The sequence below is a fragment of the Pseudomonas sp. MT3 genome (genome assembly GCF_054720805.1).
This window is the reverse complement of record NZ_JBTVPY010000001.1, coordinates 1-57671: the sequence shown is the minus strand read 5'-3', so window position 1 is coordinate 57671 and position 57671 is coordinate 1. Positions and strand designations below refer to the sequence as shown.

Sequence of the window (57671 nt, the reverse complement as noted above, 5' to 3'; positions counted from 1 at the left end):
AGCCAGGGTCGGCACGGAGGATGTCCGGGTGGGCGATCAGCGCGCAGTCCAACTGGTGGTTCAGCACCTCGCCGATCAGTTTCTGGCTGTGCCCGGTGGTCATGTGCAGCTCCACCTCGGGGCAGGTGCGGTGAAAGCGCGCCAACGGCTCGGGCAGGCGGCTGGCGGCGCTGGCTTCCATGCTGCCCAGGCGCAGGCTGCCGGTGGCGCTGTCCGGGTGCAGCGACTGGCGCGCCTCGGCGGCCAGGGCCAGCAGGCGTTCGGCGTAGACGAGAAATTCCCGGCCCTGGTCGGTCAGTGCCATGCGCTTGCCGTCGCGCAGGAACAGCGCCGCGCCGAGGTCGTCCTCGAGCTGGCGGATACGCGTGGTGACGTTGGACTGAACCCGCTGCAGGCGGGCGGCGGCGCGAGTGACGCTCTGCTCCTCGGCCACGCAACGGAAGATTTCCAGACTGGAGAGATCCATAATATATCTTCGTTAGAGAATTTGTTGCGAAGAATATTCTCTCTATGAGATCGTAAGTCAAGCGATAGCAAGCCAGCGGCGATTTCGCCGGACCGACGATGAGGACCCCGTCATGCGCATCACTGAACTGCTCGGCATCCAGCACCCCATCATCCAGGCGCCGATGGTCGGCGTATCCACCCCGGCGCTGGCGGCGGCGGTGTCCAATGCCGGCGGCCTGGGCTCCATCGGCCTGGGGGCGAGCAACGCCACGCAAGCCCGCGCCCTGCTGGAGCAGACCCGCGCGCTGACCGACAAGCCGCTCAATCTCAACCTGTTCTGCCATCGCCCGGCCGTGGCCGATCCGGCGCGCGAGGCCGCCTGGCTGGAGCACCTGCGGCCGCTGTTCGCCGAGTTCGATGCGCAGCCGCCGGCGCAGATCAGCGAGATCTACCGTAGCTTCCTGAGCGATCCCGAGATGCTCGACTTCCTTCTCGACGCGCGCCCGGCGGTGGTCAGCTTCCATTTCGGCCTGCCGCCGCAGGACTGGATCGACCGCCTGAAAACCGCCGGCATCCACCTGCTGGCCACTGCCACCTGCCTGGCGGAAGGCCGCGCCATCGAGGCGGCGGGCATCGATGCCATCGTCGCCCAGGGCTACGAAGCCGGCGGCCACCGTGGCGTATTCGAGCCGGAGAAGGACGCGCGTATCGGCACCTTCGCGCTGGTCCGCACGCTGGCAAAAGGTACCGGCCTGCCGATCATCGCGGCGGGCGGGATCATGGATGGGCAGGGCATGCGCGCGGTATTCGAGCTGGGTGCGCAGGCAGTGCAGATGGGCACGGCGTTCATTTCCGCCAACGAATCCTCGGCCAACGCCGCCTTCAAGGCCGCGCTGCGCGGTGAGCGAGGGGAGCGTACCGAAGTGACAGCGGCGATCTCCGGCCGTGCGGCACGGGGCATGGTCAACCGGCTGTTCACCGACGTGGGCAGCGCGGATGCGCCGGCGCTGCCGGACTATCCCACCACCTATGACGCGGCCAAGGCACTGACCGCCGCGGCGGCCGCCAAGGGCAACACGGACTTCGCCGTGCAGTGGGCCGGGCAGGGCGCGCCCTTGTCGCGGGAGATGCCGGCGGCGGAGCTGATCTCGACCCTCATGGCCGAGTTCCGTACCGACGTAGGGGGCAATCTGTAGGAGCGAGCTTGCTCGCGAACAGAGTCTCAGACGGAATCGGTGTTGTGCGGTTCGCGAGCAGGCTCGCTCCTACAAGAGCATCCGAGTCAGCGGGCGCCGACGGCCGCGGCAGGTTTCTCCCGTGGCCGCCAGAGTTCGGCCAGCAGCACGCCGGCCAGGGTCAGCGTGCCGCCGATCAGGTGGTAGTGGGTCAGGCGCTCGTCCAGCGCCACGGCGGCGATGGCGGCGGTCAGCACCGGCAGCAGGTTGAAGAACAGCGACATGCGGCTTGGCCCCATGCGCGCCACACCCTGCATCCACGCCAGCGCGCCGACGATGGAGGCCAGCAGCGCGGCGTAGAGCACCAGCGGCAGGTTCGCGGCGGTCAGCCCCTGGTGCGGCGAGGCCAGGTACAGCGGCAGCAGCGCGAGGATCGCCACCAGCACCTGCAGGTAGAGCATCACCAGCGGCGGCAGCCGCAGGTTCCATTTCTTCATCAGTACGCCATACACGCCGTAGGCGAGGGTGGCGACGATCATCATGCCGTCGCCCAGGTTCACGCCGTGACTGAGCAATTGCCGTGGATTGCCCTGGGTGATCACCAGCAGCACGCCCCCCAGCGAGACCAGCGCGCCGAGCAGCGCCGCGACGCTCATGCGGTGACCCAGCAACAGCGAGGCGAGGGCGAGGGACATCAGCGGCATCAGCGGCATCAGCGAAAGGATGATGCCCATGTTGGTTGCCGAGGTCAGCGCGGCGGCGTAGTAGGCCAGGCACTGGTAGACGGCCATGCCGAGCAGGCCGAGGGTGACGATCTTGCCCAGGTTGGCGCGGATCACCGGCCAGTGGGCGAGGGTGGCGCGCAGCAGGAAGGGCGTCAGCAGCAGGCCGGCCAGCAGCCAGCGGAAGAAGCCGATCTCCGCCGGGGCGATCTGTCCGACGGCGAGCTTGTTGACGACGGTGTTGCCGGACCAGATGACCACGGCCAGCAGGGGGAACAGGTAATTCATGGAGGAACGCTTCCGGGATGACGGTGTGTATTGTCGGGTCGTCCGAATCAAGACGTATAATGAATTTCAGACAATCCACCCCGGCATTCGGACATGACCCGCGCACTGCCGCTCCCGCTTCCCGACATCGACCAGTTGCCCGCCGACCTGTACTTCCGCTACGACGAGTTCGACGCCGGCACCCATTCGCCCAGCCATCGCCATGCCTGGGGCCAGCTCAACTACGCCTCCCACGGGGTGATGGAACTGGAGGTGGATGGCCAGCGCTTCCTTTCGCCGCCGCAGTACGCCGTGTGGGTGCCGCCGGGGCGCGAGCACAGCTGCTACAACCGCCAGGCCATCGTCTACCGCTCGCTGTACGTGTCCGCCGAGGTGGCGCGCAAGCTGCCGGAGAACCCTTGTACCCTGGCCATCAGCGATATCCTCAAGGCAATCCTCTCCGACTTTGCCGCGCGAGGGGTGAACATCCCGCACAGCGACGCGGACCGGCGCCTGGCCGCCGTGGTGATCGACCAGTTGCAGGCCGCGCAGCCCCACGACGACTACCTGCCCTACGCCAGCAGCGGCGCGCTGGGCGAAATGCTGGCCGCGCTGCAGGCCGAACCCGGCGACAACCGCACCCTCGCGCAATGGGCCGAGCGTGTGCACAGCACCGAGCGCACCCTGGCGCGGGCCTGTCAGCGGGAGCTGGGCATGTCGTTCGGCGAATGGCGCCAGCGCCTGCGCTTCCTGGCGGCCATCGAGGCGCTGGCGTCGGGGGAAGGGGTACAGCAGATCGCCTTCAACCTGGGCTACAGCAGCCCGTCGGCCTTCATCGCCATGTTCCGGCGCCTGGCCGGCACCACGCCGGAGCAGTATCGAGCGGCCTTCCGCGCGCTGGCGGAAGGCTGAGGCCAAGAACCTGTTCAGAATCTCGCCGAGCGCAGTCCGGGCTGGCGCAGGCAGATCATGGACGGGTTCTCAGACCCTGCCGTCCTCCAGGCCCTTGAGGGTCTTGCGGCAGTGCACCAGCGCGTCGCGCACCATGAAGTTCACCAGGGTCGGGGAGACACCCAGTTCCTCGGCGATTTCCTTCTGCGTGCGGCCGTGCAGGCGGTACATCTCGAAGGCGTAGCGGGTGCGCTCGGGCAGGGCGCGCAGGGCGCTGGAGATGGCTTCCAGGGTCTGCCGGTCCTCGTGCTCGGCTTCCGGCGAGGCGGAGGGCGTCGGGATGTGCATGCCTTCCTCCTCGCTGCCGGCGTAGCGCTTTTCCAGCGCCTGGCGACGGTAGAGGTCGATGGCGAGGTTGCGCACCACGCGCATCAGATAGCCGCTCTGCGACTGGATGCCGGGCGTGAGCGCGGATCCGTTGAGCTTGAGGTACGCATCGTGCACCACGTCTTCGGCGTGGCTGCGGCAGCCGAGGATGCGTGCGGCAGCATTGATGAAAGTCTGCCGGTGGGTAGCGAACAGCTCGTGGAGAGCAGGACGCGATTCGGCGGGCGCTGGCTTGGACATGCAAGGTTTCCTATGCGACGGAGGGGGCGTCCACATGGGTTGAGGCGGCCAATCTAGTTCAAATGATAATTATTATCAATTTATTCGAGAGACTCCGACTATCGCTCTACGACGGGGTTCCCGCACAGCGCGAGGAAATTTCATGCATCTGCTGGTGAACTGCCGGCTAGACGGAACCGTTGTCGATTATCTTATGAGAATTAATCTCATACGAGAACATTAACTATTTCTCGAGCTCCCTCGTCTTCATGGCAGAACCGGCAAAACCACAGGCGTGGCCTTGTGCCGGCACCCCATGCAGCGAAGGAGAACGAGCGATGGCATTCGATCGCGAAGACGCGGTGTACAAGGTCCTGGTCAACGGCGAGGAGCAGTACTCGCTGTGGCCGGACTACAAGGAAGTCCCCGCCGGCTGGCGCGAAGCCGGCCAGCAGGGCAGCAAGGCCGATTGCCTGGCCTTCGTCGAGCGCAACTGGACCGACATGCGTCCGTTGAGCCTGCGACAGAAGATGGCCGAGGGGCAGTAACCCATGCTGCGCCTGCTCTGCCTGCCGTACTCCGGCGCCAGCGCGATGGTCTATGCGCGCTGGAAGCGCCAGTTGCCGGTCTGGGTCGACGTCCGTCCGGTGGAACTGCCCGGCCGTGGCCGACGTTTCGCGGAAAACCTGCAGACCGACCTGCGCGGCCTGGCCGACCAGCTCGCCGGCGAGGTCGCCGCGCACCTGGAGCAACCCTACGCGCTGTTCGGCCACAGCCTTGGCGGCCTGCTGGCCTTCGAACTGGCTCATGCCCTGCGCCAGCGCGGCCTGCCGACGCCGCAGGCGCTGTTCGCCTCGGCGGCCTCCGCGCCGTCATGCCGCGACAGTCACTGCGAACTGGCCGAAGAGCAGAGCGACGCGCAGTTGATCGAGCGCATGCGCCGCCTCGGCGGCACCCCCGAAGCGGTGTTTGCCGACGAGGAAATGCTGCGCCTGACCCTGCCGGTGATGCGCGCCGATTTCCTCCTCTGCGGCCGCTATGACTACCGCCGTCGCCCCCAGTTGTCCTGCCCGATCCATGTGTTCGGCGGCAAGGCCGACCGGATTTCGGTGGAATCCCTGTCGGCATGGCAGGACGAAACCCGCGCCGGCTTCTCCCTGGAAATGCTCGACGGTGGGCACTTCTTCCTCAACAGCAGCGAAGCGCGCCTGCTCGAACTGATGCTCGGCCACCTGCGGCCGTCGAATCAGCCGAGCGACGCGGCACTGGCCTGAGCGCCCCGCGCGGAGAATCCCGATGCTCACTTCCTCCTTGTTCGACATCGCTCCCCTGGCGCAGGCCCGTGGCGGCTTGCCCCTGCGGGTGCAGGCGCGCGGCGAGGGCATCGACCTGCTCGATGCCCTGGCCGAGCTGCGCCCACTGGTGGCGGAGCGCCTGCCGGTGTGCGCCGGCATCCTCTTCCGTGGCTTCCAGGTCGGCGCGCCGGAGCGCTTCCGCGAGTTCGCCGCCGGCTTCGGCCATCCGCTGCTCAACTACGAGTTCGGCTCCACACCGCGCAGCAACGTCACCAGCGGCGTGTACACCTCCACCGAGTACCCGCCGCACCAGCACATTCCGCTGCACAACGAGCAGGCCTACACCCGCGAGTGGCCGATGAAGATCTGGTTCTACTGCGTGCAGGCCGCGCAGAACGGTGGCGAGACGCCGATCGCCGACAGCCGCGAGATCTACCGCCGGGTCGACGAGGGCATCCGCCGCCGCTTCAGCGAGCGTGGGCTGATGTACACCCGCAACTTCGGCAACGGCCTGGACGTGGCCTGGGAGCAGGTGTTCAACAGCAGTGACCCGGCCGTGGTCGAGGCGTACTGCAAGGCCCACCGAATCGGCTGGGAGTGGAAGGAAGACGGCGAATTGCGCACCCGCCAGGTCTGCCAGGCAGTCGCCCAGCACCCGGTCACCCGCGACTGGGTCTGGTTCAACCAGGCGCACCTGTTCCACGTCTCCAACCTGCCTGCGGATGTGCGCGAGAGCCTGCTGGAAATCGTCGACGAGGAAGACCTGCCGCGCAACGTCTACTACGGCGACGGCAGCCCCATCGAGCCCTCGGTGCTCGACGAAATCCGCGGCGTGCTGGAGGAGGTCAAGGTGAGCTTCCCCTGGACCAGCGGCGACGTCCTGATGCTCGACAACATGCTCGCCGCCCATGCGCGCTCGCCATTCAGCGGGCCGCGCAAGGTGGTGGTGGCGATGGCGGAAGGACATGGTGCTGACGCACAAGGTTGAAGGCCGCAGGGATAACTCCCTCTCCCTCCGGGAGAGGGCGGGGGTGAGGGAGATGGCCGAGCACCGGAGTCGCCGTTAACACCCTCACCCTAACCCTCTCCCAGAGGGAGAGGGGACCGTTCGGAGCCGATGGATGTACCAGAACCACGCCGGACGTATCAGCCGGCACGGATAACTCCCTCTCCCTCTGGGAGAGGGCTGGGGTGAGGGAAATGGCCGAGCACCGAAGTCGCCGGTAACACCCTCACCCTGACCCTCTCCCAGGGGGGAGGGAATTGGTCGGAGCAGATGAACGATCACGGCGCTCCGCACAAGCAGCTGAACCCACGAATTTCCCTCCGGCGGGCCCCACGCGCCCGCCGACAGAACAGGTGATCTCATGAACGACCGCTACGAAGCCGCAGGAAACCTGGTCGAGGCCCTGCTGCAACGCGCCTGCGAAATGCCGCGCAAGACTGCCCTGCGATTCATCGCCGAAAACGTCGAGCAGCCCATCAGCTTCCGTGAGTTGGACGAGCGCGCCCGCGCCCTGGCCGCCTGGATGCTGCGCCACGGCCAGCACGGCGACCGCGCCGTGCTGTTGCTGCCCAGCGGCCCGGACTACGTCGCGGCGTTCTTCGCCTGCCTCTACTCGGGGATCATCGCCGTGCCGGCCTATCCGCCGGAGTCCGTGCGCCCGCAGCACCTGGCGCGCCTGCGCTCGATCCTCGATGACGCGCAGCCGAGCCTGGTGCTCACGGATTCCGCGCTGATCGAGGCCCTGCGTCCGGCCTGCGCGCGCGCGAACGGCGACAGCCCGCTGCTGCTGGCGGTGGACCAGGCCGATCCGGCACTGGCCGTCGAATGGCAGATGCCGGAGCTGGCCGATGACGACATCGCCTTCCTGCAATACACCTCCGGCTCCACCTCGACGCCCAAGGGCGTGCAGGTCAGCCACGGCAACCTGATGGCCAACGAGCGCCTGATCCGCCACGGCTTCGGCATTGGCGACGACGACGTGATCGTCAGCTGGCTGCCGCTGTTCCACGACATGGGCCTGATCGGCGGTCTGCTGCAGCCGATCTACAGCGGCATCGAGTGCGTGCTGATGTCGCCGCGCTATTTCCTCGAACGCCCGCGTCGCTGGCTGGAAGCCATCGCCCGTTTCGGCGGCACCGTCAGCGGCGGGCCGGACTTCGCCTACCGCCTGTGCTGCGAGCGGGTCAACGAAACCGCGCTGGAAGGCCTCGACCTGAGCAAATGGCGCGTGGCCTTCTCCGGCTCCGAGCCGATCCGTCCGGACACCCTGGAACGCTTCGCCGCCTGGTTCGCCCCGGCGCGGTTCGACGCCTCGTCCTTCTACGCCTGCTACGGCCTCGCCGAAGCGACCCTGTTCGTCACCGGCGGCGTGCGCGGCGAAGGCATCGGCCAGCTGGAAGTGGACCTCGAAGCCCTGGGCGAAAACATCGCCCGTCCGGGCCGTGGCACCTCGCTGATCAACTGCGGCGGCGCCCAGCCCGATCACGAGATTCAACTGGTCGATCCGCTCAGCGGCGAAGCCCTCGGCCCGGACCGCGTCGGCGAAATCTGGAGCAGCGGCCCCAGCGTTGCCCTCGGCTACTGGCGCAACCCGGAAGCCAGCGCGCGCACCTTCGTCGAAAAGGACGGCCGCACCTGGCTGCGCACCGGCGACCTGGGCTTCCTGCACAACGACGAACTCTTCGTCACCGGCCGCCTCAAGGACATGCTCATCGTCCGTGGCCAGAACCTCTACCCGCAGGACCTGGAACGCTGCGTCGAGGAAGAGGTCGACCTGGTGCGCAAGGGCCGCGTCTCCGCCTTCGCTATCGAGCATCAGGGCCGCGACGGCATCGGCATCGCCGCCGAAGTCGGCCGCAGCGTGCGCAAGCTGATCTCCGCCGAAGCACTGGCCAGGGCGATTTCCGCCGCCGTGGCGGAAACCTTCCAGGAGGCGCCGCTGGTGGTGGCGCTGCTGGAGCCGGGCGCACTGCCCAAGACTTCCAGCGGCAAGCTGCAACGCTCGGCCTGCCGCACCCAGCTGCTCGACGGCAGCCTGCAGGCCTACGCCATCCAGCGCGCCGGTGAGCCGATCAGCGATGGCGCCAGCGCCAAGCCGGTCGCACCACTGTCTGCTGAAGAGCAAGCCATCGCCGCGCTGTGGAGCGAGGTGCTGGAACTGCCGGCGATCCGCCGCGACGACAACTTCTTCGCCCTGGGCGGTAACTCGATCAAGGCCACCCAGCTGATGGCGCGCCTGCGCGAGCGCCTGGGCCGTGCCGTGGAGCTGCGCCTGTTGTTCGAAGCGCCAGAGCTGGGCGCTTTCGTCGCCGCGCTGGCGGCCATCCCGGCGGCCGAAGCGCAGAGCGTCCCGCAGGTACCGCGCGACGGCCTGCTGCCGCTGTCGCCGGCCCAGCGCCGCCTGTGGTTCCTCTGGAAGCTGGAACCGGAAAGCGCCGTGTACCACATCGCCGGGCGCATGAACCTGCGCGGTGAACTGCGCCGGCCGGCGGTGGAACAGGCCTTCGCGATCCTGCTGGCGCGCCACGAAACCCTGCGCAGCCGCTTCATCGAACAGGCCGATGGCGAGGTGTCGCTGAGCCTGTCCGACGCGACCCAGGTGGAACTCAGCGAAAGCGATTTCAGCTCCCTGGGCAACGCCCGCCGCGACATCGCCGCCCGCGAGGACGCCGACGCCTTCGCCGCGCAGCCCTTCGACCTGGCTCACGGCCCGCTGCTGCGCCTGCGCTTGCAGAATCTTGGTGGCGGTCGCCAGGCATTGCTGCTCTGCGTGCACCACATCATCGCCGACGGCTGGTCGCTGAACCTGCTGCTGGACGAATTCGCCGAGTGCTACCGCGCCATCGTCGAACAGCGCGAGCCGGTGCTGCCGGCGCTGCCGCGCCAGTACCTCGACCTCGCCGCCGCCCAGCAGGGCACGCTGGAGGCGGGCGAGGGCGCCCGTCTGCTGGACTGGTGGAGCGAGCGCCTGGGTAAACAGCATTCGCCGCTGGAGCTTCCGTTTACGACAGGCGAAAAAGGCCAGAGCGCCGAGCTGATCGAGCGCGACATCGACGCCGAACTGACCGGCAAACTGCGCCGCCTGGCCCAGGCCCACGGCGCGACCCTGCCGATGCTCCTGCTCAGCGCCTACAACCTGCTGCTGCAGCGCTACAGTGGCCAGCACGACCTGCGCGTCGGCCTGACCCAGGCCGGCCGCGAGCAGCTCGACAGCGAGCGCCTGGTCGGCTTCTTCGTCAACCTGCTGGTGCTGCGTAGCGAACTGCCCGAAGGTGCCAGCCTGCGCGGCGTACTCCGCCAACTGCGCGACGACCTGCTGCAAGCCCAGGCGCACCAGGGTCTGCCGTTCGAGCAGCTGGTGGAAGCGCTGCAACCCGAGCGTGGCCACGGCCGCCACCCGCTGTGCCAGGTCGCCTTCGACCACCAGTGGCAGCCGCGCGCCGGCAGCGGCCTGCCGGGCGTCAGCGTGGAAGCGCTGGAACAGCTCGACCTGGAAACCCCCTTCGACCTGGTGCTGCGCGTCCGCGAAGGCGAACAGTGCCTGCGCCTGAGCTTCTGCTATGCCCGCGAGCGCTACGCCGCCGCTGGCATGCAGCGCCTGGTCGGGCACTTCCTCGACCTGCTGCGCGCACTGCCGCAGATGAACGCCGACGCCGTGCTGGACGCCCGCGACTGGCTGCCCGCCGGCGACTGGAGCATTGCCGTGGCCGCTGACGCGCCGGCCTTCGAAGCGCTGAGCGAGACCATCGCCGCCCAGGCCCGCCGCCATCCGGCCAAGGTCGCGCTGCTCGACGAGCTGCGCGAAGTGAACTTCGCCGAACTGGAAGACCGTTCCAACCGCCTGGCGCAGCGCCTGATCCAGCGTGGCATCGGCGCCGAGCGCCGGGTCGCCGTGGCGTTGCCGCGTGGCGTGGACATCCCGCTGGCCCTGCTGGCGGTGATGAAAGCCGGCGGCGCCTACCTGCCGCTGGACGTCGATTACCCCGAGGAACGCCTGGCCTGGCTGATGCAGGACGCCGGTGTCGACCTCCTGCTGACCAACGCCGAGCTGGCCGAGCGCCTGCCGCTGCCGGCAGGTGTCGAGCGCCTGGTACTGGAGGAAGCCGACCTGGCCAACGCGCTGGCGGTGCGCCCGCTGGTGCGCATCCAGCCGCAGAACCTCGCCTACCTGATCTACACCTCCGGTTCCACCGGCCAGCCCAAGGGCGTCTCCGTCGCCCACGGCGAGATCGCCGCGCACTGCCGCGCCATCGGTCAGCGCTATGCCATGAGCGAGGCCGACCGCGAACTGATCTTCATGTCCTTCGCCTTCGACGGCGCCCACGAACGCTGGCTCACCGTGCTGTCCCACGGCGGAAGCCTGCTGATCCGCAATGACGCGCTGTGGACCGCCGAGCAGACCCTGGAGCAACTGCGCCGCCACGAAGTGACGGTCGCCGCCTTCCCGCCGGCCTACCTGCAACAGCTGGCTGAACAAGCTCTGATCACCGGTCACGCGCCGAGCATGCGCATCTACTGCTTCGGCGGTGACGCGGTGCCCGAAGCGGCCTACCAACTGGCGCACCGGGCGCTGAAACCGCAGCACCTGATCAACGGCTACGGCCCCACCGAAACCGTGGTCACCCCGATGCTCTGGAAAGCCGACGCGAAAACCGCGTGCGGCGCGGCCTATGCGCCCATCGGCGAAGTGGTCGGCGAACGCAGCCTATACATCCTCGATGACCGCCTGCAACCGCTACCGCGCGGCGTGGCCGGTGAGCTATACATCGGCGGCCACGGCCTGGCCCGTGGATACCACCAGCGCGCCGGCATGACCGCCGAACGCTTCGTCGCCGACCCGTTTGCCCAAGGCCTGCGCGCCTACCGCAGCGGCGACCGTGTGCGCTGGCGTGAGGACGGCGCGCTGGATTACCTCGGCCGCGTCGATCAGCAGGTGAAGATCCGTGGCTTCCGTATCGAACCGGGCGAGATCGAAGCGCGCCTGCGTGCGCTGCCCGGCGTGCGCGAAGCGGCGGTGATCGCCCGCGACAGCGAGCAGGGCAAGCGCCTGCTGGGCTATGTCGTCGGCGAAGCACTGGCTGAAGACGCCCTCAAGGCCGCGCTGCGTTCGGAGCTGCCGGAGTACATGGTGCCGTCGCGCCTGCTCGTGCTGGAACAGATGCCGCTCAACGCCAACGGCAAGATCGACCGCAAGGCGCTGCCCGAGCCGCAGGAGGCTGCCAGCACCACCGAAGCCCCGCGCGACGGGCTGGAAAGCCGCGTCGCCGCTGTCTGGGCGGAAGTGCTCGGCGTGCCGGCGGTGGGCCGAGAGGACGACTTCTTCGAACTGGGCGGCCACTCGCTGCTGGCCACGCAAGTGATCTCCCGCCTGCGCCGCGACCTGGGCTGCGAAGTGCCGCTGCGCGACCTGTTCGAAGCCAGCCGCCTGGACGAATTCGCTGCACGGCTGACGGCACTTGCGCCTAGCGCGCGTCCGGCTTTGCGCGCCGTGGCCCGTGACGGCGATCTGCCGTTGTCCGCGGCCCAGAGCCGTCTGTGGTTCTTCTGGCAGATGGAGCCGGCCAGCGCCGCCTACAACGTGCCGGGCGCGCTGCGCCTGCGCGGCCAGCTCGACGAGTCTGCGCTGCGCCGTGCCTTCGACGCGCTGATGGCGCGCCACGAAACCCTGCGCACCACCTTCGATGAAGTGGACGGCCAGGCCTTCCAGCGCATCCAGCCGGCCCGACCGCTGGACCTGGCAAGGGTCGACCTGTCTGCTGAGAAAGATGCCGAGGCCGCCGCGCGTGCGCTGGCTGAAACGGAAGCCCAGCGTCCGTTCGACCTGCGCACCGGCCCGCTGCTGCGCCTGACCCTTCTGCGTTTGTCTCCAAAAGAAGTGGCTGACGCCGACCATGTGCTGTTGTTGACGATGCACCACATCGTCTCCGATGGTTGGTCGATCCGCGTGCTGGTGGACGAGTTCAGCCGCCTCTACGGCGCCTTCGCCGCTGACGAGGAACTGCAACTGCCGGCGCTGCCGGTGCAGTACGCCGACTACGCCCAGTGGCAGCGTGAGCTGCTGGCGGGCGAGGAGGGCCAGCATCAGCTGAGCTGGTGGACCGAGCAGTTGCATAGCGACACTCCCGTGCTGGAACTGGCCGCCGACCGTCCGCGCCCAGCCGTGCAGAGCTACCGTGGCGGCAGTCTGGGCTTCAGCCTGGACGCCGGTCTGGGGGCGCGCCTAAAGCAACTGGCCCGCGAGCAGGACGTCACCCTGTTCATGCTGCTGCTCGGCGCCTACGCCGTGCTGATGCAGCGCTACAGCGGCCAGAGTGACCTGCGCGTCGCTGTGCCCATCGCCAACCGCCAGCAGTTGGAAACCGAGGGGCTGATCGGTTTCTTCGTCAACACCCAGGTGATGCCGTTCGCCCTGTCGGATGACCAGTCCTTTGCCGCGCTGCTGGCCAATCTCAAGCCCCTGGCCCTGGGCGCTCAGGCGCACCAGGACCTGCCCTTCGAGCAACTGGTCGAAGCCCTGCAGCCCGAGCGCAGCCTGGCCTACAACCCGCTGGTGCAGGTGAAGTTCAACTTCGGCTTCGACGTCAGCCGCCTGCCCGATGCCGGCGCGCTGAAGCTGGAACTGTTCAGCGAGGAACAGTACGGCGCGCGCTTCGACCTCGCCCTGGACATGGCCGAGGCGCTGGACGCCAGCGGCCAGCCGGGCGATGAACTGCGCGGCAGCTTCGTCTATGCCCGCGACCTGTTCGACGAAGACAGCGTCGCCGCCATCGCCGGCCAGTTCGAAGCGCTGCTGCGCCAGCTGTGCGCCGAGCCGCAGCGCGCCCTCGGCGAACTGCCGCGCCCGGTGGCCTCGCGCCGTCGTGGCGAGGCGCGCCAGTGGCCGCAGCAGGACGTGCTCGGGTTGTTCGCCGCGCAGGTCGCCGCGCAGCCGGACGCCATCGCCGTGCAGGACGACAGCATCCGCTACAGCTATGCCGAGCTGGACCAGCGCAGCAACCGCCTGGCCAACGCGCTGAACGCCAGCGGCGTGGAGCCGGGCGAGTGCGTCGCGATCTGCCAGGAGCGCAGCGCGCAGTGGGTGCTCCTGTTGCTGGGCGTGCTCAAGGCCGGCGCCACCTATGTGCCACTGGACCCGGCGCAGCCGGCCGAGCGCCTGCGCCAGTTGCTCCAGGACAACGGCATCGGCCGCGTGCTGGTGAGCGACGCCGCGCTGCTGGAGACCTTCGGCGACGCTGCCACGCTGATCCCGACCGGTGGCCCGGAGCAGGACGGCACTGCCGCGCCTGCGCGGAGCATCGACCCGCAACAGGCCGCCTATGTGATCTTCACCTCCGGCTCCACCGGCCAGCCCAAGGGTGTGCGCGTCAGCCACGGGGCGCTGGCCAACTACGTGCAAGCCGTGCTCGAACGCCTGCAACTGGACCAGGGCCGCGCCCGGGGCCTGGGCATGGCGATGGTCTCCTCGGTGGCCGCCGACCTCGGCCACACCACGCTGTTCGGCGCGCTGTGTGGCGGTGGTCGCCTGCACCTGGCGGATGCCCAGGCTGTGGCCGATGCCGAGTGCTTCGCCGCGTTCATGCAGGACGTGGACGTGCTGAAGATCGTCCCCAGCCATCTCGCCGGCCTGCTGGCCGCCACGCCCAACGCTGCCGCCGTGCTGCCGCGGCGTCTGCTGGTGGTCGGCGGTGAGGCCTGCGACCGCGCGCTGTTGCAGCCAATCCGGGAGCTTGCGCCCAAGCTGCGCGTCGTCAACCACTACGGCCCCAGCGAGTCCACCGTGGGCGTGCTGACCCACGAATGGTCGCTGCTGGACGATCTGCCCGCCTCGACACTACCCATTGGCACGCCGCTGGCCAACAGCGCCATTCGCGTGCTCGACGAGAACGGCCGCGACTTGCTGCCGGGCGTGCCCGGTGAGCTGTACATCGGCGGCGCCGGCCTGGCGCTGGGTTACCTCGGCCTGCCGGAAATGACCGCCGAGCGCTTTGTCGAGATCGAGGGCGAACGCCTGTATCGCAGTGGTGACCGCGTGCGCCTGAACCGTCGTGGCGCCGTGGAATTCCTCGGCCGCGTCGATGACCAGGTGAAGATCCGCGGCTACCGCGTCGAGCCGGGTGAACTGGCGCAAGCGCTCAAGCGCCTGCCCGGCGTACGCGATGCCGTGGCGCTGGCCGAGCGCGATAAAGATGGCCCGCTGAGGCTGCTGGCCTGGGCCGTGGCCGAGGGACAGAGCGTGGAGAGCCTGCGCGAAGGCCTGGCCGCCGCCGTGCCGGAATACCTGCTGCCGGCTCAGTTGACGCTGCTGGAACGCCTGCCGCTGAACGCCAACGGCAAGGTGGACCGCCAGGCGCTGCCGCGTGCCGAAGCGGTTGCCAAGGCCTTGGACAGCGCGCCGCTGAGCGAGCTGGAACAACGCATCGCCGCTATCTGGCAAGCCGTGCTGAAAGTCGAGCGCGTCGGTGCCGAGGACAACTTCTTCGAGCTGGGCGGCGACTCCATCCTCAGCCTGCAGATCATCGCGCGCATCCGTAAGCTGGGTTACAAACTCAGCCCGAAACAGCTGTTCGAGCGGCAGAGCGTGCGCCAACTGGCGCAGTGGCTGGAAAGCCGCGCCCCGGCTGCAGCGACCGCACCCACGCCGGTTACAGCCGTGAGCGGTGAGGTGGCCCTGTCGCCGGTGCAGGCGCGCTTCTTCGAGCGTGTGCCGAGCGCCCAGCGTCACCACTGGAACCAGGCCTTGCTGCTGCAACCGCGCGAAGCACTCGATGGCGACGTGCTCGCCCGTGCGCTGCACTGGCTGGTCGGCCAGCACGACGCGCTGCGCCTGCGCTTCGACGGCAGCCGCCAACGTTACGCCGAACAAGGCCCGCTGGATATGACGCTGCTGTGGCGTCGCCGCGCCGCTGACGCCCGCACCCTGGAGCGCCTGTGCGACGACGCCCAGGCCAGCCTGGACATCGCCAACGGCCCGCTGCTGCGTGCCATGCAGGTGACACTGGAGGAGGGTGGGGAACGCCTGCTGCTGGTCATCCATCACCTGGCGGTGGACGGCGTGTCCTGGCGCATTCTGCTGGAAGACCTGCAGTACGCCTACCGCGAACTGCGCGCCGGTCGTACGCCCGCCGCGTTGCCGCGCAGCGACAGCTACCAGGCCTGGAGCGCCCGCCAGCAGGCGGCTGCCAATGGCGCTGCGGCTGAGCTTGGCTACTGGCAGGCCGAACTGCGCGATGCGCCGCGTCTGACCCGCGCCCGCAGCGGCGCCCCGGCCACCTGGAAGGAAGCCGCCAACGCGCGCTTCAGCCTCGATGTCGAGACCACCCGCCAACTGCTCGGCCCGGCACTGAAAGCGCAGCGCCTGCAGATCAACGACCTGCTGCTGACCGCGCTGGCCCGCGCCCTGTGCGCCTGGACCGGCGAATCCTCCGCGCTGGTGGAGATGGAGGGCCACGGCCGCGATGCCTTCGACGGCGACGCGGCGCTGGACCTGAGCCGTTCCGTGGGCTGGTTCACCGCGCTCTATCCCGTACGCCTGCACGCCGGTGGCGAGCCGGGTGCGGACCTGCGCGCCACCCGCGAACACCTGCGCGGGCTGCCGCGCGCCGGTATCGGCTACGGCCAGCTGCGCTACCTCAGCCAGCACGCCGCCAGCCTGCGTGACCTGCCAGCGCCGCAGGTGACCTTCAACTACCTCGGCCAGCTCGACCAGGCCTTCGCTGACGCCGACTTCCTGCCGGCCTTCGAAGGCGTGGGCCGCAGCCAGCCGCTGAACGCCGCGCTGGGCAATGCGTTGGTCTACGCCGGCCGCGTGCTCGGCGGCGAACTGAGCCTGGAAGTCACCTACAGCAGCGCCATGTTCGACGTCGCCGATATCGACGAGCTCCAGGCCCTGCTGCGAGCCGAGCTGCAAGCGCTGGTCGCATACTGCCTGAATACCCCGCGCAAGCTGGAAGCCGGCGAGCTGCCGCTGCTTGGTCTCGGCCAGGCACAGCTCGACGCACTGCCGTTGCCGGCCGGCGTCGAGGACCTCTACCCGCTGTCGCCGATGCAGCAGGGCATGCTGTTCCACGCCCTCGACGTGCCGGGCTCCTCGCTCTACGTCAACCAGCTGCGGGTCGATCTGGACGGCCTTGATGAGGCGCGTTTCCTCGATGCCTGGCGCGCGGTCGCCGCCCGCCACGGCAACCTGCGCACCGGCTTCCTCGCCAGTGCCGACACCGCGCCGCTGCAGTTCGTCCTGCGCGACGTGCAACTGCCAGTGCAGTCCTTCGACTGGCGCGGCCAGCAGGTCGGCGAGCAGCAGCTTGCCCAGATTGCTCTCTTGGACAACGTCGCTGACGCCCAGCGCAACCTCGGCTTCGACCTGGCCAAACCGCCGCTGCAACGCCTGGCGCTGGTGCGCCTGGGCGAGCGCCGCTACCACCTGATCTGGACCTGCCACCACCTGCTGCTGGACGGCTGGAGCAGCGCGCGGCTGATCGGCGAAGTGCTCGCGCTCTACCGTGGCGAAGCACTGTCGGCGCCGGCGGCGCAGTACGGCGACTACATTGGCTGGCTGCACGCCCAGGACGGCGCGGCGGGCGAGCGCTTCTGGCGCGAGCGCCTGAAGGGCTTCGACGAGCCGACCCTGCTGGCTACCGCCTGCAGCGCCGGTTTCCGCGAGGAGCCGCTGCGCGAGCTGCACAGCCGCCTCGACAGCACACCGCTGCAACGCTTCGCCCAGACCCAGCGCATCACCCTCAACACCCTGGTGCAGGGTGCCTGGGCGCTGTTGCTGCAACGCTACTGCGGCCAGCGCAGTGTGACCTTCGGCGCCACGGTGGCGGGGCGCCCGGCCACGCTGCCGGGGGCGGAAGAGAGCCTCGGCCTGTTCATCAACACCCTGCCGATCCTGCAAAGCCCGGATGACGCCCAGCGTGTGGGCGACTGGCTGCGCGAGCTGCAGGCGTTCAACCTCGACGTGCGCGAGTTCGAGCACACGCCGCTGTACGACATCCAGCGCTGGGCCGGCCGTGGCGGGCAGGCGCTGTTCGACAGCATCATCGTGTTCGAGAACTTCCCGATGGACGCGGCGCTGTCGTCTTCCGCCGCCGACGAGCTACGCATCCTCGGCCACCGCCCGGTGGACGGCACCAACTACGCCCTGGCCCTGGTGGCCAGCGCCGGCGAGCAGCTGGACGTGCGTTACACCTACCGCGCCGACCGTTTCAGCGCGAGCCAGATCGACCAGCTGCGCGGCCACTTCGAGCGCCTGCTGCTGGCCCTGGTGGAAGACGCCGAGCGCCCGCTGGGCCAGGTCAGCCAGCTCGCCAGCGCGGAACGCGCCGAGCTGCTGCAACGCTTCAACGCCACCGAGGCGAAGTTCCCGGCCGACGTGCAACTGCAGGAGCTGATCGAGCGGCAGGTCGCCGCGACCCCGGACGCGCTGGCCCTGCAATTCGGCGAGCAGCGCCTGAGCTACGCCCAGCTCAATGCCCGCGCCAACCAGCTCGCGCACTGGTTGCGTGGCCAGGGCGTCGGCCCGGACGTGCTGGTCGGTGTGGCCGCCGAGCGTTCGGTGGAGCTGGTGGTGGCCCTGCTGGGCATCGTCAAGGCCGGCGGCGCCTACGTGCCGATGGACCCGGACTACCCGCAGGAGCGCCTGCAGCACATGCTTGCCGATAGCGGCGTGAGCCTGCTGCTGACCCAGCAGCACCTGTTGGATCGCCTGCCGGCGAGCAACGCCGAAATGGTATGCCTGGACAGCCAGTGGGGCGAGATCGCCACGGCCTCCGAGCAGAATCCGGCCAGCGCCGGCAGCCCGCAGAACCTGGCGTACCTGATCTACACCTCCGGCTCCACCGGCAAGCCCAAGGGCGCCGGCAACAGCCATCGCGCGCTGGTCAATCGCCTGCACTGGATGCAGAAGGCCTACGTGCTGGACGCCTCCGACCGTGTCCTGCAGAAGACCCCGTTCAGCTTCGACGTGTCGGTCTGGGAGTTCTTCTGGCCGCTCATGACCGGTGCCGCCCTGGTAGTCGCCGCGCCCGGCGCGCACCGCGATCCGGCGGCGCTGCGCCAGGTGATCGAGGCGGGGCAGGTCACCACGCTGCACTTCGTGCCGTCGATGCTGCAGGCCTTCGTTGCTTCCGGCGAACTGGAGCGCTGCCCGTCGCTACTGCAGGTGATGTGCTCGGGCGAAGCGCTGCCCTATGAGCTGCAACAACAGTTCCGCCAGCGCAGCAGCGCCAGGCTGCACAACCTCTACGGCCCGACCGAAGCGGCGATCGACGTCAGCTTCTGGGCCTGCGACGAGGACAACGCGCGGCAGGTCGTGCCCATTGGCCGGCCCATCGACAACCTGCGCCTGGTGCTGCTGGACGAGCGCCTGGAGCCGGTGCCGCAAGGCGTGGCCGGCGAGCTGTACATCGGTGGTGTCGGTCTGGCGCGGGGTTACCACGCGCGTCCCGGTTTGACCGCTGAACGCTTTGTCGCCGATCCCTTCGGCAGTGGTGAACGTCTCTATCGCACCGGCGACCTGGCTCGCCAGCGCGAAGACGGCGCCATCGAATACCTCGGCCGTCTCGACCATCAGGTGAAGATTCGCGGCCTGCGCATCGAGCTGGGCGAGATCGAAGCGCGTCTGCAGGCCCATCCGCAGGTCAGCGAAGCGGTGGTGGTGGCGAAGGACGGCGTGCTGCTGGCCTACGTGGTCGCCAGCGCCGAGCCCGAAGCCCTACGTCAGGCGCTGCAACGCGAATTGCCGGATTATATGGTGCCGTCGCGGATCATCGCCCTTGACGCCATGCCGCTGTCGCCCAACGGTAAGCTGGACCGCAAGGCCCTGCCGGACCCGCAGCTGGGCGACAGCCTGCGCGAGTACGTGGCGCCGCGCAGCGACCTGGAAGTCGAGCTGGCCGGCATCTGGCAGCACGTGCTGCAGGTGGACCGCGTCGGCCTGCACGACGACTTCTTCGAACTGGGCGGCCATTCGCTGTTGCTCACCCAGGTCGGCCTGACCCTGCGTCAGCGCCTGGGCCTGGAACTGCCGCTGCACCGCCTGTTCGAGCTGAGCAATATCGAAGCGCTGGCCGCCTGGATCGAAGCCCAGCGGGCAGGCTCCGCCAGCGCGGAAGAGGAACTGGACCTGATGGATGAACTGCTCGGCGAGCTGGAGAATCTTTGATGAGTGGGGGAATGACTCAACCGATGGACGCCCAGCTGAAACAGGTCGCGGAGCGCCTTGGCGCTTTGTCCGAGGACAAGCAGACCATCTTCCTGCGCCAGCTGCGCGAAAAAGGCGTGAGCCTGTCGCGCCTGCCGATCCTCCGTGAGGGGCGCACGCACGCGCCGCTGTCAGCGGCCCAGGCGCGCCTGTGGTTCCTCTGGCAGATGGAGCCGCACAGCGCGGCCTACAACATTCCCGCCGCCGTGCGCCTGCGCGGCGCGCTGGACGAGGGTGCGCTGGAGCGGGCCTTCGCCGCGCTGATCGCGCGCCATGAAAGCCTGCGGACGGTTTTCAGGGAGATTGCGGGAGAGGTGCAGCAATGCATCCTCCCGCCCGGCGCGCCAAGCCTGGAACGCCGCGACTTCACCGAAGAAGCTGGTGCTCGTGACTGGCTGCAGCACGCCGCACAAGGGTCCTTCGACCTCGCCGAAGGCCCGCTGCTGCGCCTGCACCTGGCGCGTCTGCCGGGCGAAGCGCTGCTGCTGGTGAACCTGCACCACATCATTGCCGACGGCTGGTCCATCGGCGTGCTGATCGACGAGTTCGCTGCTTTCTACAGCGCCGAGGTGCAAGGCACCCAGGCCCAGCTGGAAGCCTTGCCGATCCAGTACAGCGACATCGCCCGCTGGCAGCGCCTGTGGCTGTCGGCCGGCGAAGGCGAGCGGCAGCTGAACTACTGGAAAGAGCAGTTGGGCGATGAGTCCCTGCTGCTGACCCTGCCGGGCGACCGGCCGCGCCCGCTGGTGCAGAGCTATCGCGGCGCGACCCTGGACTTCGAGCTGCCCCGTGCGCTCAGCGATTCCCTGCGCGACCTGGCGCGGGGGCAGGGCGCCACGCTGTTCATGCTGATCCTCGCGGCCTACCAGCTGCTGCTGTCGCGCTACAGCGGCCAGCGCGAGCTGCGCGTGGGCGTGCCCATCGCCGGCCGCGGCCGTGCCGAGAGCGAAAGGCTGATCGGCTTCTTCGTCAATACCCAGGTGCTGTCGGCGCGCATCGACGGCGACGAATCCTTCAACGCCTTCCTGGCCCGCACCCGCGAGGCGGTGCTGGGCGCCCAGGCCAACCCGGACCTGCCGTTCGAGCAACTGGTGGACGCGCTGCAACCCGAGCGCAGCCTGAGCTACAACCTGCTGTTCCAGGTGGCCTGCAACCACCAGCCGAGCCGCCGCGATGCCCTGCGCGAGCTGCCCGGCGGCCTGCGCCTGGAAAGCCTGGAGCTGGACGGCGGCATCGCCAAGTTCGACCTGACCCTGAACACCGAGGAAAGCCGCGACGGCCAGGTGCGCGGGCAGTTCATGTACGCCACCGACCAGTTCGATGCGGCGACCATCCAGCGCCTGAGCGGGCACTTCCTCAACCTGCTGCAGGCCCTGGTGCGCGAGCCGCAATGCCCGGTGGCGCGCCTGCCGCTGCTGGATGGCAGCGAACGCGAACAACTGCTCTACGGCTGGAACGCCACCGACATGGACTACCCGCGTGACGCCTGCCTGCATCAGCTGATCGAACAGCAGGCGCAGCGCTCGCCGGATGACATCGCGCTCACCGACGGCCAGCGCAGCCTCAGTTACGCCGAGCTGAATCGCCGCGCCAACCGCCTCGCGCACTGGTTGCGCGAGCAGGGCGTCGGCCCGGACAGCCGCGTCGGCGTCGCCCTGGAACGCTCGGTGGAGCTGCCGGTGGCCCTGCTGGCGGTGCTCAAGGCCGGCGGCGCCTATGTGCCGCTGGACCCGGAATTCCCCGCCGAACGCCTGGCGCACATGCTCGAAGACGGCGGCGTGCGCCTGCTGCTGACTCAGCAGCATCTGCTCGGCGAACTGCCGCAGACCGGCGCCCGCGCCTTCTGCCTGGACCGCGACTGGGCGCAGCTGGAGGGCTACGCCGACAACGATCTGGCAAACCTCGCCAAGCCGGATGATCTGGCCTACGTCATCTATACCTCCGGCTCCACCGGCAAGCCCAAGGGCGTCGCCGTTCGCCACGGCGGCGTGGTCAACTTCATGCTGAGCATGGCCCGCGAGCCGGACCTGAACGCGCAGGACCGCGTGCTTGCGCTGACCTCGCTGTCCTTCGACATCTCCGCGCTGGAGCTGTACCTGCCACTGCTGGTCGGCGGCCGTGTGGTGCTGGTCGACCGCGACGTCGCGCGCGACCCGGCGCGCCTGCTCGGCGTGGCACTGGAGCAGGGCGTGACGGTGATCCAGGCCACCCCGAGCACCTGGACGCTGCTCAGCGGCCACGAGGACTTCCCGCGCCTGACCGGCTGCCGTTTCTTCTGCGGCGGCGAAGCGCTGTCCGCCGAGTTGGCGGACAAGCTCACTGCCCAGACGGATGCGCTGTGGAACCTCTACGGTCCGACCGAAACCACCATCTGGTCGGCGGCCTGGAAGATCGAAAAGCGCGCCCGTGCGCTGCTCGGCAAACCCATCGCCAACACCCAGCTGTACATCCTCGACGGCGAGCTGCAACCCGCACCCATCGGCGTGGCGGGCGAGCTGTACATCGCCGGTGACGGCCTGGCGCGCGGCTACCACGGGCGCCCGGAACTGACCTGCGAGCGTTTCGTCGCCGATCCCTACGGTAGGGAATCCGGCGCGCGCATGTACCGCACCGGCGACCTCGCGCGCTGGCGCGCCGACGGCGTGCTGGAATACCTCGGCCGCATCGATCATCAGGTGAAGATCCGCGGCTTCCGCATCGAGCTGGGCGAGATCGAATCGCGCCTGCTCGGCCAGCCCGGCGTGCGCGAGGCGGTGGTCATCGCTCGCGATGCGGGGCAGGTGAAGCAACTGGTGGGGTACGTTACGGGACAGATCGATACTGATCTGCGTGCCGCCTTGCTGGAAGAGTTGCCGGACTACATGGTCCCCGCGCAGATCGTCCAGCTCGAGCGCATGCCGCTGACCCCCAACGGCAAGCTCGACCGCAAGGCGCTGCCGGAGCCGGACTTCAGCCTGCTGCAGAAGACCTACCGCGCGCCGCAGAGCGAGCGCGAGCAGACCCTGGCGGCCATCTGGTGCGCCGTGCTCGGCCTTGAGCGCGTAGGACTGGACGACAACTTCTTCGAGCTGGGCGGCGACTCCATCGTCTCCATCCAGGTGGTCAGCCGCGCTCGCGCCGCCGGCCTGCAACTGAGCCCGAAGGACCTGTTCCAGCACCAGACGCTGCAGGCGCTGGCCCGCGTGGCCGGTGATTTCGTGGCGGTCGATGCGCCGCTTGCCGTCGCCGTTATCGAGGCGCCGGACGCGGCGCAACTGGCCGCACTCGGTCTGGATTCAGACCAGATCGAAGACCTCTATCCGCTGTCGCCGATGCAGCAGGGCATGCTGTTCCACGGTGTGGATGGCAGCGAGGGCGGCGTCTACGTCAACCAGCTGCGCGTGGAAGTGCAGGGGCTGGACGTGGAGCGCTTCCGCGGCGCCTGGCAGGCCGCGCTGGATGCCCACGACAACCTGCGTGCCGGCGTGCACTGGCAGGGCCTGGATCAGCCGGTGCAGGCCGTGCATAAGCACGTCGAGCTGCCGCTGGAGGTGCTCGACTGGCGCGGCCGCGAGGACATGGGCGCGACGCTGGATGAACTGGCCGCCGCCGAGCGCAGCCGCAGCTTCGACCTGGAGCGCCCGCCGCTGCTGCGCCTGGTGCTGGTGCGCAGCGCCGAGGCCAGCCACCAGCTGGTCTACACCCACCACCACATCCTGCTCGACGGCTGGAGCAACGCCCAGCTGTTCGCCGAGGCACTGCGCCGCTACAACGGCGAGAGCATCGCCGAGCAGGGCCGCTACCGCGACTACATCCACTGGCTGCAGGTGCAGGACCCGCAGCAGGCCCAGGACTTCTGGAGCGCGCGTCTGCACGGGTTCGCCCAGCCCACCGTGCTCGCCGACAGCCTGGCGCGCCCGGCCGAAGGCAGCGGCCACGGCCTGGAATACAGCCGCTACGACGCGGCGGCCACCGAGCGCCTGAAGGCCTTCGCCCGCAGCCAGCGGGTAACGCTGAACACACTGGTGCAGGCGGCGTGGATTCTCCTGCTGCAGCGCTACACCGGGCAGCAGCGAGTCGCCTTCGGCGCCACCGTGGCCGGGCGTCCCGCGCAACTTGCCGGCGCCGACAGCCTGCTGGGCCTGTTCATCAACACGCTGCCCATCGTCCAGGCGCCGGCCGAGCATGCCGACCTCGGCGACTGGCTGCGCGAGCTGCAGGCCTACAACCTGGAGGTGCGCGAGTTCGAGCACACTCCGCTGTACGACATCCAGCGCTGGGCCGGCCAGGCCGGGCAGGCGCTGTTCGACAGCATCATCGTGTTCGAGAACTACCCGGTCGACGAGGTGCTGCGCAGCGCCCAGGGGCTGCGCTTCGGCGAGCTGAAATCCAAGGACGAGACCAGTATCCCGATGGACCTCGCAGTGCGCGTCGGCGAGACGCTGGAGGTCGAATACCAGTATCTGCGCGCGCACTTCAGTGCCCCCGCCGTGGCACGCCTGCGCGGCAATATGGAACAGGTGCTGGAGAGCCTGCTGCACGGCGCCGGCAAGCGCGTCGGCGAGCTGCAATGTCTGTCCGCCAGTGACCGTGCGGCCCTGGCCGCCTGCCGTGGCCCGCACCAGTCGCTGCTGCCGGCCGAGCCGGTGCACCTGGCGATTTCCCGCCAGGCTGCGCTGCGTGGCAATGAGGTAGCGCTGATCTGCGGCGACGAGGAAGTCGACTACGCGGCGCTGGAGCGCGATTCCAACCGCCTGGCCCATCGCCTGATGGCGCTGGGCGTCGGCCCGGAAGTCCGCGTCGGCGTGGCCCTGCCGCGCAGCGTGCGCATTCCGTTGGCGCTGCTGGCGGTGCTCAAGGCCGGCGGCGCCTACGTGCCGCTGGACGCCGAGTACCCGCGCGAGCGCCTGGAATTCCAGATGAGCGACGCCGGCATCGCGCTGCTGATCACTGACAGCCGCCTGCGCGAGCGCCTGCCGCTGCCAGCCGGCGTGCAATGCCTGGAGCTGGACGGACTCGATCTCAGCGCAGAGGACAGCGACCTGCCAGTGGTAGCCCTGGAACCGGAAAACCTCGCCTACCTGATCTACACCTCCGGCTCCACCGGCAAGCCCAAGGGCGTGGCGGTCAGCCACGGGCCGCTGGCCATGCACTGTGCGGCCATCGGCGAGCTGTACCGGATGGACGCGGCGACCCGCGAACTGCACTTCATGTCCTTTGCCTTCGACGGCGCCCACGAACGCTGGCTGACCACCCTGGTCCACGGTGGCAGCCTGGTGCTGCGCGGCGACGAGCTGTGGACCCCGGAGCAGACCTACCACGTACTGCACGACAAGCAGGTCAGCGTGGCGGCCTTCCCGCCGGTGTACCTGCAGCAACTGGCCGAGCACGCGCTGCGTGACGGCAACCCGCCGCCGGTGCGCATCTACTGCTTCGGCGGCGATGCGGTGCCCAACGCCAGCTTCGAACTGGCCAAGCGCGCGCTGCGCGCCGAGCACCTGATCAATGGCTACGGCCCCACGGAAACCGTGGTCACGCCGCTGCTGTGGAAGGCCGACCGCGCCACCTCCTGCGATGCCGCCTATGCGCCCATCGGCAAGGGCGTCGGCGCGCGCAAGCTGTACATCCTCGATGAGCAGCTGCGCCAGGTGCCCCTGGGCGTCGCTGGCGAGCTGTACATCGGCGGCGATGGCCTGGCACGCGGCTACCACGAGCGCGCCGGGCTGACCGCCGAGCGCTTCGTCGCCGATCCATTCGGCCTTTCACAAGAGCAGGAAGGTGGCCGCCTGTACCGCAGCGGCGACCTGGTGCGCGGCCGCGCCGATGGCGTGATCGACTACGTCGGGCGCATCGACCATCAGGTGAAGATTCGCGGCTTCCGCATCGAGCTGGGCGAGATCGAGGCGCGCCTGCAGGATCACCCGCAGGTCAGCGAGGCGCTGGTGGTGGCCCGCGACGGCATCAGCGGCAAGCAACTGGTCGGCTATGTGGTCGGTGCAGCGGAAGGCGATACGCTGCGCAACTTCCTCCGCGAGCAGGTGCCGGACTACATGGTGCCCGCGCAGATCCTCCGGCTGGAGCGCTTCCCGCTGTCGCCCAACGGCAAGATCGACCGCAAGGCGCTGCCCGAACCGACCTGGCAGGGCGAGGCCTACGAGGCGCCGCGCAACGCGCGCGAACAAGCGCTGGCGACTATCTGGCAGGATGTGCTGCAGGTGGAGCGCGTCGGCATCCGCGACAACTTCTTCGACCTCGGCGGCGACTCCATCCTCAGCCTGCAGATCGTCTCCCGCGCCCGCCAGGCGCTGGGCGAGGGCGTGGAAATCCGCCTGCGCGACCTGCTGCAGTACCAGACCATCGCCGGCCTGCTGGAGCGCGCCGAGAGCGTCGCCGAGGCAGCGCCAACAGTGTCTGTAGCAGTGGCCGATGATGGCGAATCCTTCGGCCTGGTGCCGATCCAGCAATGGATGTTCGAGCAGCAGCTGGATGAGCCGAACCACTTCAACCAGGCGGTGCTGCTGGAGTGCCGCCAGCGCCTCGACGCCGAGGCGCTGGAAGCGGCGCTGCAAGGCCTGCTGGCCGAGCATGGCAGCCTGCGCCTGTCGTTCGCCCGCGGGGCTGACGGCCTGTGGCGCCAGCGCTATCGCGAGGCCGGTGAGATCACCGGCGCTCTGCTCTGGCAGCGGCAGGCGGCGAACGCCGAGGAGGCGCTGCTGATCGCCAACCAGGCGCAACGCAGCCTGGACCTGAGCGAAGGCCGGTTGCTGCGCGGCGTGCTCACCGACATGGCCGATGGCACCCAGCGCCTGCTGCTGGTGATCCACCACCTGGGTGTGGACGGCGTGTCCTGGCGCATTTTGCTGGAGGAACTACAGCAGCGTTACGCGGCTCAGCTCACGGGCGAGCCGGCGCCGCGCTTCGAACGCACCAGCGCCTACCGCGCCTGGGCCGAAGGGCTGCGCGAGTACGCCGACAGCCAATTGGCACAAGGTGACCTGCCGTACTGGCTGGAGCAGACCGACACCGCCGGCCTCGGCGAGCCGCAACGCGACAACCCGCGCGGCGCCGAGCGCATGGCGCACCTGGAGCAGCTGTTCCTGCGCCTGGACCGCCAGCAGACCCAGCGACTGCTGAAGGTGGCGCCCGAGGCTTACCGCACGCAGATCAACGACCTGCTGCTGACTGCCCTTGGCCGCACCCTATGCAACTGGTGCGAGAGTGAGTCGGTGCTGATCGGCCTGGAAGGCCACGGCCGCGAGGACATCCTCGACGAGGTGGACCACAGCCGCACCCTGGGCTGGTTCACCAGCCTGTTCCCGCTGCGCCTGACGCCGGGGCAGGGCGACTACGCCCAGGCCATCCCGGCGATTCGCCAGCAACTGCGCGCGGTGCCGGACAAGGGCATCGGCTACGGCGCCCTGCGCTATCTGGGCGACAGCGCGCTGCGCCGCCAGCTCGCCGCCCGCGCCGAGCCGCGCGTCACCTTCAACTACCTCGGCCAGTTCGACCAGAGTTTTGACGACAAGGCGCTGTTCGTGCCGTTGCAGGAGAAACCCGGCGACACCTACGCCGCCAGCACGCCGCTGAACAACTGGCTGGAGATCGTCGGCCAGGTCTACGACGGCGAGCTGACCCTGCGCTGCATGTTCAGTCGCCGGGTGTTCCGCCCGTCGCGCATCGAGGCGCTGATGGCGCAGCTGCGCACGGAACTGGAAGGGGTGATCGGCCATTGCTGCGCCCAGGTGGAAAGCGGCGCGCGCCAGGAGCAAGCCACGGTATGAACGCAATGATGAAAGAGGTCGGCATGCTGCACCCGGAGATTTCCGCCTTCCTGGACATGGTCGACGACGGCCGCCGCACGGGTCGCCCGGCGCTGCACGAACTGCCCCTGGAGCAGGCGCGGCAGGACTTCGAGGCCTCCTCGGAATCGCTCAGGGCCGGCGCGCCGTCGATGCCGGTGGAAGCGCTGCTGATCCCGGCGCGCGAGGGTCGCCAGCTGCCGGCTCGCCTGTACCGGCCAGTCGGTGCTGGCGACGCGGCGATCCTGTATTTCCACGGCGGCGGCTACACGGTCGGCAGCCTGGACTCCCATGACGGGCTGTGCCGGTGGCTGGCGAAACACTGCGATTGCGCGGTGGTGTCGGTGGGTTACCGGTTGGCGCCGGAGGCGCCGTTCCCGGCCGCGACCTTCGATGCACGCGATGCCTGGAACTGGTTGCAGGACTCGGCCGCCAGTCTCGGCCTGCATCCGCGCCGTCTTTCCGTTGGCGGCGACAGTGCGGGCGCCACATTGGCTACCGTGCTCTGCGCCGAGCTGGCGGGCGAGGGCGCCGAGCAGCCCTGTGCCCAACTGCTGTTCTATCCGGCAGCGGACGCCAGTAAGCGCAGCGAATCCCAGGAGCTGTTCGCCGAGGGCTATCTGCTGGAGACGGCCAGCCTGGACTGGTTCTACCAGCAGTACGTGCCTGACGTCGCGCAGCGCAGTGACTGGCGCTGCTCGCCGGTCCATGCCGGCGCGGCACTCCAGGGCAGCGCGCCGGCGCTGCTGTTCGCGGCCGAGTTCGACCCCTTGCTGGACGAGGGCCTGGCCTACGCCCACGCGCTGGTGGCGCAGGGCGTGGAAGTGGAGGCGGAGCGCTGCTGCGGGATGACCCACGACTTCCTGCGCATGGGCAACCTGGTGCCGGAGGTGGCGGGATATTACCGGCGCGTGGCGGAGTTCCTGGCCGAGCGGTGGTAAGCATCGCGCCAGGGCGCGGATGGCACATGAGTCCGCAGGATGGTGTATCGCGGAAGCGATACCCATCCTACGGGGGCAGGCGAAGCGTTTTGGCGCGTGGGATCAGTCCAGTTGTTCTTCCAGCGCCAGCAACTCTTCCACGCGTTGGCGACGGCGGATCAGTCGCGTGTCGGCGCCGTCGAGCAGCACTTCGGCAATCAATGGGCGGCTGTTGTAGTTCGACGACATGGACGCGCCATAGGCGCCGGTGTCATGGATCAACAGCAGGTCGCCAACCTGGGCGCGCGGCAGGGCGCGGGGGATGACCACGCCACCATCGCCCTGGGTGAACACGTCGCCGGACTCGCACAGCGGGCCGGCCACCACGGTGTCGATCACCTCGCGGCTGGCCACGTCGCCGGCCAGCACGCTGATGCCGTGGTAGCTGCCGTACATGGACGGGCGCATCAGCTCGTTGAAGCCGGCATCCACCAGCACGAAGTGGTTGCGACCGGCATCCTTGGTGGCACGTACTTCACTGAGCAGGCAGCCGGCCTGGGCGACCAGGTAGCGGCCCGGCTCGATTTCCAGGTGCAGCTTGTGGCCGACCACGTCCTCGGCGGCCTTGCGGGCGTTGTCCCAGAGCTGGAAGTAGTGCGCGGTGTCCACTTCCGGGTCGCCGTCGCGGTAGGGGATGGACAGGCCGCCGCCGGCGGAGATCCCGGACAGGTCGTGACCGGCGTCCCTCACCAGGCGCACCAGGCCGAGCATGGCCTCGCCGACCTGGGCCAGGTGGCCGTAGTCGACACCCGAGCCGATGTGCATGTGCAGGCCGACCAGGCGCAGGCCGCGTTCGCGGATCACATCCAGGGCTGCGTGCAGGTCGCTGTGCCAGATGCCGTGCTTGGAGTGCTCGCCGCCGGTGTTGGTCTTGTTGCTGTGGCCGTGGCCGAAACCGGGGTTGATGCGCAGCCACACCGGGTGGCCGGGGGCGACGTCGCCCAGCTGGCGGAGCATGTCGATGGAGCCGGCGTTCACCGGGATGCCGTGCTCGACCACGGTCTCCAGGGTGGCGCGGTCCAGCAGGTCGGCGGTGAAGACGATCTCGGATTCATCCTCGCGGCACGAATAACCGGCGGCCAGGGCGCGCAGCAGTTCGCCCTGGGACACGGCGTCGACCTTCACCCCCTGTTCGCGCATCAGGCGCAGGATGTGCAGGTTCGAGCAGGCCTTCTGGGCGAAGCGGATGATGTCGAAGCTCTTCAGGCGCTCGATCTGGCCGCGGATGGTGGCGGCGTCGTAGACCCACAGCGGGGTGCCGAATTGCAGGGCGAGCTGTTCGGCGCGGGGCAGGGCGAGGAAGGACATGAATGAGCTCCGAAGGTAGATGGTGCCAGTCTACCGGGCGTTTCGGAGATCAGATAATGCTGCTTTTTATTTTATCCATTCAAATTGGATATAGAGTGCAGTCCACGTGGGCCTCGCGCAGGCGGGCGACCAACAGCGCGGCTTCGTCCCGCAGCGCCTCGACGAAACGCTCGCGCAACGGCGTGAACGGGCGGTACAGCGGCTTCACCAGGTTGACCTGGAATGGCAGCGAGAATGCCAGCGGCCGCAGTTGGATGCCCTGGCCCTGGAACATCAGGGCGGTGATCGGGTTGACCACGGCGACGCCCAGCCCGGCGCGTACCATGCTGCACACGGACACGGCGCTGTGGGTTTCCACCTGCATCTGCCGCTGCACGCCGGCGGCGAGGAACACGGTGTCGATCAGGTGCCGGTAGTGGTCGCCCGGCGCCAGGCTGACGAAGGGTTGGCCGGCGAAATCCGCCGCCTCCAGGCGCTGACGGGCCAGCAGTGGGTGGCCGTCCGGCAGGATGCAGACCTCGTCCACCGCCAGTAGTGGCTGCAATTCGGTGCCGCGCGGGGCGTCGTCGTTCTCGGTCAGGCCGATATCGTGGCGCTGGGCGCTGAGCTGCTCTTCCAGGTGCGGCGACTCCAGCGCCGCCACGTCCAGGCTGATCGCCGGGTTGCCCAGGGTGAAGCGCTTGCAGGCTTCCGGCAGCAGCGCTTGGCTCAGCGCCGGCAGGCAGCCGATGGAGAACTTGCCCTCGGCGAACTGCCCAAGGCTCCCGGCGAAGGCGACGATGCGGTCGAGCCCGGTGAAGGAGCGCTCCACTTCCTCGAACAGCATCAACGCCCGCGCCGTCGGCGCCAGCCGTCCGCGTTCGCGGCGGAACAGCTCGAAGCCGATCAACTGCTCCAGCCGCGCCAGTTCGCGGCTGACCGTGGGCTGGCTGGTATGCAGGAACGCCGCCGCGCGGGTGACACTGCCGGTGGTCATGACCGCGCGGAAGACTTCGATGTGGCGGAGGGTGATCATGGGGCTGGCCGAAGGGGAGATAGCGGGAGGGTAAGCGGCGCGGGCGCCGTGGGCAAATCCCGATGCGTTGGGAGTCATTGTCTTCAGAACCTGCCTGACAAGATCGTCATTGCTCTATAGCATTGGGCCACTACCGGGTGGGTGAAGGCAGGATGCGCAAGGTTTTGCTTTGGTCGATGGGGATGGCGCTGGTCTTCGCCACGACACTGGCGTTGGCCGCCAATACGCCTTGTTCCGGCAGCAAGGGCGGTATCGCCCGCTGTCAGGGCGATCTCTTCCTGTGCAACGACGGGTCCATCAGCGGCTCGAAGAAGCGCTGCCCGGCCTATCTGGGCGGCGGCTCCGGTGTGCCGTCAGCACAGCGTTTCTCTTCCGATGGCGGTTCCTGCTCCTGCAGCAGCGGTACCTTCTGTACGGGGCCGCGCGGCGGCGTTTACTGCCTGACACCCAGTGGCAACAAGAGTTATCGGCGGAAATAGCCATGTAGGGCGAGAAATGGCTCGCGAGCAAGTTCGCTCCAGGTTCAGGTTTGCACCTCATGTTCTTCGTAGGAGCGAGCTTGCTCGCGAACCGCCTGGCGCTACAAAGCATGTCTCAATGGAAATCCCGACTCCGCACATCCAGCCCATCCAGCAGCTCGCTCAGGTCCGTCAGCCTCCCGGCGATCAGATGGCGTACGCCGTCCCTGGCTTCCAGGGTGCCGTCCACCTGCAGCAGGCGGGCACCGAGGTAGGGGCGGCGCTGGCGTTGGGCGAGGTCGTGCCAGACGATCACGTTGATCATGCCGAATTCGTCTTCCAGGGTGATGAAGGTGACGCCGCTGGCGGTGCCCGGTCTTTGTCGGCCGACCACCAGGCCGGCGACCCGCACCAGGCGGTTGCTGTCCAGCTTCAGCAGGTCCCGTGAGCTGCGGCAGCGCCGGGATCTGAGCGCGCCGCGCAGCAAGGCCAGTGGGTGCGGGCCCAGGGTGGTGCCCAGGGTGGCGTAGTCGGTGAGCAGGTCTTCGCCGCGGCTGGGCAGCGGCAGACTGACAGGGGTTTCCTCGGTAACCTGGCCGGCGAACAGCGGCAACTGCGGCTCGACCCCGGCGATAGCCCAGCGCGCCTTGTGGCGGTGGCCGGCGAGGCCGCGCAGGGCGCCGGCGTCGGCCAGCAGCTCGCGAGCGCGATTGTCCAGTCGGGCGCGCAGGCAAAGGTCGGCGACATCGCGGAACGGCTGCCGTGTGCGAGCTTGCACCAACGCCACGGCTGTTTCTTCGCTCAATCCGCGCACCATGCGCAGGCCCAGGCGGATCGCCGGCTGGCGTCCGGGGATGGGTTCCAGGGTGCAGTCCCAGTGGCTGTGGCGCACGTCCACCGGGCGGGTCTCCAGGCCGTGACGGCGGGCGTCCTGCAGCAACTGGTCGGGGCTGTAGAAGCCCATCGGCCAGCTATTGATCAGCGCACAGGTGAAGGCTGCCGGTTCGTGGCATTTCAGCCAACTGCTGGCGTAGGTGAGCAGGGCAAAGCTGGCGGCGTGGGATTCGGGGAAACCGTAGCTGCCGAAGCCTTCTATCTGCTTGAAGATGCGTTCGGCGAAGTCCTCGGTGTAGCCATTCTTCAACATGCCTTGGAAGAGGCGCTGGCGGTGTGGCTCCAGGCTGCCGTGGCGCTTCCACGCCGCCATGCAGCGGCGCAAGTGATCCGCCTCGCCTTGGGTGTAGCCAGCGGCGATGACAGCCACTTCCATGACCTGCTCCTGGAACAAGGGAACGCCGAGGGTGCGCCGGAAGACCTTTTCCAATGCCTTGGAGGGGTAGGTGATCGGTTCCTCCTTGTTCCGTCGCCGAAGATAGGGATGCACCATGTCGCCCTGGATCGGTCCGGGCCGGACGATGGCGACTTCGATGACCAGGTCATAAAACTTTTCAGGCTTGAGGCGAGGCAGCATGGCCATCTGCGCACGGGACTCGATCTGGAACACGCCCACGGTATCGGCGCGGCTGATCATCTCGTAGGTCTTCGGGCATTCCTGCGGCAGGGTGGCGAGCGTCCACTGCTGGCCGCGATAGCGCTGGATCAGGTCGAAGCAGCGGCGCAGGGCACTGAGCATCCCCAGGGCGAGCACGTCGACCTTGAGCAGGCGGACCGCGTCCAGATCATCCTTGTCCCACTGGATCAACGTGCGCTCGGGCATCGCGGCGTTTTCGACCGGAACCAGGGTGTCCAGCGGTTGCTGGGAAATGACGAAACCGCCGGGGTGTTGTGACAGATGCCGGGGGAAGCCGGCCAGTTGCCCGGTCAGCGCCAGTACCCGGCGCAGTACCGGGCTGTCCGGATCGAAGCCGGCTTCGATCAGACGGTCACGGGGCGGACCCTCACGACTCCAGCGCCCACAGCAGTCGGCCAGTGCGCCGACCTGATCAGGTGGCAGGCCAAGCGCCTTGCCCACGTCACGCACCGCCCCGGCGCCCCGATAGGTGCTGACTACTGCGGTCAACGCGGCGCGCGTGCGTCCGTAGCGGCGAAATACATACTGGATGACTTCCTCGCGGCGGTCGTGTTCGAAGTCGACGTCGATATCCGGCGGCTCGTTGCGCTCGCGGGAGATGAAGCGGCCGAACAGCAGATTGCTGTGCGTCGGGTCGAGTTCGGTAATGCCCAGCGTGAAGCACACCGCGGAGTTGGCAGCCGAACCACGCCCCTGGCAGAGGATGTGTTGCGAGCGGGCGAAGCGGACGATGTCATGGACCGTGAGGAAGTAGCTTTCGTATTCCAGCTCGATGATCAGCCGCAGTTCCTTGCGGATACGTTTAATGACGTTCTTCCTGGCTCCCTCGGGCCAACGCTCGCGGATGCCTTTATGAGTCAGGGCGCAAAGCCAACTGGCTGGCGTGTGCCCTTCGGGTACCAATTCACGCGGGTACTGGTATTTCACATCCCTGCCCAGGTCGAAAGTGCAGCGCTCGGCGATCTTTACCGTTTCCGCCAGCAACTCGGCAGGATAGATCGACGCCAGCGCCTCCCACGGCCGCAGATGGCGTTCGCCGTTGGGGTAGAGGTACTGGCCGGCCTCGTGCACCGGCAGGTGCTGGCGGATGGCGGTCATGCAGTCCTGCAGGGCGCGGCGGCCACGGGCGTGCATGTGCACGTCACCGCAGGCCACGGCGGGAATCTCCAGGCGTGCGGCCTGTTCCTGCAGGCGGCGCAGCTTGCCGGCGTCGTCCGGGCCCTTGTGCAGCTCGACGCCCAGCCACAGGCGCTCGGGGAACAGCTCGCGCAGCCAGAGGCCGTCGTCGTCCCGCTCGTCCCGTGGCAGCCAGATCGCCAGCAGGTGGTCGAGGTTGCCGTCGAAGTCCGTGCGCACCAGGCGGTAGCTGCCTTTCTCGGCGCCGCGACGGGCATGGGTGAGCAGGCGGCAAAGGTTCTCGTAGCCGGCCAGGTTCTCGGCCAGCAGCACCAGCTTCGGGCCTTGCGAGAGGCTCAGCTCGCTGCCGGTGATCAGCGCGACCTCGTGCTTCTTCGCCGCCTGCCAGGCGCGGACGATGCCGGCCAGGCTGCATTCGTCGGTGATCGCCAGGGCACGGTAGCCGAGCTTCTTCGCCCGCTCGAACAGTTCGTCGGCACTGGAGGCGCCGCGCTGGAAGCTGAAGTTGGACAGGCAGTGCAGCTCGGCGTAGCCGATGTCTTCGAGCGGCGCGTTCATGCGAACCAGCCGTGCAGCAGCAGCGGGCCGTCGTCGCCCACCGGGCGGAACACCCAGGCGCGCTGGCCGCTACGGGTGCGCACCTGGTAGTAGTCGCGGCGGATGTCCTCGCCGTCCCACCAGCCGGATTCGATGCGTTCGGGGCCGGCCAGCAGCGCCGGGGCGAACTCGCGCAGTGGCTGTGGCTCGGCCAGCAGCCAGCCGGGGCGCGGGGCTTCGGTGACGACTTTTAGCGGTGTGGAGCTGCCCTGCCAGGCGCGCTCCGGGCGATGGTCGGCGCGGCCCCCGAGACTGTGCACGGCGTCATCGCCCAACCGTGCGCGCAGGCGTTCGCGCAGCTGTTCCCAGGGCAGCGACTGCTGCGGACGGTCGTCGAACAGCTCGCGGCGCTGCGGCACGAAGGCCGGCAGGTCGTCGGCCAGCAACCGCACGCTGTGCACCGGGGCGCGCAGTTGCAGTTGCTCCAGGCGGCCACGGGTCAGCTCGAAGAGCATCGCCGCCTCGCGCTCGGCGCTGAGCAGGCCGACCGGCATCAGCGTGTCGCTGCCTTCATGGTGTTCCAGATGGAGGACGAAACGCTGCACGCCGCTGTCGCGTCCGGCGAGGAAGGCGGCGAGATCGGCGGTCAGGCGGCGCAGCGGGAACAGCAGCGCCTGGGTGGACTCCACGTCGAAGTTCAGCTCGATACGCGACTCGAAGCGATCCGGCGGCCGGTAGAACTCCAGGGCCAGCGGGCGCTGGCCGAGCAGGGTGTCGACCTGCCGCAGCACCTGCGGCGGGAAGCGCCGGGCCAGGCTCTCGCGCGGCAGGGCGAGCAGTTGCTGCAGGCTGCGCAGGCCCATGCGGCCCAGCGAGATGGCGGCGTCGCGCTCCAGGCCCAGGCGCTCCAGCGGCATCTTCCCCAGGTACTGACGCAGTTGCTGGTTGTCGTGGATCGCCAGCCCGTCGTGGCCGTTGGCAAGGATGCGCGCGGCGGCCGGGTTGGGCGCGGCGGTGATGCGGTGGCGGAAGCCGAGGCCGTTCAATTCTTCGCGCAGGCGCGCCTCGAAGCGCGGCCAGGGACCGAACAGTTGCAGGCTGGATTGCACCTCCAGCAGCAGCGCGCGGGGGTAGTGCTGGCTGACCTGGGAGCTGAAGCCGTAGGCCCAGGCGGCCAGCAGGTTCTGCCAGCGCTGCACGTCGCCCAGGTCGTACTCGGCGGTGGCGAAGTCGCGGCTCAGCGCCTGGGCGGCGGTGAGCGACTGGCCGGGCTTGAGCCCCAGCGCCCGCGCAGCCGGGTTCACCGCCTGCAGCACGCGGCGCTGGGTCGGCCCGGCGAGCAGCGCCAGGGCGGCGTCCGGCTCGGAACGGCCGCGCAGTACGCCGTCCATTGCCAGCTGTGGCAGGAGAATGCAGGCCCAGAGCATGGTCAGTACCAGGGCAGCGGGATGGGCCGCGCTGGCGCCAGGCCTCCCCGGCACTTGAGCACGCGCAGCTGCGCCGGGTTGGCGTCCAGCGCCAGGCGCAACGCGGCGGGCGAGGGGTTGAGCGCTTCGCGCTGCGAGCGGTAGGCGATGGCCAGGGTCTGCCCGGTTTCGGCGGCCACCTGCAGGCGGCGCAGGGCGCGGTCGTCGGCCTGCTGCGGCCAGCACAGCACGGCGCCGCAACTGCCCGAGCGCAAGCACTGCTCGGCGGTCCAGAGCGCATCGCGCCCGCTCGCCTGGATGATGGCGAGCTGCTCCAGCGCCACGCCGGCGGCCTGCCAGGCGGCCGGGTAGGGCACGTGGGGCGGTGCGACCAGCATGATGCGCTCGCCTGCTGCGCTGAGTCGCGCCAGGGTCGGCCAGACCAGTTGCAGTTCGCCGGTGCCTTCCGCGACCAGGAGGATTTCGCTGAGCGCCGCTTCCGGCCAACCGCCGCTGGGCAGGGCGGCGTCCAGGGCCGCATGCCCGGTGGGCTGCAGGCTGGGCGACAGGCCCTGGGGTTGGCCCTTCCAGACCTGGCGCTGGTGGAACAGGGTGTCGAGTGCGACCACGCTGCCCATCACGGCCTCCCGGCCGGCGAACGGCGACAGTCATGCGCCCGGCGGGCGGGCCGGGGAAGGGGCGGGGATGAGGGGTGCATGGGATTGCTCGAAAATAACTGTATGGATATACAGTTTATCCAGTGGGAAGGCGCCGTCAATGGCGGTTGGTCTGACGGGTATTCAGACGCGCCGGGGCGCTGCTACAAGTCCGCTCCGGCGCTTTGGCTCTCGTAGGAGCGGAGCTTCTCCGCGAATCGCCGGCAGGGCCGGCGTCTCCGGCAGGTTCGCGAGCAAGCTCGCTCCTACAGGTTGTACATCGGCGCGCTCTTCGTAGGAGCGAGCTTGCTCGCGAATCGCACGGCACAACGCCCATCGCGAAGCAGGGAATTGCGCATGCAAGCGGCTACAGCAACAGATACCCCTGCGGCGCCTTGAATCGCGGCGGATCGGCGATGAACTTCAGCCGCTCCGGCTTCCACCACCCCGGCAGCAACCGCCGCACCGCCGGCTGGTTGAAGCGGTCATCGAGCAGATAGATCACCCCCGAATCCGTCGGCGTGCGGATCACCCGGCCCGCCGCCTGGACGACCTTCTGCAAGCCAGGGAACAGGTAGGTGTAGTCGTAGCCGTCGCCGAACATCCCCTGCATGCGCTGCTTGATCTCTTCGTTGACCTCGTTCACCTGCGGCAATCCCAGCGTGGCGATGAAGGCGCCGATCAGGCGCTCGCCCGGCAGGTCGATGCCTTCGCCGAAAGCGCCGCCGAGCACGGCGAAGCCGATGCCGCGCGAGCCGGTGGTGAAGCGGTCGAGGAAGGCCTGGCGCTCCAGTTCGTTCATGCTGCGCGACTGTGCCCAGTGCGGGATGTCCGGGTACTCGGCGGTGAAGCGGTCCAGCGCCTGTTGCAGGTAGGCGTAGCTGCTGAAGAAGGCCAGGTAATTGCCGGGCCGCGTACGGAACTGCCGGGCCATCAGGGTGCTGATCGGTGTGAGGCTGGCCTCGCGGTGCTGGTAGCGGGTGGACAGGTTGCTCAGCGCGTGGACTTCCAGCTGTTCGGCGTGGAAGGGCGACTCCACCTCGCGCCAGCCGGTGTCTTCGGGCAGGCCGAGCAGGTCGGCGTAGTAATGCGCCGGGGTCAGGGTGGCGGAGAACAGCGTGGTGCTGTGGGCCACCTTGAAGCGCTCGGCGAGGAAGGGCGCCGGCACCACGTTGCGCAGGCACAGGGTCGAGAGTACGCGGCGCGCGCTGACGTCGTGGCGGGTGATGTCGAACAGCGAGTGCGGTCCGTAGGCCTCGGCCAGCCGGCAGAACAGCATGGCGTCGAGGTAGAAGCGCAGCAGCTCGGCCTCGTTGCCGGTGGGCTGGTCGGTGAGGTGGTCGGTGATGGCGCTGACGGCCTTCTGCAGCGCGGCGATGAACAGGTCGGGGATGGTCGGGTAGATCTGGTAGTCGACGTCCTGGTCCTGGTGTAGCTGGTTCCAGTGCCGGCCGACGCGCTCCAGCGCGCTTTTCAGCTTGGCCGGGGCGACTTTGCGCAGGGCATTGAACTCGCCCTGGTCCAGCTCGGCGCTGTACATGCCGCGGCCGCGCTCGATGAGGTTGTGCGCCTCGTCCACCAGCAGGGTGACCTTCCAGTCGTTGAGCACGGTAAGGCCGTAGAGCAGGGCGGTCATGTCGAAGTAGTAGTTGTAGTCGCCCACCACCACGTCAGACCAGCGGCACAGCTCCTGGCTCAGGTAGTACGGGCAGACCTGGTGTTCCAGCGCCACCTGGCGCACCGCTTCCTGGGTCAGCCAGCGCTGCTTGAGCGCGGCCTCGCGGGCGGCGGGCAGGCGATCGTAGAAACCCTTGGCCAGCGGGCAGGATTCGCCGTGGCAGGCTTTGTCCGGGTGCTCGCAGGCCTTGTCGCGGGCGACGTGCTCGAGCACCCGCAGCGGCTGGGCGGCCTCCTGCTGGCGCAGGGTCGCCAGGGCGTCCAGCGCCAGGCGCCGGCCGGGAGTCTTGGCAGTGAGGAAGAACAAGCGGTCCAGTTGCTGGCCGGGGAAGGCCTTGAGTTGCGGGAACAGGGTGCCGAGGGTCTTGCCGATGCCGGTGGTGGCCTGCGCCATCAGCGTCTGGCCGTCACGGGCGGCGCGGTACACCGACTCGGCGAGCATGCGCTGGCCCTGGCGGAAATCGGCGTAGGGGAAGCGCAGCGCTTCCAATCCCTGGTCACGCTCGACGCGGTGGGCGCTTTCCTGCTCGGCCCACTGCACGAAGCGCTGGCATTGCAGTTCGAAGAAGGCGCGCAGCTCATCGGCGGCGAAGCGCTCGCGGAACTCGGTTTCCTTCTGGGTGATGACGTTGAAGTAGACGACGGCCAGGTCGATGGCGTCGATCTCCAGGGTCTGGCACAGCAGCCAGCCGTATACCTTCACCTGCGCCCAGTGCAGCAGCCGGTGGTTCTGCGGGATGCGTGCGACGTCGCCACGATGGGTCTTGATCTCTTCCAGCAGGTTTTCGTTCGGGTCGTAGCCGTCGGCGCGGCCGCTGACCACCAACCCCGGGTATTCGCCGCGCAAAGGCAACTCGGCGATGTAGCCAAGACCGCGGCGGGAGACCACCGTGGCGTGCCCGGCCATGCCTTCCTGAGCCGTGGGAGCGGGGGTGAAGCGCAGGTCGAGGTCACCCTCCTTGGCGGTGAATTCGCACAGCGCGCGCACGGCGATGGCGTAGCTCATGAGAGCTCTTCCGCCTCGCCCTGCCAGCGCACGTAGCAGACTTCCACCGGCATGCCGTGCTCGGCGCAGAAGGCCAGCCAGCGCTTCTGGTTGTCCTGCAGGCGGTCGCCGGGGCCTTTCACCTCGATCATCCGGTAGCGCGCCTCGGCGGGCCAGAACTGGATCAGGTCGGGCATGCCGGCGCGGTTGGCCTTCGGGTCGGCCAGCAGGCGCTCGAACCACAGCTTCAGGTGCGCCGCCGGCAGGCAGTGCAGGGCCTGCTCCAGCAGGTTTTCGTCGAGCAGCTCCCAGTGTACGAAGGGCGAGAGGATACCGGTCTTGGCGGCCCAGGTTTCGCGGATCGCCGTCAGGTACGCATCGCTGTCCAGCAACGCCAGGCGTGCGGCGAAGGCTTCCGCACGGCGGCTGACGAAGTCGCTGCGGTTGAGATCGCTGGGCCCGACCTGGAAGGGGTGGAAGAAGGCGCCGGGCAGCGGGGCGAAGATCACGTCCCAGCAGAGCAGGCCGAACAGGCTGCAGATCAGCGCGTTTTCCACGTAGTGCACCGGCGCGTTGTCCTCGTGAAGCGCGGCCTGCACGGCGAACTCGACGTTGACGTCCGGGCGCGGCATCTCCAGATCGATGCGCAGCGGCGGGGCAGCCTTGGCGGCTTTTTCCTTCGGCAGCCCGAGCTGGCGGACCAGCCGGGTCAGCGCACGCTCGACCAACTGCAGCTCGCCGTCGCTTTCCGGCGCGACCAGGGCGGCTTGCACCAGGGCGTGGGCTTCCTCGAAGCGTTGCAGGCGTTCCAGCACGCGAATCTGCCGTTGCCGCGAGCCCTCGGCGGCGGTGCGTTGGTAAAGCGCCAGCGCGGCGTCCAGCTCGCCTTCGCGCTCCAGCTGGTAGGCCATGCGGTACAGCAAGCGGCCGTGGCGGGCTTGCAGGTAGCTGTTGTCGCTGTGGAAGTCGTCCAGTTCGGCCAGCAGCTCGGCGATGGGTTCGCCGGTTTCGAAGCGCACCGCGCCGTTCCACAGGTGGATGTAGGCCTCAAGGTCATTGCGGCGGCGGAAGGCGCGGGAATCGGCGGTGAAGGACACGGTCTCGTAGCGGAAGATGCCGAGGTCGGCGAGGACGAATTCGGACCAGTCCTGCTGCAGGTTGCCGAAGAACAGCAGGCGCAGGCGGTCGCATAGCGGCGTCACCATCAACGTGTAGAGCTGGTCGAGCTCCGGGTACCAGCCGGCGAAGGGCTGCACCTGCTCGTGGTAGGCGTGCAGGTGCTCGTAGAGTTCGGCCTTCTTCAGCGAGCCGCGCGGCAGGTCATCGCGAAAACGCGCGAGCAGTTCGCCCTTGAGCAGCAGTGACAGCAGCTCTTCCAGCGTGAGCGGGTGAGCGTTATCGAGCCAGCCCAGTTCCAGCAGCGGCGCGGCAGCGCTGGGGATGTCGCTGATCTCCGCGTAGCTCAGCTTGCCGGCGCGAAAGTGCGGCCCCTTGCGCATCACCAGCCGCACCAGCAGCGCCCGCGAGGGCAACGGCAGCGCGCGGAAATCGGCGATGAACCGGGCTTCCTCGGCGTCGAGCAGGTCGGCGTAGCGTTCGTCGATCCAGTCGAGGGCGCGGTGGAAGTTGGTCAGGTAGTAGAGGCTGGGGTCGAGCGGCACGGGCATTTTTTGAGCACCAGGGCAGGCACTGGTTTTACATACAGTAGCAAGGATGGCGTGATGGGGGCCTGGCCGCAAGGGTTAGCGCGGCCTTTCATCGGGAGATTGCCTACATGGCTGCGGGCTGCTCTTCGTAGGAGCGAGCTTGCTCGCGAACCGCATTGCACCGCATGGCCCGGCGTGAAGCGGGGTTCGCGAGCAAGCTCGCTCCTACAGGGGCATAGTGCCGGCGATGGGGCGGTACGGGTCAGTCCAGCCGGAACACCAGCGCCTTCAACCCGCTGTCTTCTTCGATATCGGCGAATTCCGGCGGGTTTTCCAGGCGCTCGACGAAGCGCAGCTGCGGCGCCTCGGCGGCCATGCCCTGGAGGAGGAAGTCCATGCCGACGGCCGGGTCGTTCACGCAGGCCAGCACGGTGCCGGCGCCGTCCAGTAGTTCCGGAAGGCGACGCAGGACGCGGGCGTAGTCCTTGTCGAGGACGAAGCTGCCTTTCTGGAAGCTCGGCGGGTCGATGATGATCAGGTCGTACGGGCCGGATTTCTTCACCTTGCCCCAGGACTTGAACAGGTCGTGGTCGAGGAAGCTCACCTTCGACAGGTCGTGGCCGTTCAGGCGGTGGTTGTCGCGGCCACGACTGAGCGCGGCGCGGGCCATGTCGAGGTTGACCACCTTCTGCGCGCCGCCGGCCATCGCGGCTACGGAGAAGCCGCAGGTGTAGGCGAACAGGTTGAGCACGCGCTTGCCACCGGAGTTGGCCTGCACCCATTGGCGGCCGTAGCGCATATCGAGGAACAGGCCGTTGTTCTGCTTGCGCCCCAGGTCCAGCTGGTAGCGCAGGCCGTGCTCGCTGATCTGCCAGCCGTCGAAGGCCTCGCCGTGGAGCACTTCCATGGTGCTTTCCAGGGTGTAGCGGTGCTGCAGCATCAGGCTGCGGGCGCCGGTGCTGCGCCAGGTCTGGCTGTCAGCCAGTTCGGTCAGCATTGCTCTGAGCGCGGCCAGTTCTTCGGCTTCAGGCTCGCGGAACAACGACACCAGCAGCACGCCTTCCAGCCAGTCGGCCGTCACCTGCTCCAGCCCAGGCCAGCGGCGGCCGCGGCCGTGGAACAGGCGGCGGGTTTCCGCAGGGGCGGGGTTCAGGGCGGCGAGCAGTTGCTCGCGCAGGGTGGCGATGGCTTCGGCGTTCATCTTTCCGGTCTTTCTGATTCAGACGATTGGAGCAAATCGGGGCGGCGATTCTACGCGCTCAGGCGCCGTGGCGCTGCACTTGCAGTTTTTCCTCCGGGCGCGGGGCGACGAAGTAGCGATTGAGCGCCTCGTAGCCGGCCGGGTCCAGCGGCGCGGCCAGAGGCGCCAGGGCGTGGCGGGCCAGCAGGCGGCTGCGGCAGGTGGCCGGGTCGACATCGAGGAAGTGCAGGCAATGCGCGGCGCCGGCCTGCTGCGCCAGGTCGATCAGCCAGCGGCGGTCGGCCAGGGTGTTGGCGGGGATGTCCAGCACCACGCTGGTGCCGGCGCGCAGCAGGCCGACCACGTGCGGGCCCATGACCTTGCGCACGCGGCGGGCGTAGAGTTGGTAGTCGTCGGGGTTGCTGATGCCCCAGGGGAAGAGCTCGGCGAGCCATTGTTCCTCGGCCAGCATCACAGTGCCCGGCGCCTCGGCCAGTTCGCGGGCGAGGCGGGACTTGCCCGACGCCGCCTTGCCACACAACAGGTGCAAAGTGCCCGTACTCATGGTGTCGCCTCCAGCAGGTCGGTGCCGTAGGAGTTATCGACCGCGCAACGCCAGGTGCCGTCGGCTTCGCGGCGGAACACGTAGGTGGCGCGGCGGCTCAGCGTGCCGTGGCGGGTGTCGAGCAGGGTCTGCGCGACCACCAGCGCGGTATCGCCGGCTTCGAGGATTTCCAGGCGATCCTGGCGCACCCGCAGGTCATGGTCGAAATGTTCGGCGATGGCGACGAAGGCCTGGCGGATCTGGGCCTTGCCGCGCGCCAGCAGGCCGGGCTTGACCAGCAGCAGGGCGTCGTCGGTGTAGAACGCCAGCAGCGCGTCGAAGTCCTCGCGACCGATGGCCTCGTCGGCGGCCTGGATGAGTGCTTGCAGGGGATGCTGCCCAGGGTGGAGGGCTGCGGGGAATGCCGGGTCCATCGGTATCTCCTCGATCGGGAGCCTCGGACGGCGGGCATTGAAAAACCCGCCGGGAGGCGGGTTTGGTTGTCGCTTCGAATGCGCTAACCCACCATCGGAGCGATGGTGGTAATAATCTGCTGGAAGGTGCGGTTGGCGGCATTCATGGGGCATGAAGCTAGCAGAAGTTTCATCCGTCGCGCCAGTGCTCTTTTTGTGCCGGCGGCATGGCATGATCGCGCCGCAACGCGGTCCAACCGACATGTCTTTCTCCACGCTGCAGCGGAGCCTCCCCAACATGCCATCCCCCATTCCGACCCGCATCCTGCGCGCACTGGCGCTGCTCGCCGGGTTGGTCGTGTCCGTCGAAACCCCTGCCGCGACCTGCCCGCAGGGGCAGCGCCAGGTCTGCCTGGACAGTTGCGTCTGCCTGCCGGACCTGGGCACCGTGCTCGGCCCGGTGATCGCCGATACCCGCAAGATGGCCGGCCAGGCGCTGGGCGTCTGGCTGCAGCAGTCCCGCGACCAGGCGGAGCAGGGCGGCACCCTGCCGGTCCCGCTGGAAATCCGCGCGCAGCTGCAGGCCTATTTCCCCGACGAGGTGCTGATGGCGGCGCGCTATTCCACCGGCGCGCTGGACGAGTTGAACGCCGCCCAGACGATCATGCAGAACCCCGACACCGAGGCCGTCACCCTGGTGGACGTGATCGTCTTTCGCAGCGAGGAGGACGCGCAGACCAACGTCGCCCTCTGGGCCCACGAGCTGTGGCACGTGAAGCAGTACCAGGAGTGGGGCGTGCAGGGTTTCGCCAACCGTTACAGCGAGGACTTCGACGCCGTGGAGGCGCCGGCCTACGAGATGCAGCTGCGGGTGGCCAGGGACCTGCGCGACAGCCGCCTGACGGCCGCCGCGCCGCACTAGCGGCTGGCGGTTTCTTTCGCTTCCGCCGCGGGGGGCTCGTCGCGACGGGCTTGCGGGGGCGGCGTGCCGCCGCCCAAGGCCTTGCACAGGGCGATCAGGGTCAGGCGCAGCTGGGTGTCGCTGTCCACCAGGTCGCGGCGCGATTGCAGGTAGGCGCGCTGGGCGTCCAGTTCCACCAGGAAGTCGGTCATCCCGCCGGCGTAGCGCGCCCTGGCCATGCCGTAGGCGATGTCGGTGCTGCGCTGCTTGTCCTGCAACTGGCGGTTGCGCTGGCGTTCGGCGCCGTACTGGCTCAAGGCGTCGTCGACTTCCTGCCAGGCCTTGAGCACGGTCTGCTGGTAGGCCACGGCGGCTTCCTGCTGTTCCAGCTTGCGCAGGTTGATGCTGGAGCGCCTCCGGCCATTGTCGAAGATCGGCACGGAGAGGCTCGGCCCCACGCTCCAGTTGCGGCTGCCCCAGTCGCTGATACGGCCGTCCTCGGTGGATTCGAAGCCGAAACGCGCACCCAGGCGGATGGCCGGGTAGAGATCGGCCACCGCCACGCCGATATTGGCCGTGGCGGCATGCAGTTGGGCTTCGGCGGCGCGGATGTCCGGGCGGCGGCGGGCGAGTTCCGAGGGTAGGCCGAGGCTGAGGTCGGGCGTCTGCGGTTCGGCTTGCGCCACTGGCTTGAGGTCGTCGCGCAGGCTGCCGGGCTCGGCGCCGATCAACACGCCGACCTGGTTGATCGCGGCGCTTTCGCTGGCCAGCAGTTGCGGCAGGCGCGAGCGCAGGTCGGCAAGCTGGCCGCGCTGGCGTTCGACGTCGAAGTCGTCCACCAGGCCGCCGTCGGCGCGCACCTGGATCAGTTGCAGGGATTGCTCGGTGGCGGCCAGGTCCTGGCGCGTCACCGCGATCTGCTGCTGTACGCCGCGCAGCTCGAAATAGGCGCGGGACAGTTCCGCCGCGACGCCCAGGCGCACTTCGTCGAGCATCGCCGCCTGCGCCGCCACGCTGGCATCGGCGGATTCGATGGAGCGACGGATGCGGCCCCACAGGTCCGGTTCCCAGGAGGCGTCGAAGCCGGCCTGGTAGAGGGTGAAGGGCTCGGCGAGGATCTTGCTGATTTCTTCGCTGTTCGCGCCCGGCGCGATGCGCTGGATCATCAGCGCATTGGCGCCGTTCTCGCTCATGCGCTGGCGATTGACCGCCGCCTGGGCGTTGACGTCCACGCCGCGCTGGGAGGCCACCATCTGCCGCTGCATGCGGCTCTGGGCGAAGCGCAGCACGGCAGTGTTGAGGTCGGGGCTGGCCTTGTCCGCACGGCGCTGCAGGTTGTTCAGTACCGGGTCGTTGAACAGTGTCCACCAGTCCTCGGCGAGTTGGGTGGTACCGGCGGCAGGCGGCAGCGCCGCCTCGCCGGAATGGGCCGCCTGCCAGTCGGCCGGGCTCCGGGTTTTCGGTGCCTGGTAGTCGGGGCCGACGGCGCAGCCGCCGAGCAGGATCAGGCAGCAGGCGAGGGGAGCAAGGGCGCGGGTCATGGGCGTTCTCTCACGCCAGCCGGTGGCGGAACAGCCACGAGGCGAGCGGCAGGGTGATGGCGGTCACCGCCAGCATGGGGATCAGGTTGCGCCATACGCTGGCGAGGGTGGCACCTTCCAGGTAGATGCGCTGGATCAGGTCGATGCCGAAGCGCAGCGGGTTGGCGTAGGTGACCACCTGCAGGAACTCCGGCATGTTGCGCACCGGCGTGGCGAGGCCGGAGAGCAGTGTCAGCGGCATGATCAGTACGAAGGTGTAGAGCATGGCCTGCTGCATGTTCAGCGACACCGCCGAGATCGACATGCCCAGCCCGACGCAGGCGATGGTGAATACCGTCAGGCCGCCGTACAGGTCCAGCAGCGAGCCAGCCATCGGGATGTCGAACCAGAACAGCGCCATCAGCAGCACCAGGCTGGCCTGCGCCAGCCCGATCAGGGTCGGCGGTATGGCCTTGCCGAGCATGATTTCCAACGGCGTGTAGGGCGTTACCAGGAGCTGGTCGAAGGTGCCCTGTTCGCGCTCGCGGGCTACCGAGAGGGCAGTGAGCATCAGCGTCTGCATCATGCTCAGGGTGGCGATCAGCGCCGGGATCAGCGGCCAGCGGGTCTCCAGGTTGGGGTTGTACCAGGCGCGGCTGACCACGCTGATGGGCGCCGAGGCCAGGCCCTGTTCCTGGTTGAACTGCCCGACCACCACGGCCAGCCCGGCAGCGGCGGAGCCGGCGGTATTGGAGTTGCGCCCGTCGAGGATCACCTGGATCGGCGCCGGCTCGCCCTGCGCCAGGCGGGTCTGGAAGTCCGACGGGATATGGATCACCAGCAGGGCCTTCTGCTCGTCGATCACCGTCTGGATTTCCTCCACGCGGGTCAGCGTCGCCACCCGGTGGAAGATACCGCTGCCGTCCAGGCGCGAGGCGAGGCGGGTGGAGGATTCGCTGTGGCTCAGGTCGAGGATGGCGTAGGGCGCGTCGTTGAGGTCGAAGGTCACCGCGTAGCCGAACAGCACGCTCTGCATCAGCACCGGGGCCACCAGTACGATGCGGTTGGCCGGGTCCTTGAGGATCACCAGCAGTTCCTTGCGCCAGAGGTTGAGGATGCGCCAGAGAAATTCCATGCCGGTCAGTCCAGCCGCTTGCGCGTCACCAGCCGCGCCAGGCCCAGCAGGGCGACGGCGTAGGCGGCGAGGATCGCGCAGTTCTTGAGGATCATTGGCCAGAAGTCGCCGGCCAGGAACAGGGATTTCACCAGTTCCATGAAGTAGGTCGCCGGCAGCAGGTTGCCGACCACGCGGATGGCGGTGGGCACGTTGCGCAGGTCGAAGATGAAGCCCGAGAGCATCATCGCCGGCAGGAAGCTGGCGAGCAGGGCGATCTGGCTGGCGAGGAACTGGTTCTTGGTCACCGCCGAGATCAGCAGGCCGATGCCCAGCGCCACCAGCATGTAGAGCATGGAGGCGATCACCAGCACGACGAAGGAGCCGTAGAGCGGCACGTCGAACAGGAAACGCGCGGCGATCAGGCACAGGGCGAGGCCGATCATGCCGATGCCGAAGCAGGGGATGATCTTCGCCAGGAGGATTTCCACCGGCCGCACCGGGGTGACGAACAGCGCCTCCAGGGTGCCGCGCTCCCATTCGCGGGCCATCACCAGGGCGGTGAGGAAGGCGCCGACCAGGGTCATGATCAGCACGATCAGCCCCGGCACCAGGTACCAGGTGCTGGTGTTGGCGGCGTTGAACCACATGCGCTGGACGATGGTGACGGCGCCGCCCTGGCTCTGGGCGCCGGCGCTGCGGTCGGCCTGCTTCTCGCCCCAGCCGGCCAGGGCGCTGCCGACGTAGGTGGCGACGCTGGCGGCGCGGGTGGCGTCGGAACCCTGCACCAGCACCTGGATTTGCGCGTTGCCGTCGCTGAGGCGGCGGGTGAAGTCCGAGGGCACCTGCACCAGCGCGTCCACCTCGCGGGACTTCATCAGCGCCTCGCCCTCGGCGAAGGAGCGTACCGGGTACGGCACCAGGTAGTCGGTGCGGCTGATGCTGGCGGCCACGTCACGGGCGATGGGCGAGGGATCGTCGAGGACGATGGCGACGAGGGCGCGCTTCACGTCCAGCGACAGGCCGTAGCCGAAGATCAGGATCAGCGCGATGGGCAGGCCGATGCCGATCAGCAGGTTGCTGCGGTCGCGCACCAGCTGCCGCACTTCCTTGCGGGTCAGCGAGGCGAGGCGTCGCCAGAAGCCACCGGCGCTCATGCCGCACCCGCCTTGGCGTGCTGCCCGTTGCTTTCGACGCGATTGCTCTCAAGGCGATTGCTTTCGACGATCTGGATGAACGCCTGTTCCATGTTCAGCGTGCTGCCCTGGCCGCCGGCCTGCTCGCGCACTTCCCGCGGGGTGCCCATCGCCAGCAGCCGGCCGGCGTCCTGGATGACGATGCGGTCGCAGTACTCGGCTTCTTCCATGAAATGGGTGGTGATGATGATGGTGGTGCCGGACGCCGCCAGCGCCGTGATGCGCTGCCAGAAGCCGCGGCGGGCGAGCGGGTCGGCGCCGCTGGTGGGCTCGTCGAGGAAGAGGATTTCCGGTTCGTGGAGCAGGCCGACGGCCATCGCCAGGCGCTGCTTGAAGCCGCCGGGCAACTGGCCGCTGGGGGCATCTTCCTGGCCGCTGAGGTCGAATTGCCGCGACACCGCATCCATCCGCTGACCCAGGCGCTTGCCGCCAAGGCCATAGGCGCCGCCGAAGAAGCGCAGGTTCTCGGCCACCGAGAGGTTGCCGTAGAGGGAGAACTTCTGCGACACGTAGCCGACCTTGCGCCGTGCCTGCGCCCGCGCGTGGCGCAGGTTGACCCCGGCGACCTGCAAGGTGCCGCTGGTGGCCGGCAGCAGGCCGCAGAGCATGCGGAAAGTGGTGGTCTTGCCGGCGCCGTTGGGGCCGAGCAGGCCGAAGATTTCCCCGCGGCGCACGCTGAAGCTGGTGCTGGCCACGGCGGTGAAGTCGCCGAACCTGCGCACAAGGTCCTTCACCTCGATCACTGCTTCGTCGCTGCCTTCGTGCCGGTGCGTGCCGCTCTTGAGCGACTCCATGTCCACCGCCTCGGCGTCGCTGCGGGCGCGCAGCAGGAACATGAAGCCGTCTTCCAGGCGCGCCTCCACCTGGCGTACCGGCGCGCCGTCGAGCATCCGCTCGAGTTTCTCCCGGTTGGCGTCGGGCCGACGGATGAAGCGCACCTCGCCGGACTGCGGCACGGCATCGACGATGTTCCGGTGATCCTCCAGCAGCCGCGTCTGCAGGGTGCGCGCGGGTTCGTCCGGCGGTGGCGTGGCGATGAAGCAGAGGTTGTCGGCGTGCTGGCGGATCGACGCCGGGTCGCCCTGGGCCATCAGTTGGCCCTGGTGCAGCAGGAAGACTTCGGCGCAGCGCTCGGCTTCGTCCATGTAGGAGGTGGAGACCAGCACGCTGAGCTGCTCCTGCTCGATCAGTTGCTGGATGATCTCCCACAGTTCGCGGCGCGACAGCGGGTCGACGCCCACTGTGGGTTCGTCGAGCAACAGCAGGTCCGGCGAGCGCACCAGGGTGCAGGCCAGGCCCAGTTTCTGCTTCATGCCGCCGGAGAGCTTGCCCGCCGGGCGCTCGGTGAAGCGCGTCAGGTCGGTCATTTCCAGCAGGCGCTGGTAGCGCTCCTCGCGCTGCCCGTGGGGCACGCCGTGCAGGTCGGCGTAGAGGTCGAGGTTCTCCTGCACGCTGAGGTCTTCGTAGAGGCCGAAGCGCTGCGGCATGTAGCTGATGCGGTCCTGCACCTGCTGCGGGTGGGCGTGGACGTCCAGGTCCAGCACCGAGAGCGTGCCGGCGTCGGCCTGCAGCAGCCCGGCGACCAGGCGCAGGAAGGTGGTCTTGCCGGCGCCATCGGGGCCGACCAGTGCGGTGAGCTGGCCGCGCGGGATGTCCAGGCTGATGTCCCTGAGCGCCTGTACCGTCTTGCCCGACTCTTTCACCAGGAAATGCTTGGCCAGGCCCTCGGCGCGGATGACGGGGCCTTCGTTGCGGCTTCCCTGAACAGGCGCCATCAGCGCGGCTCGTCGGCGAAGCGCACCGTGGCCGGCATGCCCAGACGCAGGCGGTTGTCCGGGTCGGCCACCAGCACGCGCACCTCGTAGACGAGGCTGGTGCGCAGCTCTTCGGTCTGCACCGACTTGGGCGTGAACTCGGCCACCGAGGAGATGAAGCCGACGTGGCCGTCGATGGCCTGGTCCGGGTGGCTGTCGGTGAAGACCCGGGCCTTCATGCCCGGCTTGATCCGCCCCAGGTTGGTTTCGCTGACGTAGGCGCGAATCCATTTCGGGTCGGTCAGCGCCAGGGCGTACACCGGGCGCTGCGGCGAGGCCATGTCGCCGGGTTCCAGCAGGCGCGAACGCACGGTGGCGTTCTGTGGCGCCTTGAGGTCGGCTTCGTCGAGGTTGTGCTGGAGCAGGGCGAGGTCGGCGCGGGCGGCGGCGAGTTGCGCCTCGGCCTGAGCGATGTCTTCCGTGCGCGGGCCGATCCGGGCCAGGCGCAGGGCTTTCTGGCGATCTTCCAACTGGGCCTGGGCGACCTTCTGCTGGGAGGTGGCGCTGTCGATGTCCTGCTGGCTCACGGCGCGGCCGCCGGGGCTGTTGGCGCGGATGTTCTGCAGGCGGCGCAACTGGGTGTTGGCGAGGTCGAGCTGGGCGCGTGCGGCCTGCTCCTGGGCGCGGGCACGATCGATGTCCTCGGGGCGCGAGCCGTTCTTCAGGCGCAGCAGGTTCTGCTCCTGGGCGGCGATCTGCGCCCGGGCCTTGTCGATCTGCAGGCGCAGGGTGCGGGTGTCGAGGCTGGCCAGCACGTCGCCGGCGTTCACCACGTCGCCTTCCTCGACATTCATCGTCGCGATGCGCTCGCTGCCGATGAAGGCCAGCGATACCTGGCGGATATCGACGTTGCCGTAGAGCACCAGCCCTTGCTCCTCACCTTCGCGAGACTGCAGGTACCACCATGCTCCACCCCCCAGCAACAGCACCAGAACGACGACCAGCAACAGCTTCTTCGGCATGAAGACCTTCCCTGTTTCGTGACAGCCCGGTGAAGGATAGTCAGTTATTCGCCCGCAGAGCAGCAAAAACGCTGCTACGGTGCGTCGCAGAGGGCCTGGATCACGTTTCGTCAGTTGCACGGCCGTGGCTCGGGATTGCTGTTAGCGTGGAGGGGCCACCTCAACGGGAGCGCTGTCATGAACGATCGAATGGAGAGTTCTCAGGCCGTCAAACAGTCCGCCTGCCTGCGTCGTGCGCAGTTGATGCAGTGGTTCGGCATGGTGATGTTCGTCCTGGCCATCGGCTTGGCCGCATTGACGGACTTCCTGACCCGCCACGAGGGCATGGTGACCATCGTGCTCTTCGGCGGGCTCGGATTGCTGGCGATGGTGTCGGCGCGCTTTATCGCGATGGCTTGCCTGCGGAAGCAGCATCCGTAGGGCGTATAACCGCGAACGGGTGGGCTTTTCGCAGGACCGAGGGGACGCCCAGTCCTGGCTCGCGAAGAAGCGCTACCGGCAGCTCCGGCGCTGGGCGGTTCGCGAGCAGGCTCGCTCCTACAACTGAACCGATGCATTACGCCCGCCAGCAGCAGTGCGATGAGTCCTGGCATCTCCGCATCCTCCCATTGGCTGTCCTCCCCCAGTGAACGCGCCTTGGCGCCGGTCGCAGCGCGTGCCCGATGAGCGGCGCCACCGTCCTGTCACGAAATGAAAAGCCCCTGTCGTTCGATGTGAAGCGGCTTTCCGGCCCTCTCCCTAGAGTCCAATTCACGGGCATCCGCCCTTTAAAAAAACAAGACAGACAGGAGAATCCGGCATGGCCAAAGCCGTTCGTTTCTATGAGACAGGAGGGCCCGAAGTTCTGCGCTACGAGGACGTGGAGGTCGGCGATCCCGGCCCGGGGCAGGTTCGCCTGCGCCACGTTGCCGTAGGGCTGAACTACGCGGACACCTACTTCCGTAATGGGACCTATGCGGTGCCCCTGCCCAGCGGTATGGGTGTGGAGGCCGCCGGGGTGGTGGTGGCGGTGGGCGAGGGCGTGCACAACGTCGTGCCCGGTGACCGGGTCACCTACACCGGCTTCATCAATACCCTGGGCGCCTACAGCACCGAGCGCCTGGTCCCCGCCGCGCCGCTGATCCGCCTGCCCGAAAGCATCGCCTTCGAAACCGCCGCCGCGATGACCATGCGCGGCCTGACCTCGGCCTACCTGATGCGCCGCATCCACGACTTCAAGCGTGGCGACAGCATCCTGCTGCACGCCGCCGCCGGTGGCGTGGGCCTGATCGTCTCGCAGTGGGCGCGTTTGCTCGGCCTGCGGGTGATCGGCACCGTTTCCAGCGCAGCCAAGGCCCAGGTCGCCCTGGCCCACGGTTGCTCCGAGGTCATCGATTACAGCCGCGAAGACGTCGCCGCACGGGTGCGTGAGCTGACCGATGGGCGCGGCGTCGACGTGGTGTTCGACAGCGTCGGCAAGGACACCTTCATGTCTTCCCTGGATTCGCTCAAACGCCGTGGCCTGATGGTCTGCGTCGGCACCGCGTCCGGGCCGATCCCGCCGTTCGACCCGGTCCTGCTGGCGATGAAGGGCTCGATCTTCCTCACCCGCCCGGCGCTGGCCGACTACATCGCCGACCCGGTGGAGAAGGCCGCGCTGCTGGATGAGCTGTTCACCCACGTCGGCAATGGCGACATCCGCATCGAGATCAACCAGCACTACGCGCTGGAGGATGCCGTGCAGGCCCACCGCGACCTCGAGTCGCGCAAGACCACCGGTTCGTCGATCTTCGTCATCTGAGGTGACTCGTCATGCACGTGGAGCAACTGACTTGCAGCATCGGCGCTGAAGTTTCCGGCGTGAATCTGGGCGATGCCGCCCGCGACGATGCACTGTTCGACGAAATGCGCGGCCTGCTGCTCAAGCACAAGGTGCTGTTCCTGCGCGACCAGGACATCAGCCGCGCGGACCATGTGGCCTTCGCTCGCCGCTTCGGCGAGCTGGAGGACCACCCGGTGGCCGGCAGCGACCCCGAGCATCCGGGCCTGGTACGCATCTACAAGACCCCGGACCTGCCCAACGACCGCTACGAGAACGCCTGGCATACCGACGCCACCTGGCGCGAAGTGCCGCCTATGGGCTGCGTGCTGCGCTGCGTGGAGTGCCCGCCGGTGGGTGGCGACACCATGTGGGCGAACATGGCGCTGGCCTACGAGAACCTGCCGGCCGAGATCAAGAGCAGGATCGCCGAGCTGCGCGCACGCCACAGCATCGAGGCGAGTTTCGGCGCGGCGATGCCGATCGAGAAGCGCCTGGCGCTCAAGGCGATGTACCCGGACGCCGAGCACCCGGTGGTGCGTACCCATCCGGAGACCGGCGAGAAGGTGCTGTTCGTCAACGCCTTCACCACCCACTTCACCAACTACCACACCGCGCAGAACGTGCGCTTCGGCCAGGACGCCAATCCCGGCGCGCTGGACCTGCTGCGCTACCTGGTGAGCCAGGTCTACATCCCCGAGTACCAGGTGCGCTGGCGTTGGAAGAAGAACAGCGTGGCGATCTGGGACAACCGCAGCACCCAGCATTACGCGGTGATGGACTACCCGCCCTGCGTGCGCCGCATGGAGCGCGCCGGAATCATCGGTGACAAGCCGTTCTGACGCTCGAAAAAGAGCCCTACAAGAACAATCTACGGAGACTGACATGCAATTTTTCGACGATTCCCTGCACCCGGAAAACCAGGACAAGGTGGTCATCACCACCGCGCCCTACGGCCCGGAATGGATGCCCGAGGACTTCCCCGAAGACATCCCGGTGACGATGGACGAGCAGGTCCAGAAGGCCGTTGACTGCTACGAAGCCGGGGCCACCGTGCTGCACCTGCACGTGCGCGAGCTGGACGGCAAGGGCTCCAAGCGCCTGTCCAAGTTCAACGAACTGATCGCCGGCGTGCGCGAAGCCGTGCCGGACATGATCATCCAGGTCGGCGGCTCGATCTCCTTCGCCCCGGAAGGCGAAGGCGAGGCGGCCAAGTGGCTGTCCGACGACACCCGCCACATGCTGGCCGAGCTGACTCCGAAGCCGGACCAGGTGACGGTGGCGATCAATACCACCCAGATGAACATCATGGAGCTGCTCTATCCGGAGTACCTCAAGGGGACGTCCCTGGAAGATCCGGCCTACCAGGCGGCCTACAGCGAAATGACCGTGCCGGCCGGCCCGGCCTGGGTCGAGGAGCACCTGAAGCGCCTGCAGGCGGCGAACATCCAGCCGCACTTCCAGCTGACCGGCATGCATGCCCTGGAAACCCTCGAGCGCCTGATGCGCAAGGGCGTCTACAAGGGCCCGCTGAACCTGACCTGGATCGGCATCGGCGGCGGCTTCGACGGTCCCAACCCGTTCAACTTCATGAACTTCGTGCACCGCGCGCCGGACGGCGCCACGGTCACCGCCGAGTCGCTGCTCAAGAACGTCCTGCCGTTCAACATGATGGCGATGGCGATGGGCCTGCACCCGCGTTGCGGCATCGAGGACACCATCATCGGCCAGCACGGCCAGCGCATGAGTTCGGTGGAACAGATCCAGCAGTGCGTCCGCGTCGCCCACGAACTGGGCCGCGAGGTCGCCAGCGGCCAGGAAGCGCGCGCCATCTACAAGATCGGCGTGCAGTACGACAGCGTCGAGGAAACCCTGCGCATGAACGGCATGGCGCCCAACCGCCAGCCGGGCCAGAAGTCCGTCCCGCTGCGCGCGTGACAGGCTCCGTCCCGGGTTCTGCCAGTAACCCGGGACGGTTTTTATCCCAGAAGAACAACAAGTACCTGATTACTCGCCTGGAGAGGTAGCGTCATGGCCATCCACTCCGTCGCCCTGGGCGACATTTCCGCCACCACCCCCAGCGTGCCGCGCCGTTATGCCTGGGTCGTGTTCGCCCTGACCTTCGGCCTGCTGATTTCCGATTACATGTCGCGCCAGGTGCTCAACGCGGTCTTTCCGCTGCTCAAGAGCGAATGGGCCCTGAGCGACGCCAAACTCGGCCTGCTCAGCGGCATCGTCGCCGTCATGGTCGGCCTGCTGACCTTCCCCCTTTCGCTGCTCGCCGACCGCTGGGGCCGGGTGCGCAGCCTGTCGCTGATGGCCATGCTCTGGAGCCTGGCGACCCTGGGTTGTGCCGTGGCGCAAACCTTCCCGCAGATGTTCGCCGCGCGCTTCTTCGTCGGCGTCGGCGAGGCGGCCTACGGCAGCGTCGGCATCGCCGTGGTGATCTCGGTATTCCCGGCGCACCTGCGCGCCACCCTGACCGGCGCCTTCATGGCCGGCGGCATGTTCGGTTCGGTGCTGGGCATGGGCCTGGGCGGCGTGCTGGCCGCACACCTGGGCTGGCGCTGGGCGTTCGCCGGCATGGCGCTGTTCGGCCTGTTGCTGGCGCTGCTCTATCCGCTGGTGGTGAGCGAGAAGCGCATCGCCCCGGTGGCCGCCGCCGAGGCGCCGCGCCAGGCCGGCGGGCGCTCGCTGCGCAGCCTGTTCGGCAGCCGTTCGGTGATCGCCGCCTACCTGGGCAGCGGCCTGCAACTGTTCGTCGCCGCCGCCGTGATGGTGTGGATTCCCAGCTACCTGAACCGCTACTACCACCTGGACACCGACAAGGCCGGGCTGATCTCGGCGGTGATCGTGCTGGTCGGCGGCAGCGGCATGGTGCTCTGCGGCATCCTCTGTGATCGCCTGGGCCGCGCCAATCCGCCGCGCAAGATCGTCCTGGCCATCGGCTTCTGCCTGGCCAGTTGCCTGCTGCTGTCGGTGGCCTTCCACCTGCCGCCGGGTGCCGCGCAGCTGAGCCTGCTGGCCCTGGGCATGCTGGTCGCCGCCGGTACTTCCGGGCCGTCCGGCGCCATGGTCGCCAACCTCACTGCACCGGCCGTGCACGGCACCGCCTTCGCCACCCTGACCCTGGCCAACAACCTGCTGGGCCTGGCGCCCGGCCCGCTGCTCACCGGCGTGCTGGCCGACGCCGTGGGACTGGACCGCGCGTTCCAGATCGTCCCGCTGCTGAGCATCTTCGCCGCGCTGGTGTTCATCTACGCCCGGCGCCACTACCACAGCGATATCCGCCGCCTGCGCGGCGAGGAGGAGGGCGCATGATGCCGACGCTGAACCTGGACATGACCTTCGACTTCATCTGCCCCTGGTGCCTGATCGGCAAGCGCAACCTGGACACCGCGCTGCGCCTGCTGGCCCGGCAGCGCCCGGAACTGGACGTGCGGGTGAACTGGCTGGGCCTGCAACTGCTGCCCCAGGTGCCGATGGAGGGCGAACCCTTCGCCGCGTTCTACCAGCGCCGTCTCGGCGGCAAGCGGGCGGTGCGTGCGCGCCAGTTGGAAGTGCGCGACGCCGCGCGGCAGGCCGGCGTGGAGATCGACTTCGAGCGCATCCGCAGCATGCCCAACACCACCTACGCCCACCGCGTGTTCCAGCGCGCCGCCCAGCTGGGCAGCCAGTCGCAGCTGGAACGCCTGCTGGAACTGCTGTTCCGCGCGCACTTCCAGCTCGGCGAGGACATCGGCCAGCGCGACACCCTGCGGCGCCTGCTGCGTGCCTGCGACTACGCCCCTGCCGAGTTCGAGGCGGCGCTGGCCGACGGTGCGCGCGCGTTCATCGGCCGCCGCGTGGGGCTGGTGGACTCCAGCGTGCCGCTGTTCCTGCTCGACGGGCGCGCGTTCGCCCTCGGCGGACAGAGCCCGGAGCAGTTGCTCGTGGCCTTGCTGCGGGCCTTCGATCGGCAGGAGGCGCTGTCGGCATGAGTGGCGCGCTGCACATTCCGCGTGAGCGACTGCCCGCACCGGGCGGACGCTCGCTGATCCACCACAAGAACGGCATCGTCCTGCTGTTCGACGTCGAGGGCTGCGTGTACGCCATCGACGACCGTTGCCCCCACGCCGGGGCCTCGCTGTACAGCGGCCGCCTGGACGGACGCTGGCTGCAGTGCCCGGCGCACGGGCTGAAATTCAATCTGGACACGGGTTGCCCGGCGGGCATCAAGGGTTTCGGCGTGCGCCGCTATCCCATCGAATGGCGCGCCGACGAGTGCTACCTGTTGCTCGACGAAGCAATCGCCGAGGAAGTTTCCGCATGAGCACCGCCGTCATTTCCGCACTCGGCACCCGCAGCCGCACCCTGTTGCCCGGACTGCTGGTCAGTGCGATGGTCGCCGCCGCGGCGACCTTCCTCTCCGAACACTACGGCGCGCCGGTGATGCTGTTCGCGCTGCTGTTGGGCCTGGCGCTGAACTTCCTCGCCAGCGACGGCCAGTGCAAGGCCGGTATCGAGTTCACCGCCCGCGAGATCCTCCGCCTGGGCGTGGCGCTGCTGGGCATCCGCATCACCTTCGGGCAGATCGCGGAGCTGGGCTGGCAGCCGGTGGTGATGGTCGTGGTGCTGGTGACGGTGACCATCCTGGTCTCCATCGCCGTCGCTCGCGCCATGGGCTTCAACTTCCTGTTCGGCCTGCTCACCGGCGGCGCCACGGCCATCTGCGGCGCCTCGGCGGCCCTGGCCCTGGCGGCGGCGCTGCCGGCTCACACGCAGAAGGAGAAGGCCACGCTGTTCACCGTGCTCGGTGTCTCTGCGCTCTCGACCCTGGCGATGATCCTCTACCCGATGATCGTTCACGTCCTGGGCCTGCCGCCGTTGCAGGCGGGCATCTTCCTCGGCGGCACGATCCACGACGTGGCCCAGGTGGTCGGTGCCGGCTACAGCATCTCGCCGGAAGTGGGCGACAGCGCCACGGTGGTCAAGCTGATGCGCGTGGCCATGCTGCTGCCGGTGATCCTCTGCGCGGCGATGATCACCCGCGCCCGGGGCGTCGAGCCGGGCGACAAGCGTCCGCCGCTGCTGCCCTGGTTCGCGGTGGGCTTCGTGCTGCTGGCGGCGGTCAATAGCACCGGCGTCCTCGCGCCGGTGGTGCAGCAGGCGGGCAGCAAGCTGTCGCAATGGTGCCTGGTGATCGCCATCGCGGCATTGGGCATGAAGACCCAATTGCGTGCCCTGGCCACGGTGGGGATCAAGCCGATCCTGCTGATGGTGGGGGAGACGGTGTTCCTGGCGGTGCTGGTGTTGGGGATGTTGCGCCTGGCGGGTTGATCGGTCGGCGCTGGTCGCTGCGCCTTATCGGCACCAACCGCGAGCTATGCCCGCGATGCTTTTTGGCTTTTGGGTTGGGTGTTTCTGCGCTGCTTCGGCGTGTGCTGAGAGATTTTGTTTCGCCCCCTCGGGCGAGTCACTGTAAGCGTCCAGCCAAGTCACCTTCCGAACTCCAGCATTAAGGGC

The 57671-nt window shown here is 68.4% G+C and carries 36 protein-coding genes (1 of these 36 running past the window's edge); 18 read left to right on the top strand and 18 right to left on the bottom strand.

Annotated elements, in window-relative coordinates:
• Positions 1 to 466 carry the 5' portion of a LysR family transcriptional regulator gene (locus tag ACYCAX_RS00180; protein WP_015477310.1) on the bottom strand. Its footprint begins 407 nt before the window's first position, so only the first 466 of its 873 coding nucleotides appear in the window; the start codon lies at positions 464 to 466; its stop codon lies off the left edge, out of view.
• A 112-nt stretch (positions 467 to 578) separates the two neighbouring features.
• On the opposite strand from ACYCAX_RS00180, the gene ACYCAX_RS00175 reads away from it, so the two are divergent.
• Positions 579 to 1643: an NAD(P)H-dependent flavin oxidoreductase gene (locus ACYCAX_RS00175; protein ID WP_460247202.1), complete on the top strand. Its 1065-nt coding sequence runs from the start codon at positions 579 to 581 to the stop codon at positions 1641 to 1643.
• 86 nt (positions 1644 to 1729) lie between these two features.
• Here ACYCAX_RS00175 and ACYCAX_RS00170 read toward each other — a convergent pair whose 3' ends face one another.
• Positions 1730 to 2632, bottom strand: a complete 903-nt coding sequence (locus ACYCAX_RS00170; RefSeq protein ID WP_460247201.1) for a DMT family transporter — start codon at positions 2630 to 2632, stop codon at positions 1730 to 1732.
• A gap of 93 nt (positions 2633 to 2725) precedes the next feature.
• On the opposite strand from ACYCAX_RS00170, the gene ACYCAX_RS00165 reads away from it, so the two are divergent.
• The gene (locus tag ACYCAX_RS00165; RefSeq protein WP_294979616.1) at positions 2726 to 3523 is read left to right on the top strand and encodes an AraC family transcriptional regulator; all 798 of its coding nucleotides are present in this window, start codon (positions 2726 to 2728) and stop codon (positions 3521 to 3523) included.
• A gap of 69 nt (positions 3524 to 3592) precedes the next feature.
• Here the strand turns inward: ACYCAX_RS00165 and ACYCAX_RS00160 are convergent, their stop codons facing one another.
• A complete protein-coding gene (locus tag ACYCAX_RS00160; RefSeq protein WP_460247200.1) occupies positions 3593 to 4129 on the bottom strand; it encodes an RNA polymerase factor sigma-70 in 537 nt (178 codons plus the stop codon).
• A 317-nt stretch (positions 4130 to 4446) separates the two neighbouring features.
• On the opposite strand from ACYCAX_RS00160, the gene ACYCAX_RS00155 reads away from it, so the two are divergent.
• The 6 genes from ACYCAX_RS00155 (at position 4447) to ACYCAX_RS00130 (ending at position 28329) form a co-directional block, all read left to right on the top strand.
• A complete protein-coding gene (locus ACYCAX_RS00155) occupies positions 4447 to 4656 on the top strand; it encodes an MbtH family protein (protein WP_015477305.1) in 210 nt (69 codons plus the stop codon).
• 3 nt (positions 4657 to 4659) lie between these two features.
• Entirely contained in the window at positions 4660 to 5382 is a 723-nt protein-coding gene (locus tag ACYCAX_RS00150; protein ID WP_460247199.1) for a thioesterase II family protein, read from the top strand.
• Positions 5383 to 5404: 22 nt separating this feature from the next.
• Positions 5405 to 6391, top strand: a complete 987-nt coding sequence (locus tag ACYCAX_RS00145) for a TauD/TfdA family dioxygenase (RefSeq protein ID WP_460247198.1) — start codon at positions 5405 to 5407, stop codon at positions 6389 to 6391.
• A gap of 379 nt (positions 6392 to 6770) precedes the next feature.
• A complete protein-coding gene (locus ACYCAX_RS00140; RefSeq protein WP_460247197.1) occupies positions 6771 to 19571 on the top strand; it encodes a non-ribosomal peptide synthase/polyketide synthase in 12801 nt (4266 codons plus the stop codon).
• Between the two features lie 11 nt (positions 19572 to 19582).
• Positions 19583 to 27370, top strand: coding sequence for an amino acid adenylation domain-containing protein (locus ACYCAX_RS00135; protein WP_460247196.1), 7788 nt, complete (start codon positions 19583 to 19585; stop codon positions 27368 to 27370).
• The gene (locus tag ACYCAX_RS00130) at positions 27367 to 28329 is read left to right on the top strand and encodes an alpha/beta hydrolase (RefSeq protein ID WP_460247195.1); all 963 of its coding nucleotides are present in this window, start codon (positions 27367 to 27369) and stop codon (positions 28327 to 28329) included. The genes ACYCAX_RS00135 and ACYCAX_RS00130 overlap by 4 nt, the downstream gene beginning before the upstream one ends.
• A gap of 102 nt (positions 28330 to 28431) precedes the next feature.
• Here ACYCAX_RS00130 and lysA read toward each other — a convergent pair whose 3' ends face one another.
• Together lysA and ACYCAX_RS00120 are read right to left on the bottom strand one after the other, a co-directional pair.
• Positions 28432 to 29676 carry a diaminopimelate decarboxylase gene (gene lysA, locus ACYCAX_RS00125; RefSeq protein WP_460247194.1) on the bottom strand — a complete coding sequence of 415 codons (1245 nt, stop codon included), beginning with the start codon at positions 29674 to 29676 and terminating at the stop codon, positions 28432 to 28434.
• Between the two features lie 79 nt (positions 29677 to 29755).
• Positions 29756 to 30691, bottom strand: a complete 936-nt coding sequence (locus tag ACYCAX_RS00120) for a LysR family transcriptional regulator (RefSeq protein WP_460247193.1) — start codon at positions 30689 to 30691, stop codon at positions 29756 to 29758.
• A gap of 152 nt (positions 30692 to 30843) precedes the next feature.
• On the opposite strand from ACYCAX_RS00120, the gene ACYCAX_RS00115 reads away from it, so the two are divergent.
• The gene (locus tag ACYCAX_RS00115; protein WP_460247192.1) at positions 30844 to 31170 is read left to right on the top strand and encodes a YdcA family protein; all 327 of its coding nucleotides are present in this window, start codon (positions 30844 to 30846) and stop codon (positions 31168 to 31170) included.
• A gap of 115 nt (positions 31171 to 31285) precedes the next feature.
• Here ACYCAX_RS00115 and ACYCAX_RS00110 read toward each other — a convergent pair whose 3' ends face one another.
• From ACYCAX_RS00110 to ACYCAX_RS00075, 8 genes are all read right to left on the bottom strand, one after another.
• Entirely contained in the window at positions 31286 to 34375 is a 3090-nt protein-coding gene (locus ACYCAX_RS00110) for an error-prone DNA polymerase (protein ID WP_460247191.1), read from the bottom strand.
• Positions 34372 to 35781 (bottom strand): Y-family DNA polymerase, encoded by a 1410-nt coding sequence (locus ACYCAX_RS00105; RefSeq protein WP_460247190.1) that lies wholly within the window; start codon positions 35779 to 35781, stop codon positions 34372 to 34374. Before ACYCAX_RS00105 ends, ACYCAX_RS00110 begins: the two co-directional genes overlap by 4 nt.
• Before the next feature lie 2 nt (positions 35782 to 35783).
• A complete protein-coding gene (imuA, locus tag ACYCAX_RS00100; protein ID WP_460247189.1) occupies positions 35784 to 36398 on the bottom strand; it encodes a translesion DNA synthesis-associated protein ImuA in 615 nt (204 codons plus the stop codon).
• A gap of 385 nt (positions 36399 to 36783) precedes the next feature.
• Positions 36784 to 39099 carry an ATP-dependent DNA helicase gene (locus tag ACYCAX_RS00095; protein ID WP_294977749.1) on the bottom strand — a complete coding sequence of 772 codons (2316 nt, stop codon included), beginning with the start codon at positions 39097 to 39099 and terminating at the stop codon, positions 36784 to 36786.
• Positions 39096 to 40745, bottom strand: a complete 1650-nt coding sequence (locus ACYCAX_RS00090; protein ID WP_460247188.1) for a VRR-NUC domain-containing protein — start codon at positions 40743 to 40745, stop codon at positions 39096 to 39098. Before ACYCAX_RS00090 ends, ACYCAX_RS00095 begins: the two co-directional genes overlap by 4 nt.
• Positions 40746 to 40986: 241 nt before the next feature.
• Positions 40987 to 41925, bottom strand: a complete 939-nt coding sequence (locus ACYCAX_RS00085; RefSeq protein WP_460247187.1) for a class I SAM-dependent methyltransferase — start codon at positions 41923 to 41925, stop codon at positions 40987 to 40989.
• A 58-nt stretch (positions 41926 to 41983) separates the two neighbouring features.
• A complete protein-coding gene (locus ACYCAX_RS00080; RefSeq protein WP_015477290.1) occupies positions 41984 to 42469 on the bottom strand; it encodes a P-loop nucleotide/nucleoside kinase family protein in 486 nt (161 codons plus the stop codon).
• On the bottom strand, positions 42466 to 42882 hold the full coding sequence (locus ACYCAX_RS00075; protein ID WP_294977755.1) for a YybH family protein: 417 nt from the start codon (positions 42880 to 42882) through the stop codon (positions 42466 to 42468). Before ACYCAX_RS00075 ends, ACYCAX_RS00080 begins: the two co-directional genes overlap by 4 nt.
• A gap of 277 nt (positions 42883 to 43159) precedes the next feature.
• Here ACYCAX_RS00075 and ACYCAX_RS00070 point away from each other — a divergent pair, with 277 nt between their 5' ends.
• Positions 43160 to 43783, top strand: coding sequence for an eCIS core domain-containing protein (locus tag ACYCAX_RS00070; protein WP_294977757.1), 624 nt, complete (start codon positions 43160 to 43162; stop codon positions 43781 to 43783).
• On the opposite strand, the gene ACYCAX_RS00065 is transcribed toward ACYCAX_RS00070, so the two are convergent.
• Genes ACYCAX_RS00065 through ACYCAX_RS00045 form a run of 5 tightly spaced genes read right to left on the bottom strand, consistent with a single transcriptional unit; the run spans position 43780 to position 50368 of the window.
• A complete protein-coding gene (locus ACYCAX_RS00065) occupies positions 43780 to 45303 on the bottom strand; it encodes an efflux transporter outer membrane subunit (RefSeq protein WP_015477287.1) in 1524 nt (507 codons plus the stop codon). The genes ACYCAX_RS00070 and ACYCAX_RS00065 overlap by 4 nt on opposite strands.
• Before the next feature lie 10 nt (positions 45304 to 45313).
• Positions 45314 to 46417 (bottom strand): ABC transporter permease, encoded by a 1104-nt coding sequence (locus tag ACYCAX_RS00060; RefSeq protein WP_294977760.1) that lies wholly within the window; start codon positions 46415 to 46417, stop codon positions 45314 to 45316.
• A gap of 5 nt (positions 46418 to 46422) precedes the next feature.
• Positions 46423 to 47553 carry an ABC transporter permease gene (locus tag ACYCAX_RS00055; RefSeq protein ID WP_460247186.1) on the bottom strand — a complete coding sequence of 377 codons (1131 nt, stop codon included), beginning with the start codon at positions 47551 to 47553 and terminating at the stop codon, positions 46423 to 46425.
• Complete coding sequence (locus ACYCAX_RS00050) at positions 47550 to 49367, bottom strand: ATP-binding cassette domain-containing protein (protein WP_460247185.1); 1818 nt, start codon at positions 49365 to 49367, stop codon at positions 47550 to 47552. The genes ACYCAX_RS00055 and ACYCAX_RS00050 overlap by 4 nt, the downstream gene beginning before the upstream one ends.
• Entirely contained in the window at positions 49367 to 50368 is a 1002-nt protein-coding gene (locus ACYCAX_RS00045) for an HlyD family efflux transporter periplasmic adaptor subunit (RefSeq protein ID WP_015477283.1), read from the bottom strand. The genes ACYCAX_RS00050 and ACYCAX_RS00045 overlap by 1 nt, the downstream gene beginning before the upstream one ends.
• 177 nt (positions 50369 to 50545) lie before the next feature.
• Between ACYCAX_RS00045 and ACYCAX_RS00040 the strand changes: the two genes are divergently transcribed.
• From ACYCAX_RS00040 to ACYCAX_RS00005, 8 genes are all read left to right on the top strand, one after another.
• A complete protein-coding gene (locus ACYCAX_RS00040; RefSeq protein WP_294977768.1) occupies positions 50546 to 50788 on the top strand; it encodes a hypothetical protein in 243 nt (80 codons plus the stop codon).
• A gap of 379 nt (positions 50789 to 51167) precedes the next feature.
• Positions 51168 to 52148: a quinone oxidoreductase family protein gene (locus ACYCAX_RS00035; protein ID WP_015477281.1), complete on the top strand. Its 981-nt coding sequence runs from the start codon at positions 51168 to 51170 to the stop codon at positions 52146 to 52148.
• 11 nt (positions 52149 to 52159) lie between these two features.
• Entirely contained in the window at positions 52160 to 53008 is an 849-nt protein-coding gene (locus tag ACYCAX_RS00030) for a TauD/TfdA dioxygenase family protein (RefSeq protein WP_460247184.1), read from the top strand.
• A gap of 43 nt (positions 53009 to 53051) precedes the next feature.
• Positions 53052 to 54104 (top strand): beta-keto acid cleavage family enzyme, encoded by a 1053-nt coding sequence (locus ACYCAX_RS00025; RefSeq protein ID WP_460247183.1) that lies wholly within the window; start codon positions 53052 to 53054, stop codon positions 54102 to 54104.
• Between the two features lie 93 nt (positions 54105 to 54197).
• The gene (locus ACYCAX_RS00020; protein ID WP_294973151.1) at positions 54198 to 55487 is read left to right on the top strand and encodes an MFS transporter; all 1290 of its coding nucleotides are present in this window, start codon (positions 54198 to 54200) and stop codon (positions 55485 to 55487) included.
• Complete coding sequence (locus tag ACYCAX_RS00015; RefSeq protein WP_015477277.1) at positions 55484 to 56146, top strand: DsbA family protein; 663 nt, start codon at positions 55484 to 55486, stop codon at positions 56144 to 56146. The genes ACYCAX_RS00020 and ACYCAX_RS00015 overlap by 4 nt, the downstream gene beginning before the upstream one ends.
• Complete coding sequence (locus tag ACYCAX_RS00010; protein WP_294973148.1) at positions 56143 to 56478, top strand: Rieske (2Fe-2S) protein; 336 nt, start codon at positions 56143 to 56145, stop codon at positions 56476 to 56478. Before ACYCAX_RS00015 ends, ACYCAX_RS00010 begins: the two co-directional genes overlap by 4 nt.
• The gene (locus tag ACYCAX_RS00005) at positions 56475 to 57485 is read left to right on the top strand and encodes a YeiH family protein (protein ID WP_294973146.1); all 1011 of its coding nucleotides are present in this window, start codon (positions 56475 to 56477) and stop codon (positions 57483 to 57485) included. Before ACYCAX_RS00010 ends, ACYCAX_RS00005 begins: the two co-directional genes overlap by 4 nt.
• Positions 57486 to 57671 lie beyond the last annotated feature (186 nt).

What these genes read in the sequence shown, in the direction of transcription:
- ACYCAX_RS00135 (WP_460247196.1), top strand. Translation starts at nt 19,583, where the DNA reads ATGACTCAACCGATGGACGCCCAGCTGAAACAGGTCGCGGAGCGCCTT.
- ACYCAX_RS00035 (WP_015477281.1), top strand. Translation starts at nt 51,168, where the DNA reads ATGGCCAAAGCCGTTCGTTTCTATGAGACAGGAGGGCCCGAAGTTCTG.
- ACYCAX_RS00085 (WP_460247187.1), bottom strand. Translation starts at nt 41,925, where the DNA reads ATGAACGCCGAAGCCATCGCCACCCTGCGCGAGCAACTGCTCGCCGCC.
- ACYCAX_RS00025 (WP_460247183.1), top strand. Translation starts at nt 53,052, where the DNA reads ATGCAATTTTTCGACGATTCCCTGCACCCGGAAAACCAGGACAAGGTG.
- imuA (WP_460247189.1), bottom strand. Translation starts at nt 36,398, where the DNA reads ATGGGCAGCGTGGTCGCACTCGACACCCTGTTCCACCAGCGCCAGGTC.
- ACYCAX_RS00020 (WP_294973151.1), top strand. Translation starts at nt 54,198, where the DNA reads ATGGCCATCCACTCCGTCGCCCTGGGCGACATTTCCGCCACCACCCCC.
- ACYCAX_RS00170 (WP_460247201.1), bottom strand. Translation starts at nt 2,632, where the DNA reads ATGAATTACCTGTTCCCCCTGCTGGCCGTGGTCATCTGGTCCGGCAAC.
- ACYCAX_RS00050 (WP_460247185.1), bottom strand. Translation starts at nt 49,367, where the DNA reads ATGGCGCCTGTTCAGGGAAGCCGCAACGAAGGCCCCGTCATCCGCGCC.
- ACYCAX_RS00065 (WP_015477287.1), bottom strand. Translation starts at nt 45,303, where the DNA reads ATGACCCGCGCCCTTGCTCCCCTCGCCTGCTGCCTGATCCTGCTCGGC.
- lysA (WP_460247194.1), bottom strand. Translation starts at nt 29,676, where the DNA reads ATGTCCTTCCTCGCCCTGCCCCGCGCCGAACAGCTCGCCCTGCAATTC.
- ACYCAX_RS00175 (WP_460247202.1), top strand. Translation starts at nt 579, where the DNA reads ATGCGCATCACTGAACTGCTCGGCATCCAGCACCCCATCATCCAGGCG.
- ACYCAX_RS00145 (WP_460247198.1), top strand. Translation starts at nt 5,405, where the DNA reads ATGCTCACTTCCTCCTTGTTCGACATCGCTCCCCTGGCGCAGGCCCGT.
- ACYCAX_RS00120 (WP_460247193.1), bottom strand. Translation starts at nt 30,691, where the DNA reads ATGATCACCCTCCGCCACATCGAAGTCTTCCGCGCGGTCATGACCACC.
- ACYCAX_RS00115 (WP_460247192.1), top strand. Translation starts at nt 30,844, where the DNA reads ATGCGCAAGGTTTTGCTTTGGTCGATGGGGATGGCGCTGGTCTTCGCC.
- ACYCAX_RS00055 (WP_460247186.1), bottom strand. Translation starts at nt 47,553, where the DNA reads ATGAGCGCCGGTGGCTTCTGGCGACGCCTCGCCTCGCTGACCCGCAAG.
- ACYCAX_RS00105 (WP_460247190.1), bottom strand. Translation starts at nt 35,781, where the DNA reads ATGCTCTGGGCCTGCATTCTCCTGCCACAGCTGGCAATGGACGGCGTA.
- ACYCAX_RS00075 (WP_294977755.1), bottom strand. Translation starts at nt 42,882, where the DNA reads ATGGACCCGGCATTCCCCGCAGCCCTCCACCCTGGGCAGCATCCCCTG.
- ACYCAX_RS00140 (WP_460247197.1), top strand. Translation starts at nt 6,771, where the DNA reads ATGAACGACCGCTACGAAGCCGCAGGAAACCTGGTCGAGGCCCTGCTG.
- ACYCAX_RS00095 (WP_294977749.1), bottom strand. Translation starts at nt 39,099, where the DNA reads ATGAGCTACGCCATCGCCGTGCGCGCGCTGTGCGAATTCACCGCCAAG.
- ACYCAX_RS00005 (WP_294973146.1), top strand. Translation starts at nt 56,475, where the DNA reads ATGAGCACCGCCGTCATTTCCGCACTCGGCACCCGCAGCCGCACCCTG.
- ACYCAX_RS00130 (WP_460247195.1), top strand. Translation starts at nt 27,367, where the DNA reads ATGAACGCAATGATGAAAGAGGTCGGCATGCTGCACCCGGAGATTTCC.
- ACYCAX_RS00045 (WP_015477283.1), bottom strand. Translation starts at nt 50,368, where the DNA reads ATGCCGAAGAAGCTGTTGCTGGTCGTCGTTCTGGTGCTGTTGCTGGGG.
- ACYCAX_RS00015 (WP_015477277.1), top strand. Translation starts at nt 55,484, where the DNA reads ATGATGCCGACGCTGAACCTGGACATGACCTTCGACTTCATCTGCCCC.
- ACYCAX_RS00155 (WP_015477305.1), top strand. Translation starts at nt 4,447, where the DNA reads ATGGCATTCGATCGCGAAGACGCGGTGTACAAGGTCCTGGTCAACGGC.
- ACYCAX_RS00080 (WP_015477290.1), bottom strand. Translation starts at nt 42,469, where the DNA reads ATGAGTACGGGCACTTTGCACCTGTTGTGTGGCAAGGCGGCGTCGGGC.
- ACYCAX_RS00010 (WP_294973148.1), top strand. Translation starts at nt 56,143, where the DNA reads ATGAGTGGCGCGCTGCACATTCCGCGTGAGCGACTGCCCGCACCGGGC.
- ACYCAX_RS00040 (WP_294977768.1), top strand. Translation starts at nt 50,546, where the DNA reads ATGAACGATCGAATGGAGAGTTCTCAGGCCGTCAAACAGTCCGCCTGC.
- ACYCAX_RS00090 (WP_460247188.1), bottom strand. Translation starts at nt 40,745, where the DNA reads ATGCCCGTGCCGCTCGACCCCAGCCTCTACTACCTGACCAACTTCCAC.
- ACYCAX_RS00070 (WP_294977757.1), top strand. Translation starts at nt 43,160, where the DNA reads ATGCCATCCCCCATTCCGACCCGCATCCTGCGCGCACTGGCGCTGCTC.
- ACYCAX_RS00030 (WP_460247184.1), top strand. Translation starts at nt 52,160, where the DNA reads ATGCACGTGGAGCAACTGACTTGCAGCATCGGCGCTGAAGTTTCCGGC.
- ACYCAX_RS00060 (WP_294977760.1), bottom strand. Translation starts at nt 46,417, where the DNA reads ATGGAATTTCTCTGGCGCATCCTCAACCTCTGGCGCAAGGAACTGCTG.
- ACYCAX_RS00165 (WP_294979616.1), top strand. Translation starts at nt 2,726, where the DNA reads ATGACCCGCGCACTGCCGCTCCCGCTTCCCGACATCGACCAGTTGCCC.
- ACYCAX_RS00110 (WP_460247191.1), bottom strand. Translation starts at nt 34,375, where the DNA reads ATGAACGCGCCGCTCGAAGACATCGGCTACGCCGAGCTGCACTGCCTG.
- ACYCAX_RS00150 (WP_460247199.1), top strand. Translation starts at nt 4,660, where the DNA reads ATGCTGCGCCTGCTCTGCCTGCCGTACTCCGGCGCCAGCGCGATGGTC.
- ACYCAX_RS00160 (WP_460247200.1), bottom strand. Translation starts at nt 4,129, where the DNA reads ATGTCCAAGCCAGCGCCCGCCGAATCGCGTCCTGCTCTCCACGAGCTG.